58 protein-coding genes (1 of these 58 only partly in view) are annotated in these 55,506 nt (G+C 70.1%); 24 read left to right on the top strand and 34 right to left on the bottom strand.

The features are described 5' to 3' along the window. Positions 1-480: the 3' portion of an alkaline phosphatase D family protein gene (locus VFX99_RS05765; RefSeq protein WP_329665359.1), read on the top strand. It extends 1,185 nt beyond the left edge of the window; only the last 480 of its 1,665 coding nucleotides appear in the window; the start codon falls outside the window, past its left edge; it ends in the stop codon at positions 478-480. Positions 481-494: 14 nt separating this feature from the next. On the opposite strand, the gene VFX99_RS05760 is transcribed toward VFX99_RS05765, so the two are convergent. The 4 genes from VFX99_RS05760 to VFX99_RS05745 form a co-directional block, all read right to left on the bottom strand. Then, a complete protein-coding gene (locus VFX99_RS05760) occupies positions 495-1,868 on the bottom strand; it encodes an FAD-dependent oxidoreductase (protein ID WP_329665358.1) in 1,374 nt (457 codons plus the stop codon). 64 nt (positions 1,869-1,932) lie between these two features. Beyond that, positions 1,933-2,988: a polyprenyl synthetase family protein gene (locus VFX99_RS05755; protein ID WP_329665357.1), complete on the bottom strand. Its 1,056-nt coding sequence runs from the start codon at positions 2,986-2,988 to the stop codon at positions 1,933-1,935. Between the two features lie 52 nt (positions 2,989-3,040). Beyond that, positions 3,041-3,781 (bottom strand): demethylmenaquinone methyltransferase, encoded by a 741-nt coding sequence (locus VFX99_RS05750; protein ID WP_329665356.1) that lies wholly within the window; start codon positions 3,779-3,781, stop codon positions 3,041-3,043. After that, positions 3,778-4,374, bottom strand: a complete 597-nt coding sequence (locus VFX99_RS05745; RefSeq protein ID WP_329665355.1) for a hypothetical protein — start codon at positions 4,372-4,374, stop codon at positions 3,778-3,780. The genes VFX99_RS05750 and VFX99_RS05745 overlap by 4 nt, the downstream gene beginning before the upstream one ends. Before the next feature lie 75 nt (positions 4,375-4,449). On the opposite strand from VFX99_RS05745, the gene VFX99_RS05740 reads away from it, so the two are divergent. Further along, positions 4,450-5,718, top strand: coding sequence for an isochorismate synthase (locus VFX99_RS05740; RefSeq protein ID WP_329665354.1), 1,269 nt, complete (start codon positions 4,450-4,452; stop codon positions 5,716-5,718). Between the two features lie 39 nt (positions 5,719-5,757). Here VFX99_RS05740 and VFX99_RS05735 read toward each other — a convergent pair whose 3' ends face one another. The 3 genes from VFX99_RS05735 to VFX99_RS05725 form a co-directional block, all read right to left on the bottom strand. Then, complete coding sequence (locus VFX99_RS05735; RefSeq protein WP_329665353.1) at positions 5,758-6,621, bottom strand: polyphosphate kinase 2 family protein; 864 nt, start codon at positions 6,619-6,621, stop codon at positions 5,758-5,760. A gap of 60 nt (positions 6,622-6,681) precedes the next feature. Next, positions 6,682-8,442, bottom strand: a complete 1,761-nt coding sequence (menD, locus tag VFX99_RS05730) for a 2-succinyl-5-enolpyruvyl-6-hydroxy-3-cyclohexene-1-carboxylic-acid synthase (RefSeq protein ID WP_329665364.1) — start codon at positions 8,440-8,442, stop codon at positions 6,682-6,684. A 131-nt stretch (positions 8,443-8,573) separates the two neighbouring features. Further along, positions 8,574-9,053 (bottom strand): PLDc N-terminal domain-containing protein, encoded by a 480-nt coding sequence (locus VFX99_RS05725; protein WP_329665352.1) that lies wholly within the window; start codon positions 9,051-9,053, stop codon positions 8,574-8,576. A gap of 87 nt (positions 9,054-9,140) precedes the next feature. Between VFX99_RS05725 and VFX99_RS05720 the strand changes: the two genes are divergently transcribed. Beyond that, complete coding sequence (locus tag VFX99_RS05720) at positions 9,141-9,446, top strand: DUF4229 domain-containing protein (RefSeq protein WP_329665351.1); 306 nt, start codon at positions 9,141-9,143, stop codon at positions 9,444-9,446. Here the strand turns inward: VFX99_RS05720 and VFX99_RS05715 are convergent. After that, positions 9,402-10,382: a 1,4-dihydroxy-2-naphthoate polyprenyltransferase gene (locus tag VFX99_RS05715; RefSeq protein ID WP_329665350.1), complete on the bottom strand. Its 981-nt coding sequence runs from the start codon at positions 10,380-10,382 to the stop codon at positions 9,402-9,404. The genes VFX99_RS05720 and VFX99_RS05715 overlap by 45 nt on opposite strands. Positions 10,383-10,468: 86 nt before the next feature. On the opposite strand from VFX99_RS05715, the gene VFX99_RS05710 reads away from it, so the two are divergent. After that, complete coding sequence (locus VFX99_RS05710) at positions 10,469-10,852, top strand: VOC family protein (RefSeq protein ID WP_329665349.1); 384 nt, start codon at positions 10,469-10,471, stop codon at positions 10,850-10,852. Between the two features lie 12 nt (positions 10,853-10,864). Here VFX99_RS05710 and VFX99_RS05705 read toward each other — a convergent pair whose 3' ends face one another. The 5 genes from VFX99_RS05705 to VFX99_RS05685 form a co-directional block, all read right to left on the bottom strand. Continuing rightward, the gene (locus VFX99_RS05705; protein ID WP_329665348.1) at positions 10,865-12,019 is read right to left on the bottom strand and encodes an AMP-binding protein; all 1,155 of its coding nucleotides are present in this window, start codon (positions 12,017-12,019) and stop codon (positions 10,865-10,867) included. An 83-nt stretch (positions 12,020-12,102) separates the two neighbouring features. Beyond that, positions 12,103-13,098 carry a 1,4-dihydroxy-2-naphthoyl-CoA synthase gene (locus VFX99_RS05700; protein ID WP_329665347.1) on the bottom strand — a complete coding sequence of 332 codons (996 nt, stop codon included), beginning with the start codon at positions 13,096-13,098 and terminating at the stop codon, positions 12,103-12,105. Continuing rightward, positions 13,095-13,898, bottom strand: coding sequence for an LLM class F420-dependent oxidoreductase (locus VFX99_RS05695; RefSeq protein ID WP_329665346.1), 804 nt, complete (start codon positions 13,896-13,898; stop codon positions 13,095-13,097). The genes VFX99_RS05700 and VFX99_RS05695 overlap by 4 nt, the downstream gene beginning before the upstream one ends. Before the next feature lie 85 nt (positions 13,899-13,983). Next, entirely contained in the window at positions 13,984-14,952 is a 969-nt protein-coding gene (locus tag VFX99_RS05690; RefSeq protein WP_329665345.1) for a permease prefix domain 1-containing protein, read from the bottom strand. Position 14,953: 1 nt separating this feature from the next. Continuing rightward, positions 14,954-15,289, bottom strand: coding sequence for a PadR family transcriptional regulator (locus VFX99_RS05685; RefSeq protein WP_329665344.1), 336 nt, complete (start codon positions 15,287-15,289; stop codon positions 14,954-14,956). A 71-nt stretch (positions 15,290-15,360) separates the two neighbouring features. On the opposite strand from VFX99_RS05685, the gene VFX99_RS05680 reads away from it, so the two are divergent. Continuing rightward, on the top strand, positions 15,361-16,545 hold the full coding sequence (locus tag VFX99_RS05680; RefSeq protein WP_329665343.1) for an o-succinylbenzoate synthase: 1,185 nt from the start codon (positions 15,361-15,363) through the stop codon (positions 16,543-16,545). A 12-nt stretch (positions 16,546-16,557) separates the two neighbouring features. Here the strand turns inward: VFX99_RS05680 and VFX99_RS05675 are convergent, their stop codons facing one another. Further along, complete coding sequence (locus tag VFX99_RS05675; protein ID WP_329665342.1) at positions 16,558-17,202, bottom strand: helix-turn-helix domain-containing protein; 645 nt, start codon at positions 17,200-17,202, stop codon at positions 16,558-16,560. Between the two features lie 144 nt (positions 17,203-17,346). On the opposite strand from VFX99_RS05675, the gene VFX99_RS05670 reads away from it, so the two are divergent. Then, positions 17,347-20,247, top strand: coding sequence for an MMPL family transporter (locus VFX99_RS05670; protein ID WP_329665341.1), 2,901 nt, complete (start codon positions 17,347-17,349; stop codon positions 20,245-20,247). Next, complete coding sequence (locus VFX99_RS05665; protein ID WP_329665340.1) at positions 20,244-22,223, top strand: YhgE/Pip family protein; 1,980 nt, start codon at positions 20,244-20,246, stop codon at positions 22,221-22,223. The genes VFX99_RS05670 and VFX99_RS05665 overlap by 4 nt, the downstream gene beginning before the upstream one ends. A 184-nt stretch (positions 22,224-22,407) precedes the next feature. On the opposite strand, the gene ccsB is transcribed toward VFX99_RS05665, so the two are convergent. From ccsB to VFX99_RS05640, 5 genes are read right to left on the bottom strand one after another with little or no spacing between them, the layout of a single operon-like run. Beyond that, positions 22,408-23,493, bottom strand: coding sequence for a c-type cytochrome biogenesis protein CcsB (gene ccsB / locus VFX99_RS05660; protein ID WP_329665339.1), 1,086 nt, complete (start codon positions 23,491-23,493; stop codon positions 22,408-22,410). 9 nt (positions 23,494-23,502) lie between these two features. Next, entirely contained in the window at positions 23,503-25,266 is a 1,764-nt protein-coding gene (gene resB, locus VFX99_RS05655) for a cytochrome c biogenesis protein ResB (RefSeq protein ID WP_329665338.1), read from the bottom strand. After that, positions 25,247-26,113, bottom strand: a complete 867-nt coding sequence (locus VFX99_RS05650; RefSeq protein WP_329665337.1) for a cytochrome c biogenesis CcdA family protein — start codon at positions 26,111-26,113, stop codon at positions 25,247-25,249. Before VFX99_RS05650 ends, resB begins: the two co-directional genes overlap by 20 nt. Then, a complete protein-coding gene (locus tag VFX99_RS05645) occupies positions 26,110-26,715 on the bottom strand; it encodes a TlpA disulfide reductase family protein (protein WP_329665336.1) in 606 nt (201 codons plus the stop codon). Before VFX99_RS05645 ends, VFX99_RS05650 begins: the two co-directional genes overlap by 4 nt. Beyond that, positions 26,715-27,344 carry a histidine phosphatase family protein gene (locus VFX99_RS05640; protein WP_329665335.1) on the bottom strand — a complete coding sequence of 210 codons (630 nt, stop codon included), beginning with the start codon at positions 27,342-27,344 and terminating at the stop codon, positions 26,715-26,717. Before VFX99_RS05640 ends, VFX99_RS05645 begins: the two co-directional genes overlap by 1 nt. Positions 27,345-27,425: 81 nt before the next feature. Between VFX99_RS05640 and VFX99_RS05635 the strand changes: the two genes are divergently transcribed. Next, the gene (locus tag VFX99_RS05635; protein ID WP_329665334.1) at positions 27,426-28,259 is read left to right on the top strand and encodes an AraC family transcriptional regulator; all 834 of its coding nucleotides are present in this window, start codon (positions 27,426-27,428) and stop codon (positions 28,257-28,259) included. Positions 28,260-28,404: 145 nt separating this feature from the next. On the opposite strand, the gene VFX99_RS05630 is transcribed toward VFX99_RS05635, so the two are convergent. Both VFX99_RS05630 and VFX99_RS05625 read right to left on the bottom strand, forming a co-directional pair. Next, on the bottom strand, positions 28,405-28,950 hold the full coding sequence (locus VFX99_RS05630) for a DUF4287 domain-containing protein (RefSeq protein WP_329665333.1): 546 nt from the start codon (positions 28,948-28,950) through the stop codon (positions 28,405-28,407). Positions 28,951-29,008: 58 nt separating this feature from the next. Beyond that, positions 29,009-29,416: a DUF6264 family protein gene (locus tag VFX99_RS05625; RefSeq protein WP_329665332.1), complete on the bottom strand. Its 408-nt coding sequence runs from the start codon at positions 29,414-29,416 to the stop codon at positions 29,009-29,011. A 40-nt stretch (positions 29,417-29,456) separates the two neighbouring features. Between VFX99_RS05625 and aspS the strand changes: the two genes are divergently transcribed. Both aspS and VFX99_RS05615 read left to right on the top strand, forming a co-directional pair. Beyond that, on the top strand, positions 29,457-30,809 hold the full coding sequence (aspS, locus tag VFX99_RS05620) for an aspartate--tRNA(Asn) ligase (RefSeq protein WP_329665331.1): 1,353 nt from the start codon (positions 29,457-29,459) through the stop codon (positions 30,807-30,809). Positions 30,810-30,822: 13 nt separating this feature from the next. Beyond that, positions 30,823-31,620, top strand: a complete 798-nt coding sequence (locus tag VFX99_RS05615) for a tyrosine-protein phosphatase (RefSeq protein ID WP_329665330.1) — start codon at positions 30,823-30,825, stop codon at positions 31,618-31,620. A gap of 22 nt (positions 31,621-31,642) precedes the next feature. Here the strand turns inward: VFX99_RS05615 and VFX99_RS05610 are convergent, their stop codons facing one another. Further along, positions 31,643-31,921, bottom strand: a complete 279-nt coding sequence (locus tag VFX99_RS05610; protein WP_329665329.1) for a glutaredoxin family protein — start codon at positions 31,919-31,921, stop codon at positions 31,643-31,645. Positions 31,922-31,971: 50 nt separating this feature from the next. Further along, positions 31,972-32,265, bottom strand: coding sequence for a rhodanese-like domain-containing protein (locus VFX99_RS05605; protein ID WP_329665328.1), 294 nt, complete (start codon positions 32,263-32,265; stop codon positions 31,972-31,974). A gap of 99 nt (positions 32,266-32,364) precedes the next feature. Here VFX99_RS05605 and VFX99_RS05600 point away from each other — a divergent pair, with 99 nt between their 5' ends. Together VFX99_RS05600 and VFX99_RS05595 are read left to right on the top strand one after the other, a co-directional pair. After that, positions 32,365-32,526, top strand: a complete 162-nt coding sequence (locus tag VFX99_RS05600) for a hypothetical protein (protein ID WP_329665327.1) — start codon at positions 32,365-32,367, stop codon at positions 32,524-32,526. Continuing rightward, a complete protein-coding gene (locus tag VFX99_RS05595; protein ID WP_329665326.1) occupies positions 32,523-33,074 on the top strand; it encodes an AIM24 family protein in 552 nt (183 codons plus the stop codon). Before VFX99_RS05600 ends, VFX99_RS05595 begins: the two co-directional genes overlap by 4 nt. 71 nt (positions 33,075-33,145) lie before the next feature. Here VFX99_RS05595 and VFX99_RS05590 read toward each other — a convergent pair whose 3' ends face one another. The 3 genes from VFX99_RS05590 to VFX99_RS05580 form a co-directional block, all read right to left on the bottom strand. After that, a complete protein-coding gene (locus tag VFX99_RS05590) occupies positions 33,146-33,244 on the bottom strand; it encodes a 30S ribosomal protein bS22 (protein ID WP_003792170.1) in 99 nt (32 codons plus the stop codon). 139 nt (positions 33,245-33,383) lie between these two features. Continuing rightward, on the bottom strand, positions 33,384-33,575 hold the full coding sequence (locus tag VFX99_RS05585; protein ID WP_329665325.1) for a helix-turn-helix domain-containing protein: 192 nt from the start codon (positions 33,573-33,575) through the stop codon (positions 33,384-33,386). Positions 33,576-33,664: 89 nt separating this feature from the next. Next, positions 33,665-34,597: a TetR/AcrR family transcriptional regulator gene (locus VFX99_RS05580; RefSeq protein ID WP_329665324.1), complete on the bottom strand. Its 933-nt coding sequence runs from the start codon at positions 34,595-34,597 to the stop codon at positions 33,665-33,667. A 99-nt stretch (positions 34,598-34,696) separates the two neighbouring features. Here VFX99_RS05580 and VFX99_RS05575 point away from each other — a divergent pair, with 99 nt between their 5' ends. Beyond that, positions 34,697-35,599, top strand: a complete 903-nt coding sequence (locus VFX99_RS05575) for an ATP-binding cassette domain-containing protein (protein ID WP_329665323.1) — start codon at positions 34,697-34,699, stop codon at positions 35,597-35,599. After that, a complete protein-coding gene (locus VFX99_RS05570; RefSeq protein WP_329665322.1) occupies positions 35,596-36,390 on the top strand; it encodes an ABC transporter permease in 795 nt (264 codons plus the stop codon). Before VFX99_RS05575 ends, VFX99_RS05570 begins: the two co-directional genes overlap by 4 nt. A 15-nt stretch (positions 36,391-36,405) precedes the next feature. Here VFX99_RS05570 and VFX99_RS05565 read toward each other — a convergent pair whose 3' ends face one another. Further along, positions 36,406-36,816 carry a metalloregulator ArsR/SmtB family transcription factor gene (locus tag VFX99_RS05565; RefSeq protein WP_329665321.1) on the bottom strand — a complete coding sequence of 137 codons (411 nt, stop codon included), beginning with the start codon at positions 36,814-36,816 and terminating at the stop codon, positions 36,406-36,408. Between the two features lie 113 nt (positions 36,817-36,929). Here VFX99_RS05565 and VFX99_RS05560 point away from each other — a divergent pair, with 113 nt between their 5' ends. From VFX99_RS05560 to VFX99_RS05550, 3 genes are all read left to right on the top strand, one after another. After that, on the top strand, positions 36,930-38,333 hold the full coding sequence (locus tag VFX99_RS05560; RefSeq protein WP_329665363.1) for a TrkH family potassium uptake protein: 1,404 nt from the start codon (positions 36,930-36,932) through the stop codon (positions 38,331-38,333). Further along, the gene (locus tag VFX99_RS05555) at positions 38,326-38,997 is read left to right on the top strand and encodes a TrkA family potassium uptake protein (protein ID WP_329665320.1); all 672 of its coding nucleotides are present in this window, start codon (positions 38,326-38,328) and stop codon (positions 38,995-38,997) included. The genes VFX99_RS05560 and VFX99_RS05555 overlap by 8 nt, the downstream gene beginning before the upstream one ends. A 91-nt stretch (positions 38,998-39,088) precedes the next feature. Then, on the top strand, positions 39,089-39,466 hold the full coding sequence (locus VFX99_RS05550) for a nuclear transport factor 2 family protein (protein ID WP_329665319.1): 378 nt from the start codon (positions 39,089-39,091) through the stop codon (positions 39,464-39,466). A gap of 9 nt (positions 39,467-39,475) precedes the next feature. Here the strand turns inward: VFX99_RS05550 and proC are convergent, their stop codons facing one another. Further along, a complete protein-coding gene (gene proC / locus VFX99_RS05545) occupies positions 39,476-40,321 on the bottom strand; it encodes a pyrroline-5-carboxylate reductase (protein WP_329665318.1) in 846 nt (281 codons plus the stop codon). Positions 40,322-40,391: 70 nt separating this feature from the next. Between proC and VFX99_RS05540 the strand changes: the two genes are divergently transcribed. From VFX99_RS05540 to VFX99_RS05525, 4 genes are all read left to right on the top strand, one after another. Beyond that, complete coding sequence (locus tag VFX99_RS05540; RefSeq protein WP_329665362.1) at positions 40,392-40,787, top strand: metalloregulator ArsR/SmtB family transcription factor; 396 nt, start codon at positions 40,392-40,394, stop codon at positions 40,785-40,787. 1 nt (position 40,788) lies between these two features. Further along, positions 40,789-41,460, top strand: coding sequence for an SRPBCC domain-containing protein (locus tag VFX99_RS05535; protein WP_329665317.1), 672 nt, complete (start codon positions 40,789-40,791; stop codon positions 41,458-41,460). A 130-nt stretch (positions 41,461-41,590) separates the two neighbouring features. Then, positions 41,591-42,703 carry an alpha/beta hydrolase gene (locus tag VFX99_RS05530; RefSeq protein WP_329665316.1) on the top strand — a complete coding sequence of 371 codons (1,113 nt, stop codon included), beginning with the start codon at positions 41,591-41,593 and terminating at the stop codon, positions 42,701-42,703. Positions 42,704-42,810: 107 nt separating this feature from the next. Further along, complete coding sequence (locus VFX99_RS05525; protein ID WP_329665315.1) at positions 42,811-43,776, top strand: cation diffusion facilitator family transporter; 966 nt, start codon at positions 42,811-42,813, stop codon at positions 43,774-43,776. Here the strand turns inward: VFX99_RS05525 and VFX99_RS05520 are convergent. Together VFX99_RS05520 and VFX99_RS05515 are read right to left on the bottom strand one after the other, a co-directional pair. Next, positions 43,757-44,509: a DUF2306 domain-containing protein gene (locus tag VFX99_RS05520; RefSeq protein ID WP_329665314.1), complete on the bottom strand. Its 753-nt coding sequence runs from the start codon at positions 44,507-44,509 to the stop codon at positions 43,757-43,759. The two genes, VFX99_RS05525 and VFX99_RS05520, sit on opposite strands and share 20 nt — an antisense overlap. A gap of 118 nt (positions 44,510-44,627) precedes the next feature. Next, entirely contained in the window at positions 44,628-45,059 is a 432-nt protein-coding gene (locus VFX99_RS05515; protein WP_329665361.1) for a nucleoside deaminase, read from the bottom strand. Positions 45,060-45,166: 107 nt separating this feature from the next. Between VFX99_RS05515 and upp the strand changes: the two genes are divergently transcribed. Further along, positions 45,167-45,799 (top strand): uracil phosphoribosyltransferase, encoded by a 633-nt coding sequence (upp, locus tag VFX99_RS05510; protein ID WP_329665313.1) that lies wholly within the window; start codon positions 45,167-45,169, stop codon positions 45,797-45,799. A 4-nt stretch (positions 45,800-45,803) separates the two neighbouring features. Here the strand turns inward: upp and VFX99_RS05505 are convergent, their stop codons facing one another. From VFX99_RS05505 to VFX99_RS05490, 4 genes are all read right to left on the bottom strand, one after another. Further along, on the bottom strand, positions 45,804-47,066 hold the full coding sequence (locus VFX99_RS05505) for a type III PLP-dependent enzyme (protein ID WP_329665312.1): 1,263 nt from the start codon (positions 47,064-47,066) through the stop codon (positions 45,804-45,806). After that, complete coding sequence (locus tag VFX99_RS05500) at positions 47,063-47,596, bottom strand: hypothetical protein (RefSeq protein WP_329665311.1); 534 nt, start codon at positions 47,594-47,596, stop codon at positions 47,063-47,065. Before VFX99_RS05500 ends, VFX99_RS05505 begins: the two co-directional genes overlap by 4 nt. A gap of 231 nt (positions 47,597-47,827) precedes the next feature. Further along, the gene (locus VFX99_RS05495; protein ID WP_329665310.1) at positions 47,828-48,142 is read right to left on the bottom strand and encodes a DUF3467 domain-containing protein; all 315 of its coding nucleotides are present in this window, start codon (positions 48,140-48,142) and stop codon (positions 47,828-47,830) included. 27 nt (positions 48,143-48,169) lie between these two features. Further along, positions 48,170-51,751, bottom strand: coding sequence for a TM0106 family RecB-like putative nuclease (locus VFX99_RS05490; protein WP_329665309.1), 3,582 nt, complete (start codon positions 51,749-51,751; stop codon positions 48,170-48,172). Positions 51,752-51,845: 94 nt separating this feature from the next. Between VFX99_RS05490 and VFX99_RS05485 the strand changes: the two genes are divergently transcribed. Next, a complete protein-coding gene (locus VFX99_RS05485) occupies positions 51,846-53,942 on the top strand; it encodes an NAD(+) synthase (RefSeq protein ID WP_329665308.1) in 2,097 nt (698 codons plus the stop codon). A 99-nt stretch (positions 53,943-54,041) separates the two neighbouring features. Further along, the coding region (locus VFX99_RS05480) for an NAD(P)/FAD-dependent oxidoreductase (protein WP_329665307.1) at positions 54,042-55,506 on the top strand (1,465 nt) is incomplete at its 3' end.

Below are 55,506 nucleotides of genomic sequence, written 5' to 3'. Positions count from 1 at the left end.
GAGCACTGGGCGGCCTGGCAGAACAGCTTCCAGTCGCTCGCCCGCATCCTCACCGAGATCGCGGATGGCGGCCGCGGGACCGCGCCGGACTCGCTCGTCGTCCTCTCCGGCGACGTGCATTTCTCCTACATCGCCGAGGTCGATCGCTCCCGCGGCGGGCGGATCGTGCAGGCGGTGTGCTCGCCGGTGCGCAACCCGCTGCCCATTGCCATGCGGTGGTTCTCGGTGGTGATGTCGTACGGTCTCGCCCGCCCGGTCGGTGCCGCGGTGGCCCGTTCGGCGAAGGTCCCGAATCCGCCGTTCGACTGGACCACCGTCAAGGGGCCGTGGTTCGACAACAACCTCTCGGTGCTGCGAGACACTCCGGGAGGGCTCGAGCTGACATGGCATAAGGGCGTCGTCGAGAACGGCGATGAGCGGCATCCGCGGATCGACGAGGTCTCGCGGGTCGTCATCGGCCCGCGCAGCTCATCCGGCTGAGCGGGTACGGGCTCTCACTCTCCGCGCGAGATGTCGACCATGTCCGGGCGCGGCACGACCTTGATGCGGGCGCGACCGTGCGGAGCGCCGAGCCCCACTTCGTGCCCGTCGAGCCGGTGCCAGCCCTCGAGGTCGGTCCACCGCACGCCCCGCTCCGCCAGCAGGCGAGGGATCGCGTCCTCCGACGGATCCACCGGCTGCCACCACGACCCCTGGTCGTTGATGATGTGGCGGACCGTCTCCATCGCGTCGGACTTCGTGTGTCCGATGAGCCCGACGGGTCCGCGCTTGATCCAACCGGTCGCGTACACGCCCGGGACGCGGTCGTTGGAGTCCCTGCGCAGCGCCTGACCCTCGCGGTTCGGGATGATGCCGTGGCGCTTGTCGAACGGAATACCGGGAAGGGGCGAGCCGAAGTAGCCGACCGCACGGTAGAACGCCTGGACCGGCACCTCGCGGATCTCGCCCGTGCCGACCACGCCGCCCTCGCCATCCGGGCGGGTGCGCTCCCACCGGAACGCCGCCACGCGGCCGTTGTCGTCCGTGATCACGGCGAGCGGCTTGGCGTAGAAGTGCAGATGCAGGCGACGGGATGCCTCGCCGCCCGCGTTGTTGGCCGACGGCCGTTTGCGCCACGCCTGCAGCACGCGGTCGATCACCATGACCTGCTTGTTGCTCGTGATCGCCGCGCGCGACGCCTCGTCGTAGTCGAAGTCCTCGTCGTAGACGACCATGTCGACATCGCGCAGCTCGCCGAGCTCGCGCAGCTCGAGCGGAGTGAACTTCACCTGCGCCGGGCCGCGGCGTCCGAAGACGTGCACGTCGGTGACCGCACTCGAGCGAAGGCCTGCGTACACGTTGTCAGGCACCTCGGTGGGCAACAGGTCGTCGGCGTGCTTGGCCAGCATGCGTGAGACGTCCAGCGCGACGTTGCCGTTGCCGATGACGGCGACGGATGCCGCATCCAACGGCCATTCGCGTGGCACGTCGGGGTGGCCGTCGTACCAGCTCACGAAGTCGGCGGCGCCGTACGAGCCGATCGCGTCGATTCCGGGGATGTCGAGGCCGGCGTCGCGGATGGCGCCGGTTGCGAAGATGACCGCGTTGTAGTGGTGCTTGAGGTCTTCGAGCGTGATGTCCTGGCCGAAACGGACATTGCCGAACAGACGGATGTCGCCACGGTCGAGCACCTCGCGCAGCGCGGTGACGATCCCCTTGATACGAGGGTGGTCGGGGGCGACGCCGTAGCGGACCAGACCGTAGGGGGCCGGCAGCTGCTCGAAAAGATCGATCGAGACGTCGAACTTGCGCTCGGCCTTCAGCAGGATGTCGGCCGCGTAGATGCCCGCGGGGCCTGCTCCGACGATGGCCAGCCTGAGCTTGGTCATGTGGTCCTTTCCTCGCCCCCGGGGCTGGCCGCGCATCGCGCGGCGCCAGGCCGGGCGACGTTTGTCAGCTGGATCGATCCGCGACGGCCTGTGCGAAGCGCGTCAACGCCTCGCGCACCGCGCCATCGGGAAGGGGCTCGAGCGCCGCGACGGCCTCGTTGGACCAGGTGTGCGCCAGTTCGAGAGTGGAGTTGGTCGCCTCGTGCTCCCGGAGCTCCGCGAGCTCGGCGTCCAGGATCGAGGGGTCCTCGCCTGCCCCGATGCGCTCGACGCCCTCGTCGATGCGGGCGCGCAGGGCCACGGACGCGGCATCTGTCCGCTGCCCCAGCACGAGGTAGGGCATCGTGGGCACACCGGCGCGCAGATCGGTGCCCGGAACCTTGCCGGTCTCGTCGGGGTCGTCGGACAGGTCGATGACGTCATCCAGGAGCTGGAAGGCGACGCCGACCTTCTCGCCGAACGCGACCAGGGGCTGCTCGAACTCGGTCGGCCCCTTCGCGAAGATGAGACCCGACTGAGCCGCCGCGGCGATGAGCGATCCGGTCTTGTCGGAGAGCACCTTGAGGTAGAACGCGACGCGATCCTCGCCGTCCTGCGGTCCGACTGTCTCGTGCATCTGGCCGAGGACCAGCCGCTCGAACGTGTCGGCCTGGAGGCGGATCGCCCGATCGCCCTGCCGCGCCATGATCTGGCTGGCGCGGGAGAACAGCAGGTCGCCGGTCAGGATGGCGACGCTGTTGCCCCACACCGCGTGGGCGCTCGGCACACCGCGGCGTTTGTCGGCGGCATCCATCACGTCGTCGTGGTACAGGGTGCCGAGGTGGGTCATCTCGAGCGCCGTCGCGCCGTCGATGACGTCGTCGTTCGTGCCTTCGCCCAGCTGCGCCGTGATCAGGGTGAGCATCGGACGCACGCGCTTGCCACCGGCGTCGTACAGATACCGGCTCGCGGCGTCGGCGAGCCGGTCGGTGACGCGCAACTCGCGCTCCAGAGCCCGATCCACCCGGACCAGACCGGATTTCACGGCTGATGCGAGCTTGCGGGACCGGGGGCCCGCGAATGTGCGGTCGGTGAGGCCCAGCTTGCCCGCGACCCGCGAGCCCGACGCTGAGGGAGTCACCGTCCCAGCCTACCGGGGTCCGGGCGGGTCGCCCCTGCCGCGCACGGGTCGGTCACCGGGCACGCGGCTTGGTCGCGCGGTGCAGAGCGACGATTCCCAGCGACAGGTTGCGGAAGGCGACGTCCGTCCATCCCGCCTGACGGATCCACGCCGAAAGGGTGCGCTGATCGGGCCACTCCCGGATCGACTCGTTCAGGTAGTCGTAGGCATCGGCATTGGAGCTGACGGTCTTGGCTACGACCGGCAGGATGCGGTCGTTGTAGAACCGGTAGAGCCCGTTGAACGAGCGCGACGGCGGATGCGAGAACTCGCACACCACCAGCCGCCCGCCCGGCTTGGTCACCCGCAGCAGCTCGCGGAGCGCCTTCTGAGGCTCGTTCACGTTGCGAAGGCCGAACGACATGGTGACGGCGTCGAACTCGTCGTCCTCGAACGGCAGCGCCGTGGCATCCGCCTCCACGAAGGTCAGGTTCGCCATCCCACCGTGGCGCCGTCGCCCCTCCGCGATCATGCCCGGGGAGAAGTCGGCTGCGACCACCTGTGCGCCGCTCTTGGCCAGCGAGACGGAGCTCGCACCCGTTCCCGCGGCCAGGTCCAGGATCCGCTGGCCACGGCGCGGCGCGACCGCCCGCGTCGTCGCAGCACGCCACATGCGGTCATTGCCCATGCTGAGGACGGTGTTGGTGCGGTCGTAATTCTTGGCGACCTGATCGAACATGCCGCTCACCCGGGCCGGGTCCTTGTGCAGGTCGGCGCGGTTCGGCTCGCCGTGCGGCTCGTGGTCTGCGCTCACCCGTCGAGTCTAGGCTCGGGCGGTTCGAGCGCGGCGAGCCGCTCGAGCCAGGCGTCCGGAGTCGAGTCATCGAACGGGGGCACGCCGTGCCGCACGCGCGTCTCGAGGTCGACGGCGAGCGACTCGAGTCGTTCCACCAGGTCGAGCGGATAGCCGTAGGCGACCCGATGCTCGTCCCACTCGTCGCGGTCGTCGATCCAGATCCCGCGCCCGTCCACGGCCTTCACGACATCGAGATCCATGTCGACACCCGTCGGCTCGAGTCGGCCGTCCTCCTCGTGCCAGCGGACATCCCAGCCGAGGTCGATGTAGATGCGATACGTCGCCGGAGGGGCGACGTTGACCGTCATGGCGTACAGGCCGTCGGGCGGCACGAGGGTCACGCTCGGCGCATTCACCTGGAAGTCCCGCTCGGGTCGATGGCTGCGCCATCCGACCGGCTGGCCGAACCAGTCGCCCCATTCGTCCGAGCCGAGGTACACGCACTCGTGCACCCAGTGCGGCGAGCCGTCCCACTTGCGCCAGCGGAACAGCGTTCGGGTTCCCGGCGCAGGGCGCGAGACGGATGCCGCCCCCGGAGTTTCTTCGGTCACGCCTGCGAGTCTATGGACGAACCTCGGCGGAGGCTGACCGCGACCGGGGCATCACGGCGACCGTACTCTTGAACCGTGACGAAACCCGAGGAACTGCCGCGCCTGCGGGTCGTCACACGCGAGGTCGGCGCGGTCGATGACGTGCTGTCCTTCGCGTCGCCCGCGAGTCCGGCCTTCTGGAGCCGCCGCGGCGACGCCCTCGCCGCATGCGGAGAGTCGATGGCATTCACCCGCATCGGCCCAGGGTTCGATCTCGGCGCGCAGTGGCGCGCCCTGGTCGCCAAGGCGACGATCGACGACCCCGTGCGCCTGCCGGGTACCGGCCTGATCGCATTCGGGGCCCTGGCGTTCGACCCGCGCTCCGACACGCCCAGCACGTTCAGCGTTCCGTCCGTCGTCGTCGGCCGCCGCGGCAGCCGGTCGTGGCTCACCCGCATCAGCCTCCCCGACGACGTCGCCGACGGCGATCCAGTCCTTCCGGATCGAGCGCCTTACGGAGCGTACTGGTCCGCCAACCTCGGCCCGGGGGCGCTGAACCCGAGCGACTACCAGGCGGCGGTGCGCGGCGGGCTCGATGCGATCGCCACGGGCGAAGTGAGCAAGGTCGTGCTCGCTCGCGATCTCGTCGGGTCCGTCCCGGCGGGCTCGGACCTCCGCCGGCTCGTGCGCGCCCTGGCGTCGGGATACCCGGACTGCTGGGCATATGCCGTCGACGGAATCATCGGAGCGAGCCCGGAGACGCTCGTCACCGTCTCCGGCGGGACCGTGACGGCACGGGTGCTCGCCGGCACCGCGCCGCGCGGAGCCGACGCGGATGCGGACACCGCGGCATCCCTCGCCCTCGCGACGAGCGCGAAGGACCAGGACGAGCACCTGTACGCGGTGCAGAGCGTCCTGGCGGCGCTGCGGCCGCACACCAGCGCCCTCGCGGCGAGCGAGCAGCCGTTCACCCTCAAGCTCCCGAACGTCTTCCACCTGGCGACCGACGTCGAGGGTGAGCTGAACGGCGGCGCATCGGCGCTGGACCTGGTCGCGGCGCTGCATCCCACCGCGGCTGTGGCGGGTACGCCGACGGATGCCGCGCTGGACCTGATCCGGCGGCTCGAACCATTCGACCGCGGCCGCTACGCGGGCCCGGTCGGGTGGGTGGACGCGAACGGAGACGGGGAGTGGGCGATCGCGCTGCGCTGCGCGCAGTTCGACCTCGACGGCTCGCGAGACGGGCGCAATGCCATCCCGCTCAGGGCGCACGCCGGCGCGGGGATCGTCGCGGGCAGCGACCCCGAGGCGGAGCTGCTCGAGACCCGCGTGAAGTTCCGCCCGATCGTCGACGCGCTCGCCTGACCCGGAGCCCGGCGCGGGCGGACACTCTCGTGCAGTGCTCTACGTCGCAGCCAGCCGCAGCTTTTCGGCCTCGACGTCGAACGTCGCGACAGGCCACTGCGGGTCGATCTCGCGGAGCGCGCCCAGCAGAAGCTGCTGAACCGCCAGCCGCGCGTACCACTTGCGGTTCGCAGGCACGACGTACCAGGGCGCTTGATCGGTCGAGGTCCTCTCGAACACGGTCTGGTAGGCCTCCATGTACTGCGGCCAGCGCAGTCGCTCGTCCACGTCACCGGGGTTGTACTTCCAGTGCTTGTCGGGCCGGTCGAGACGCTCCATCAGCCGTGAACCCTGCTCCTCGTAGGAGATGTAGAGCATGACCTTGATGATGCGGGTGCCGGCATCCGTCAATCGCTTCTCGAACTCGTTGATCGCGCCGTATCGCCGCTCGATCTCGTCGGGCGGCGCGAGCGACCGCACCCTCCCGATCAAGACGTCCTCGTACTGTGAGCGGTCGAAGACGCCGATGAAGCCGGGCTCGGGCAGACGCTGCTCGACGCGCCAGAGGAAGTCGTGCGCGAGCTCCTCATCGGTGGGCTTCTTGAACGCGGTGAGGGTGATGCCCTGAGGGTCCACGGAGCCGACGACATGGCGGATGATCCCGCCTTTGCCCGCGGAATCCATCGCCTGCAGCACCAGCAGCACCGACGCCGTCGCCGATCCGCCCCGGCTCTGCGCGAACAGACGCTCCTGCAGCTCGTCGAGTTCTCGGGCCCCCGTGTCGAGATCCTTCTCGGCGCCCTGTTTGCCGCCGTCGTACCCGGGGGTCGACTCGGGGTCGACGTCGGCGAGCACGAAGCCCTTCCCGACGCGCAGCAGCTCGTCGACCTCGCCGGTCCAGTTGTCGTCGTTCTTCTGGGTCATGGAGCCCATCTTGGCCGAGCGGCCGACTCGGCGGGGACCATCTCGAGCGAGCCGACCAGCTCAACGCGGCAGGGGCACCTCGATCAGCTGCCGTCCGCCGACCGACGTCGTGAGCACCTGATCGAGCGCGGCCCGCGTGGTCACCCGCTGATACTCCCATCCGTAGGCGAGGGCGAGGTGCTCGAACCGCGCCGAGTGCGGCGTGTACAGCACCCGATCCATCGCGGCGGGCGGTGCCACCGCAGCCACTTCGAGATCGTCGAAGATCGTGCCTCCGCCGTCGTTGCCGACGATGACCTGGATGCGGGGCTCGTCCTCGCCGGGCGGCAGCATCAGTGCCCCGACGTCGTGCAGGAGCGCCAGGTCGCCGAGCAGCACGCGGGTGACGCCGGGAACGCCGTCGGCTTGCGATGCGAGCGCGATCCCGGTCGCGGTGCCGATCGTGCCGTCGATCCCGGCGAGGCCGCGGTTGGCGTGCACCGGCACCTTCTTGCCGCCCAGCAGCGCGTCCGCCACGCGCACGAGCCGTGACGACCCGAACATCAGACGGTCGTGCGGCCACGTCGCACGCCACACCGCGTCGACGAGTGCGGCGCGATCGAGCGGCGAACGGACGGCGGCGAGCTCCGCGCGGATCGCCCCGAGCCGTTCCTCGGGAACGGCCGACGACAGTCCGTCTGCGTCCGGTGCGGGCGGGGCGAGATCGACGGATGCCTCGCGGGAGGCGTGCAGCCACAACCCGAGCCACTCCCGATCGGGCTCTCCCGGCGCCACCGCGACGGCGTCGAGGGCGGTCGTGGCTCCATTCAGATTGAGGGGCTCGCCGGGGCCCCGGATCGCGAGAACCTCCACGTCCGGGTCGGACAGCAGCAGCGCGGATTCGCGACTCAGCGTGGGGTGCCCGAGGACGACCGCACGCTCGACGCGGCCACCGAGAAGCGGGTCGGCGAGCAGTCGCCGGTACCCGTGGACGAGGTTGCGCCCGAACCGGGCGCCACTCACGATCTCGGCGATCAGCGGCCATCCGCCCACGTGTGCGAGCGTCTCGGCATCCGGTCCGGCGTCCGCGCCGGCGACCACCACGGTGCGCGGCCCGCGGACCAGGACGAAGGGAAGCTCCTCGGGCTCCGCCGGCACGTCGGCTCCGCCGATGCCCCCGCCGCCCTGGTACAGCGCACCCGAGGCCTCGTCTTCGACCGAGGGCTCCTCCACGGGGGCTGCGTCGGGATCGACCTCGGCGATCGCGGTCAGCTCGGTGGTCGGCACGCCCAGCCACCGCGGCAGGTCACCGCCCAGCGGCTCGCGGAACGGCAGGTTCAGGTGCACCGGCCCGGGCGCGCGAGTGCCGGCGCCGAGCGCCGCCGAAACGACGTCGGCCGCGACCTGGCGCAGCATCAGGCTCTGCTCGCCGTCGCCGTCCGGGTCGGTCGCATCGGGGACGGGCAGATCGGCCTCGAGCCGCGCTCCCGGCGAGAACATGCCGAGCTGGTGCGTGGTCTGATTCGCGCCCACACCTCGCAGCTCGGGAGGCCGATCAGCCGTGAGCAGCAGCAGCGGAACTCCGGAGTGGTGCGACTCGAGCGCCGCCGGCAGCAGGTTGGCGGCCGCGGTGCCGGACGTGCACACCACGACGGCCGGCATTCGCGTCTCGCGCGCGATCCCGAGCGCGGTGAACCCGGCCACCCGCTCGTCGATCCGGACGTGCAGTCGCAGCATCCCGCGCTGTTCGAGCTCCGCCGCGACGAGTGCGAGTGCCTGCGATCGCGACCCGGGGCTCAGGACGATGTGCCGGATACCGAGCTCGACGAGCGCGCAGAGCAGTGCGGCTGCGGCATCCGTCGCCGGTGCAGGCCGCGGACGAGTATCGTCCTCGGGCTCAGCGGGAGGGGCCGGATCAGCCGCGCCGTCGTTTCCTCCGAGCACGCCGAACGCGCCTTCCCGGTCGTCCACGACTAGCCGACGACGCCGCGCTGACCGCGCGTGTCGTCGTCGCCGTCGGTGGGCCGGTCGGTGCCGCGGGTCGGTGTCTCCGGAGCCGGCGTCCCGGATGCCGGTGCGCCGGTGGCCGGCGTTCCTGCGGGCGCCGCACCCGCCGGGTCGGTCCAGCGCGGGTCGTCGTCTTCGGCGTCCAGCAGCGCGAGCTCTTCTTCCAGGCGGCGGATGCGCTCGTCCTGATCGCTCAGTGTGCCGATCTTCTCGAGGAACTCGGGATCGTCGTCGGGAGCTCGTCGGGCGGCGATCGTGGAGCGGCGGACCCGGCCGACGGTGAGCCACAACAGGCCGCCCAACACGGGGAGCAGCACCACGATGAGGATCCAGATCGGCTTGCTCACGCCGCGATGCCGGGTGGCGGGCTGCACACTGCAGTCGACGATGGTGTAGACCCAGAAAGCGGTCGCCACCAGCGCCAGAATCAGCAGCACTCTAGGCACGGTTCCATCCTAGGCGCGTGCGGGCCCCAGCGGTCCGTCGTGACCGGACCGAGACTCCGCGCAGACCGCGTCTTTTAGGATGAATGGGTGAAAGCCCGCTCCGCCCTCGTGTACACGGTGCTCAGGCTGCTCGCCTTCCTCGTGCCGTTCGGCATCCTCATGCTGTTCCCGATCTTCCGCGAGCTGTACTGGCTCGCCGCCATCTTCGCCGCACTCATCGGCCTGAGCCTCTCGCTCCTGTTCCTGCGCCGTCCGCTCGCCGAGGTGACGACCGAGCTGGCGCACCGGCGCGCGCGGGCCAAGACCGCGAATGATGAAGACGTTGAGGATGCAGCAGCCGAAGCCGCGTCAGCCGACGAACGCCCACATCAGGAACGCGCCGTAGGCGACTGAGGTCAGCGACGTGAGGCTCAGCGCGACGACGAGCTCCCGCGGAACGCGGTAGGTCCACACGATCAGGATCGCCGGCAGCGCGGCCAGCAGCGCCAGCATCGAGAGCCAGGCGATCGGGTAGAACAGCGCGAGGTAGCCCGCGATCCCGAAGGGCACGAGCACGAACGCCGTGAAGAGCACTCGCGTCCACCGGCGCCCGATCAGGACGGTGAGGGTGCGCTTGCGCGCGGCGCGATCCTGATCGATGTCGCGCAGGTTGTTCGCCAGCAGCACGGCACAGGCGAGCAGACCCGCCGCGACGGCGCCGAACCACGCCTCCTGCGGCACGGCGAGAACCTGCACGAACGTGGTGCCGACCGTCGCGACGATACCGAAGAACACGAAGACGAACAGCTCGCCGAGCCCGTAGTAGCCGTAGGGTCGCTTCCCGCCGGTGTACAGCCACGCCGCGACGATGCAGGCGGCTCCGATCAGCAGCAGCCACCACTGCTGAGTGCGGATCACGATCGCGAGGCCGGCCACCGCCGCGATCGCGAAGAAGGCGAGCGCGGTGAACAGCACCGCCCGAGGCGAAGCCCTGCGGGATGCCGTCAGCCGCGCCGGGCCCACGCGGTGGTCGTCGGTCCCGCGGATGCCGTCGCTGTAATCGTTCGCGAAGTTCACGCCGATCTGCAGACTGACCGACACGATCAAGCAGAACAGGGCGATCACCCAGTGGAACAGACCATCCACCAGGATCGCCGCACCCGTCCCGATCAGGATCGGCGTGATCGCGAGCGGCAGCGTTCGCAGTCGCGCGGCGCCGACCCAGTCGCGTGCGGTCGCCTTTTCGATGTGGCGCGGATCCCGCGCCACGTGCACCTTCTGCGGGTTGCCGCGATGGGGCTGCTTGCGAGGTCCGGGACGCTTGCGCTTCTTGCTGGGGGTTCCTGCCACGAGGTGACATCCTACGGCCTGGCCGGCGCTGCCGACGGGTTCGCAACCCCCTGGCCGACCGCCGCGGCGGCGCCGAGAATGGCGGGATGTTGAGCATCGGAACGGTCGTGCTGACCGTCGAGGACATCACCCGCGCCGGCGACTTCTGGCGCGCCGCGCTGGGCTACGTGAATCGCAGGGAGCCCTCCGACGACTGGGTGATCCTGGATCCACCGACCAAGGCGAGCTGGAATGCGCCGGGGGCCAGCATCGCACTGTCGGTCACCGGGTACCCGCAGCACTACCCGCCGCGCATCCACCTCGACCTCTACGCCGACGATCAGGCGGCCGAGATCGACCGACTCAAAGGCCTGGGCGCCCGAGACGTCGATTGGGACGGATACCCCGACGACGCGGACTACGTCGTCCTCGAGGACACCGAGGGCAATCGCTTCTGCGTCGTGGACACCCGTCCGTTTCCGGCGCCCTGAGGCCGGCCCGGCTCAGTGCAGCGCGGCGACCGCGGCACGGATCGCCTCGCGGTCGGGCTTGCCGCTCGGCAGTGTCGCAAAGTCATCCACGAGCACCAGGCGCGTCGGGCGAGCGTGGACTCCGATCTCATGCGCGACCGCGGCGCGCGCCTCTTGGAGCTGCACCGACTCGCTGCGCCGCAGGGCTTCGCCGCGCGGCACCACCACCACGGCCGCCTCGCCCCAGCGGGCGTCGGATACGCCCACCACCACCGCCGACTCGAGACCCGCGATCGCTCGCACGATGCGCTCGACCCGATCCAGGGAGACGTTGATGCCGCCCGTGACGATGACGTTGTCGATCCGACCGCGCACGCGCAGTACGTCGTCCTCGAGGATTCCGGCGTCGCGCGTGCGGTACCAGCGCCTGCCATCAGGATCGCGCGGGAAGGCGGCATCCGTCGCCGCCGGGTCGCCGAGATAGCCGTCGGCCAGCGTCGGGCCGGAGACCTGGACCTCGCCGTCGACGATTCGCACCGACACGCCGGCGAGCGGGTGCCCGTCGTAGACGCAGCCGCCGCTGGTCTCGGTCGCCCCGTACGTGCGGACGACCCGCACCCCGGCATCCTGGGCGCGTTCGAGAGTGGCGAGGGCGATCGCCTGCCCGCCGACCAGGATCGTCTCGAACGATCGCAGCGCCGTCAGCACCGACGGGTCATCGGCAGCGGCATCAAGAAGCTTCGCCAGCTGCGCCGGAACCAAAGAAGTGTAGGTCGGCACACGCTCGCCGCGGTCGGTCGAGAGCATCATGAGCGCCGCGGCGGAGAAGGCCTGCGGAGTGAACGCACCGGTGAGCCAGGCCGGCTCGCGATCGGCGACGATCGAGCGCACCAGTACCTGCAGCCCCGCTACATAGCTTGCCGGAAGGGCGAGCAGCCACATCCCGTCGCCGATGCGGTCGGCCGTCGCCATCGCGCTCGAGGTGAGCGCGTCGCGGCTGAGGATGACGCTCTTGGGAACGCCGGTCGAGCCGGAGGTGGTCACGACGACGGCGGTGCCGGCGCGGACGTCGACGGGGAACTCCCCCACCATCCCCAGCCCGAGCGCCGGACCCGCGCCGTGGAGAGCGCCGCGGAGACCGCGCAGGATGTCGCGCGGATCGTCCCCGAGTACGGGCTCCAGCTTCACGAGGCCACGACATCCCAGCTCAGCGCGCCTGCCGCACGCCGCTGACGGTCAAGCCGCGCCGCGCTCCCCTGGTCCTGCACGCGTCAATAGTGCCACGGGTACGGCGACCAATCCGGGTCGCGTTTCTCGAGGAACGAGTCACGCCCTTCGACCGCTTCGTCCGTGCCATAGGCGAGGCGGGTGGCCTCGCCCGCGAACACCTGCTGGCCGACCATGCCGTCGTCGACCGCGTTGAAGGCGAACTTCAGCATGCGGATCGCGGTCGGTGACTTCGTGAGGATCGTGCGCGCCATCGCGAGCGCCTCGCGCTCCAATTCGGCGTGCGGCACGACGCGATTGACCGCACCCATCTCGTAAGCGCGCTCTGCCGAGTACTCCTCGGCGAGGAAGAACACCTCGCGCGCGAACTTCTGCCCGATCTGGCGGGCGAAGTAGGCGGAGCCGTATCCGGCGTCGAAGGATCCGACATCCGCGTCGGTCTGCTTGAACCGCCCGTGCTCGGCCGACGCGATGGTGAGGTCGCACACCACATGCAGGGAGTGACCGCCGCCGGCCGCCCAGCCGGGGACGACGGCGAGAACGACCTTCGGCATGAACCGGATGAGCCGCTGCACCTCGAGGATGTGCAGGCGGCCCATCGCCGATCCCATCAGCTCATCGCGACGAGGGCCGAATCCGCCGGCGGAGGCGGCGGTCCCCTGGCTCGGCGAAGCGTCGTCGTTCGCCGACGCTTCGACAGGATCAGCGACCGACGGCGCCGCATCCGCGTACTCGTAGCCCGCCCGCCCGCGGATGCGCTGGTCGCCGCCCGAGCAGAAGGCCCACCCGCCGTCTTTCGGGCTCGGGCCGTTGCCGGTGAGCAGAACGACCCCGATGCGCGGGTCCTGCCGTGCCAGATCCAGCGCGCGGTACAGCTCGTCGACCGTGTGCGGGCGGAAGGCGTTGCGCACCTCGGCGCGGTCGAAGGCGATGCGGGCGATGCGGCCGTCGTGGGACACATGCGCTGTGATGTCGGTATACGAGTCCGCGCCGGGCGCCGGGATCCACTCCGCGGGATCGAAGAGTTCGGAGACGGTCATCGCGGTCCGCCGTTCTTGGCGTCGCGCCACGCGAGCCACGAGCGCACACGGTCGTAGTCGTAGTCCGGGCCCGGGAAGCCGAGGGTGAACAGCCGGACGCCGCCGTCGAAGAGCGCGTCGGCGACATCCTCGCCGCGCCGCTTCAACTCGTTCGAGAGGATCAGCGTCGACGTGTCGCGGCCCTCGCGGTCGGCCCACTTCTCGATCACCGAGAGCTTGTGCGGCAGCTCGTCAGGGCGGACGAAGCTGTGCCAGTAATCGGCGTACCGGGCGACCAATCGCAACGTCTTCTTCTCGCCCTTGCCCCCGATCAGAACCGGGATCTTGCGCGTCGGCGGCGGGTTGAGCACATCCCAGCGCGCGTGGATCCGCGCCAGCCCGTCGGCGAGGTCGTTGAGCCGGCTGCCGGGCGTTCCGAACTCGTAGCCGTACTCGTCGTAGTCCCTGTGGAACCACCCGGAACCGGTGCCGAAGAGGAAACGCCCTTGGCCTCCCTTGGCGCTGATGTGGTCGATCGTCCGCGCCATGTCGGCCTGCAGGTCGGGGTTGCGGTAGCTGTTGCAGTTGACCAGAGCGCCGATCTCGACGCGCTCGGTCTGCTCGGCCCACGCGCCGAGCATGGTCCACGATTCGTAGTGACGGCCGTCAGGGTCGCCCGCAAGCGGGAAGAAGTGATCCCAGTTGAACAGGATGTCCACGCCCATGTCTTCGAGGCGGCGCACGGCGTCCCTCAGTTCCGGGTAGGTGACGTGCTGCGGCTCGAGCTGGACGCCCAGCCGTACGGGGGTGTCGGTGAGCATGCCGCAAGCCTAGAGCGAAGCGGATGCCGCGACCTCCGGCATCCGCTCGTTCCCGCTGCGGTCGTCGACCGAGGCGCCCAGCGAATCAGCGACGCGAGCGTGCTGCCTTGAGCGACGCGTCCACGATGTCCCACAGCGCGACGCCCGCGATGGCGAAGCCGGTGACGATGCCCACGATCGTGGCGACCTTCTCGCCTTCGTCGGGCACGAGCGTCGGGAAGTACTCCGGGTTCAGCAGCTGCCCCTGGGCCAGCAGGAAGATCGCGGGAACGGCCACGGCCAGCGCCAGCACCGCGTTCGCAACGGCGAGCCAGACCGTCCAGCGGCCGACGAGGTACACGACGACGGCGAGGATCGCCTCCAGCGCCATCAGCACGAACAGCCCCGCGATCCACCACGGCCACAGGCCCGGGTTGAGGAAGGACAGCGGCGCGTCATCGGCGGTGACGTACGCGGGGATGAACCCGATCGTGAGGTCCCAGATGATCGCGCCCGCGGCGATCGCCAGGAACACCAGCGTCCCGATCATGTCGGAGAAGCCGACACCGCGCGACGACGGCTCCGGCAGCTGGTCGACCGTCCACTCGGTGAGATTCTTGCCGACTCCGGCGCCCGAGCGCTCGACGATCACGAAGACGAGGGTCGTCCAGAACACCAGATGCACCACCACCGAGATGAGGGTGACGACGACGGTGCCGATCGTCTCGCCGATGCCGTCGCCGGCGAGCGTCTTGCCCAGGGCCACGCCGAACGCAGCGCACGCCGGGACGATCCACAGCAGCAGCTTGAGCAGCCGCCACCAATCCAGGTAGTAGCGCGGCCCGATGAGGTAGAGCGGCCGGTCGGTGTAGCCGGCGGCCAGCTTGTCGGGGTCGCCGAGCTCGGTGAGCACGGCGCGCTCCGCATCGCTGTGCGGTTCACCGTTCTCGACGCGCGCGTCGACCTGGTCGTCGATCGAGGCGCGCAGCTCGGTTCCGAGGTCGTCGCGCTGCTTCTCGGGCACCGTGCGCATCGCGGCGGCGACGTAGCGGTCGGTCAGGGTTGTCGCGGTCATTTCAGTCCTCCTGGGGCAGTGCGTCGATCGCCGCGGCGATCGAGTGGAAGTCGTCGGTGAGGGCGGCGGCGAGCCGGGAGCCCGCTGCGCTGGTGCGGTAGAACTTGCGGGGCCGCGCCTCGTCGGTGTTCCACTCGCTCGTGAGGTGTCCCTGCTTCTCCAGGCGGCGCAGCAGGGGGTACAGGGTGTTCGCGTCGGTCTCGAATCCGCGCGCGCTGAGCTCCTCGAGCAGTCCATAGCCGTAGCCCGGACGCTCGAGCAGTCGCAGGCAGGCCAGCACGGCTGTCCCGCGTCTCAGCTCCTGCAGGTGGGTGTCGAGTGCTTCGGTCTCGCTCATGGCTCACACTGTACTGTGTGCCGCACACCATAGTCAAGCACACATCGAAGTGTGAAGTCGATCCCGGGTGAATGCCTTCGGCGCTGGTGCACAACGTCGCTGAAACGGCGCTGGTGGCCGGATCGAGCCGCGACGCCGAGCGGGTGACGCATTCCGTCGGCACCGGATCGGCGACGTTGTGCACGGGGACGTTTCGTCTCGCCTTCGGCTCGCTCAACGACCGACGCCCGGCGAGGGGCCATGATGGAGCGGTGAGCAACGACGCCGCAGCACCCCTCCCCCCGCTCGCCGACCTGCTCGACACGGCGCGCGTGGTCGCCCTCCCTCTCGCGACCCGGTTCCGCGGCATCGACGTCCGCGAGGCGGTGCTGCTCGAAGGGCCTGAGGGATGGACGGAGTTCTCACCCTTCGTCGAGTACGACGACGCAGAGGCGTCGACCTGGCTCGCCGCGGCCCTCGACTTCGGCTGGGCGTCGCAGCCTGCATCGCTGCGAGATGCGATCCCCGTCAACGCGACCGTGCCGGCCGTGGACGCGGCATCCGTCGCCGGTGTGCTGGCGCGCTTCGACGGTTGCCGCACCGCCAAGGTGAAGGTCGCCGAGCCGGGTCAGCGACTCGCGGACGACGTCGCACGGGTGCGGGCAGTGCGCGACGCGATGGGACCGGAAGGGCGCATCCGCGTGGACGCGAACGGCGCATGGAACCTCGACGAGGCGGAGCACGCCATCCACGCGCTCGCCGAGTTCGATCTCGAGTACGTCGAGCAGCCGTGCGCCTGGATCGAGGAGCTCGCCGAGCTGCGACGCCGGGTGAAGTATCTCGGCATTCCCATCGCGGCCGACGAGAGCGTCCGCAAGGCGGACGACCCGATCGCCGTCGCGCGGGCGGGCGCCGCCGACATCCTCGTCATCAAGGCGCAGCCGCTCGGCGGCGTGCGGCGCGCTCTCCAGATCGTCGCCGAAGCGGGCCTCCCCGCCGTGGTGTCGAGCGCGCTGGAGACCTCGGTCGGGCTCGCGATGGGAGTCACGCTCGCCGCGGCGCTGCCCGACCTCGACTACGACTGCGGTCTGGGCACGGCGGCGCTGCTCACGGCGGATGCCGCCTCCCCCGCGCTTCTGCCGCGCGACGGGATGCTGCCCGTGGGTCGCGTGACGCCCGACGCGGCGCTCGTGGAGCAGTTCGCGGCATCCGAGGATCGGCACGAATGGTGGCGCGCCCGCATCGCCCGGTGCCATTCCGAGCTCGCCCGGAGCTGAGCAGAACCGGACTCAGTCCTCGGGCGCCTCGATGATCAGCTGCGCCACACGGGCGAGTTCCTCGCTTGTGCGCCGGCACAGCGCCTCGTAGTCCAAGCCGGCCATCGCAGCGCGCACCGCCTCGCTCTCCCACACCGTGAGCATCAGACGGGCGGCTTCATCGGCAGGAACGCGGAAGCGCAGCGTCTTCGCACGTCCGATGTCGGCGATGATCTGAGCCACGCTGTCGCGCATCTCGGCATCCTGCGCGAGATACGCCGCTCCCAGCTGCGGGTCGCGGAGCGCATGGATGCGGATCTCGCTCATGAGGAGGATGGCGAGCCGATCGTCGGCGGACACGTCAAGGATCTGCTGCACGATCGACAGGGCGTCGGTCGACGCGAGGGTCAGCGCCCCGTCGCGCTCGAGGTCGGCGACCCGATGCCGGACCGCATCGACGCGCGCTCGCGCGACCCGCCCGGCGAGCTCGAGGAACAGTTCGTCCTTCGAGTCGAAATTCGAGTAGAACGCGCCCCGCGTGAAGCCGGCGCGTTCGCAGATCGCCTCGACGGATGCGGCGTCCAGCCCCTCTTCGGCGAAGACCTGGGCGGCGGCATCCAGCAGTTTCTGGCGTGTAGCTTCGCGGCGGCGCGAGGTCACGGCGACGGTGTCGGTCATCCACCCTCCTTCTGGGCCGGTCGAGCTGGTCGAAACACACACGCGGTACTCAGGTTGGAGCCTACGCCGCGCCCTACGATACACTCATGTATCCGATACATCGCTGTATCCGCTCTGTCTGAATCCTGGTAGCCCGGAGGCGCTGTGTCCACTCTTCTGTACGCGCTCGGCCGATGGTCGTACCGGCATTCCTGGCGCGTCCTTCTCGCTTGGCTGCTGCTCCTCGGCATCGCCGGCGTCGGCGCCGTGACGCTCGGGCAGGGGACGGACAACTCGTTCTCGATCCCCGGCACCGAGTCGCAGGCGGGCATCGAGCAGCTCGGACGAACGTTCCCGCAGGCCAGCGGCACGAGCGCTCAGATGATCGTCGTCACGGCTGACAGCGCGTCCATCGAGGATGAGCCCTACTCAGCGGCGATCGCGGACACGATCGCCGAGCTCGAGGACCTCGATGGGATCCTCGCTGTCACCGATCCGTTCAACGAGATCGTGAACGGGCAGGTCTCGGACGACGGGGATGCCGCGATCGTCCGCATGCAGTTCGACGGTCAGTCCACGGACGTTCCGCCGGCCACCAAGACCGCCCTGCAGGACGTCGCGGCCGAACTGCGCGACGAACTCCCGGACGGGTCGGACGTCGCGCTCGGCGGCGACCTGTTCGCCCTCTCGGTGCCGGGCGTCACGATCACCGAGGCGGTCGGACTCCTGATCGCCCTGCTCGTGCTGATCGTCACGTTCCGCTCGTTCGTGATGGCCGGGCTGCCGCTGCTGACGGCGATCATCGGCGTCGGCCTGTCGATCGCGCTCATCTTCCTCTCCACCGCGTTCGCGAGCATCTCCTCGACGACACCGCTCCTGGCGCTCATGCTCGGGCTCGCGGTCGGCATCGACTACGCCCTGTTCATCGCCGCCCGACATCAGGACCAGGTGCGCGCCGGGGTGGATCCGGAGGAGTCGGCGGCGCGGGCGACCGGCACCGCCGGCTCGGCCGTCGTGTTCGCCGGCGTGACCGTGCTGATCGCCCTCGTCGGCCTGTCGTTCGCCGGCATCCCGTTCCTCACGACGATGGGAATCGCGGCCGCCGTCGCCGTCGCCATCGCCGTGCTCGTCGCCCTGACGCTCACGCCTGCGATGCTGGGCTTCCTCAAGGGCCGCGTCGCGGGGCGGCCGAAGCGCGAGACGCGGGCCTCCGCCCGTCGGGCCCTGCGGAGTGAGCCGGCCGGTCCGGGCCAGGACGCGGCACGAGCTGCGCCGGCCGCGGTGACGAAGCGCGGATTCGCCGCACGTTGGGTCGGCCTCGTGACGCGGCATCCGATCGTCACGACCGTTGCGGTCGTGCTCACCCTCGGCATCATGGCCATTCCCGCCGCGAGCCTGGCCCTCGCGCTGCCGAACGCGGGCATGCTGCCCGAGGAGAACGAGGCGCGGCAGAGCTACGACCTGGTCGCCGAGGAGTTCGGCCCGGGCTTCAACGGCCCCATCATCCTGACCGGCACGATCGTGACCTCGACCGATCCGGTCGGCTTGATGAACGACCTGGCCGACGACGTCGAGAGTCTTCCCGGCGTCGAGACGGTGGCCCTCGCGACGCCCAACGAGACCGCCGACACCGGCATCGTCCAGCTGGTGCCGACGACCGCGCCGGACGATCCGGCGACGGCGGAGCTCGTGCGCGAGCTGCGCGCGCAGCACGACCGCTGGCTCGACGAATACGGCATCGACGTGAAGGTCACCGGCTTCACCGCCGTCGCGATCGACATCTCCGACCAGCTCGGCCGCGCACTCATCCCCTTCGGCGTGTTCGTCGTCGGTCTGTCGCTCGTGCTGCTGACGATCGTGTTCCGCTCGATCGCTGTGCCCATCAAGGCCGCGCTGGGATACCTGCTCTCGGTCGCGGCGGCGTTCGGCGTCGTCGCGGCCGTCTTCGAGTGGGGATGGCTGGCCGAGGTCCTCCACGTCACCCGCACGGGCCCCATCATCAGCTTCATGCCCATCGTGCTGATGGGTGTGCTGTTCGGCCTGGCGATGGACTACGAGGTGTTCCTCGTCTCGCGGATGCGCGAGGACTACGTGCACGCGCGCAGAACCGGCGCCACCCGACACGAGGCGCGCACGATCGCGGTCGGCGCCGTGAAGTCGGGCTTCACGTCGTCGGCTCGCGTCGTCACCGCCGCCGCGCTCATCATGTTCGCGGTCTTCGCCGCGTTCGTGCCCGAGGGGGACGCATCGCTGAAGCCGATCGCCCTCGGCCTGGCCGTCGGCATCGTGATCGACGCATTCCTCGTGCGCATGACCCTGACTCCCGCGGTCATGGCGCTGCTGGGCGACCGTGCGTGGTGGCTGCCGAAGTGGCTCCAGCGCACGCTCCCCCACTTCGACATCGAGGGCGAGGCCGTCCAGCGCGAGCTGGCACTGACCGACTGGCCGGAGCCCGACACGACGGCCGCGGTCGTCGCAGAGGGCGTCGGCGTCTCCGCCGGCGACGTGCGGCTCGTCGACGACGCCGCCCTCCGGGTCGAGCCGGGGGACGCGCTCATCGTCACCGCATCCGATGCGCGCGGCCCGCGAGCGCTGCTGCTCGCCCTCGCCGGTCGCGCCGCTCTCGATGGACGAGCGCGCGTCGGCGGCCACCTGCTGCCCGGCCGTGAGGCCTGGGTGCGCGCGCACGTCGCCGTCGCCCTGCTCGACGGAGCGCCTCAACCCGTGCGGGATCTGCGCCGCGCTCTGAACGGGCGCCCTGCGATCCTCGTGATCGACGGCCTCGACGCCGTCATCGCCGGTGCCGCCCACGACCAGGCAGCCGCCGTGCTGCGGGATGCCGCGGCATCCAGTCCCGGTCTGACCGTACTCGCCGCCGCGGCCCATCCGGATGCCGCGCGCGCCCTGCTCGCGGACGCCGGGTGGCCCGCCGCCGCGGTGGTCGACGTCACGGTCGGGGCGAGCAGTCCCCCGTCTGCTGCATCTCCGCCCGCCATCGGGCCGTCATCCCCTCCGACAGACGTGCACGCACTCGTGCGGAGCGACCCCGAAGGAGTCGAAGCATGACCCTCCACATCGAGCGTGCCCGGTCGCGGCGCCCCATCACCTGGCTCACGCTGATCGGCGTGCTGCTGCTGCCGGTGCTGATCGGCGGCATCCTCGTAGCCGCGCTCTACAACCCCGCCGAGCGTCTCGACAACATGTCCGCCGCGATCGTGAACGAGGACGACCCCGTCACGATCGACGACCAGCTCGTGCCGCTCGGCCGCCAGCTGACCGCGGGCCTGGTCGAGGGTTCGGATGAGATCGCGAGCAACCTGGACTGGACGATCTCGAACGCCGAGGATGCGGCCGCAGGGCTCGCCGACGGCACGTACCAGGCGGTCGTGACGATCCCGGCGAACTTCTCCGCCGCGGCGACCTCCACCGCGCCGGGCGGCACGCCGGAGCAGGCGACCATCGAGGTGGCGACGCCGCCCGATTCGAAGGTCGTCGACGACGCGATCACCGCGCAGGTGACCTCCGCCGCGGCATCCATCCTGGGTCAGCAGCTGTCGCAGGTGTACCTCGAGAACGTCTTCCTCGGCTTCACCACCCTCGGCGACCAGCTCGGAGAGGCGGCATCGGGGGCGCACCGGCTCGCCGACGGCGCGACCGCGGCGGCCGACGGCGCGACCGCCTTGGCGGGCGGCACGGCTCAGCTCAGTGAGGGGGCGTCCGGCATCGCCGGCGGCGCGAACCAGCTCGGGAGCGGGCTGGACACGATCGCCGCCGGCATCCGTTCGGCATCGTCGGGTGCCACCCAGCTCGCCGACGGCGTGTACGGGGGCGCGAACACGATCGAAGCCGACGGGATCGTGCCGCAGCAGATCACCGACCTGGCGCGGCAGTCCGCCGATGCGACCGCCGGCGCAGCGGCGCTCTCGGGTGCAGTGGCCGCAGACGTGGGTGCGCTGGCGGCTCAGTGCTCCGCCGTCAGCACCGACACCGCGTTCTGCGACAGCCTCGCCGCTGCCGCCGCCGATGCGAGTACTGCCGCGCAGACCGCGGGCGGGGCCGCTCAGGCCGCCGGCGGAACCTCGTTCGCGCTCGACCAGTTCGCGGCCGCCGCTCCCGCAGAGTTCGCCGCCCGATTCCGCACCATCGCCGACAACGTGGGCGCACTCGCGGGCGGCCTCGACCAGCTCGCCGGAGGCACCGAGCAGTCCGCGACTGGCGCGCGCCAGCTCGGCTCCGGTGCGACTCAGCTCGCCGGGGGCATCGACGAAGCCGGCGTCGGGGCGACCACGCTCGCCGACGGCGTCGCGCAGCTCGCGAGCGGAACGACCACCCTGGCCGACGGTCTGGATCAGGCATCCACCGCTCTTCCGTCGTACACCGACGCCGACGCGACGAGCCTTGCCACGGTCGTCGCCGACCCGGTCGCCGCGGACGGTGTCGGCTCCACGCTGTTCGGTGCCTCTGCCGTCCCGTTGCTGGCGACCCTCGCCCTGTGGTTCGGGGGCCTGGGCACCTTCGTCGCGCTTCAGGCGGCATCCCGCCGGGCGCTGACCTCGCGCGCGCCGTCCGCGCTGCTTGCGCTGCGCGGGCTCGCCCCGGCCGCGGCGCTCGGCGCCGTGCAGGGACTGCTGGTCGCCGGCGTGGTGCAGCTTGCCGCGTCGTACGACTGGGGCCAGTGGTCGCTGTTCGCCGCGATGTGCGTGCTCGCGGGCGTCGCCTTCGCCACCGTGAACCAGGCGCTCGTCGCTGTGTTCGGCGGCGCGGGGCGGTGGCTCGCCGCACTCGTCGGCGTCCTCGCGGTCGCGACCGGTGTGGTCTCGACGGTACCGGGCGTCCTCTCGGAGGTCGCGTCTCTGCTGCCGACCGCCCCCGCCTACACCGGGATGCTGGCGGCACTGACGGATGCCGAGGGCCTCGGCGCCGGCATCGCGGGCCTGCTGATCTGGTCGCTGCTCGCATTCATCGCGACGACCCTCGCAGTGGCGCGGCGCCGCGTGGCGCGGTCGCGGGATCTGCTGGCCGCCTCGCCCGTGCCCGCCTAGCCCGGCGGCGCCTGAGCTCGGTCGCTGCGCAGGGGTGCTGTGGCGCATAACTCCTGCACGCCCGCAACGACCGCACCCGCCGACTCCGGATGGGTCAAGCTCGCCGAGGCAGGAGCCTCCGAGAATGCAGGAGTTGTGCGCCGCAGGAACACAACTCTCTCGCGCCCAACGAGACGCGTCGCAGCTAGCTCAGGCCGGAGTAGGCGTGCAGGCCCTTGAAGAACATGTTGACGATCGTGAAGTTGAACATCACGGCCGCGAAGCCGATGATCGACAGCCACGCCGAGCGTGAGCCGCGCCAGCCGCGCGTCGCGCGGGCGTGGATGTATCCGGCGTAGAGCACCCAGATGACGAAGGTCCAGACTTCCTTTGTGTCGAAGCCCCAGTACCGGCCCCAGGCGTCGTTGGCCCAGATCGAGCCGGCGATGAGCGTGAACGTCCAGAAGATGAAGCCCAGGATCGCGAAGCGGTACGCGATCGACTCGAGCGCGTCGCTTCCGGGGAGGGTCTTCAGGAACCGGGGGCCGGTTCCCTTGGCCGAGACGACGCCGGTTCCGGCATCCGTCAACGCGACGGTCTTGCGCTCTCGCCGAGCCTGCATCAGCTGCAGGACCGACAGGCCGAACGCGAGCGCGAAGAGGGCGGTCGCGAGCGACGCGACGAACACGTGGATGACGAGCCAGACGCTCTTGAGGGGGTCCATCAGCGGCGTGATCTCGACGTAGAACGCGAGGGCCGCCCCGCCGAGCAGCAGCACGACGAGCCCCGTGATGAACGAGCCCAGGAAGCGCAGGTCGTAGCGGATGAGCGACGCGAGGTACACGGCGACGATCAGCATCGTGCCCGTCAGCGCGAACTCGTACATGTTCGACCAGGGCACACGCCCGGCGGCGATGCCGCGCGTGACGTCGCCGGCGACGTGGAAGAGGAAGCCGAGCACGGTCAGCGAGGTGCCGATCCGCGCCCACACCATCCGTGGCCGGTCGCCTGGGCGTGCCTCGAACGCGACTTCGGCAGCCCGCTCCTGATCGCGCAACCGGGTGGTCGCGTCGGTGCCTGCCGACGCGGCGGCGGATGCCGGGACCGACGCCCCGGCAGCGCTCACCGAGACGAGCTCGCGCTCCCGGTTGCGGGCGTCCTGAGCCTCCGCCGCGCGGGCCCCGCGACGGGCCAGATCGACCGCGTACGCGATGAATGCGAGCGCGTAGATCGCGATCGCGGTCCAGACGAGCAGCACGGAGACCGAGTCGAGCGTGAGGGTGCCGGGCATGCTCTCAGTCTACGCAGGGCTCGAGGAGCCGGACGGTGTGACCTGCTCGCGCAGCAGGGGCGCGAGCGACTCGGCGTGACGCTCGACGAAGCGGTCGAGGGCGGGGCCGATCGTCGGGTCCTCGCCTCGCGCCAGGCCGGCGTATTCGAGCCGCAGCGTGTGGCCGTCCGGTGTCGCTTTCACCCACAGCCGGCGGCGCGGCACGAACAGCGCGGCGAGCAGGCCGAGCACCGCCAGCACCGCGAAACCCAGTACCCAGGTCGCCGCGGCATCCCGGTGGATCGAGAGCGAGACGAAGCGCTTGACGGACTGGTCGTACCCCTCGGCGGCCGCGGGCGCCTCGTTCTCGAACGTGATCGTGCCGTAGCCGTCCGGAAGGTCGGCGGACTGCCCCGGCGCCAACTCGATGGACTCAATGTCGATGGCGCGCCCGGTGAGCTGCGTCATGTCGGAGGTGTCCAGGGTGTAGACCGAGCGCGGCGTCCCGTCGTCGATCCCGAGGTCGCCCGCATAGACGTCGAGCGTCATCACCGGGTTCACCAGGGCCGGGTACGCCGAGGCGAACGCTCCGGTCGTCAGCGGCGCCTGGGTCGGATAGAAGAAGCCCACCAGACCCAGCTGCTCGGGCAGCCCATCGGGCACCTTGACCACGCCGAGCGAGGTCAGCTTGTCGTCCTGCGGGAGGAACGGCACGGACTCCGAGAACACGATCGTGCCCTCGGCATCGCGGATCGTGATCGTCGGGGCGTACCCGTTGCCCATCAGGTAGATGCGGTCCCCGGCCATCTCGAGCGGGTGGTTCACCCGCACCTCGCCCTGCGCCGGCTCCTCGCCTGCGAGCTGCGTGGTCAGGTGGGCGATGAAGTCGCCCGCCTGACCTGCGCCCTGGGTGCCCGACGGCTGGTAGGTGACGCTGAACTCGTCGAGGGTGAGCGAGTACGGCGTGAGCCGGTCCTCGTCCACGAATCGGCCCGGGTTGAAGGAGGTGTAGTCGAGCATCGTGTTGACGAAGGTGCCGCCCTCGATGATGACGCCCTGACCCGTGTAGGTGTACCCGCCGCCGACGCCCACCGCGACCAGCACGCCGATGAGCGCGGTGTGGAAGACGAGGTTCCCGGTCTCACGCACATAGCCGCGCTCGGCCGACACCGACAGCGTGCCGCCGACGTCGTAGCGCTCCACGCGATAGCCGCCCCGCCGCAGCTGGTCCGCTGCGACGTCGATCGCGGATGCCGCGGCGGCGTCGGCGGTCGCGCTCGGCGAGCCGGCCGGCGCCGAGGCGTCCGGGGCGACATCGATGACCGACGACCGGAAGTCGGCGAGACGCTCGAGGCGGGCAGGCGTCCGCGGCGGGCGCGCGCGCAGCGCCTTCCAGTGATGTCGCGTGCGGGGGATGACACAGCCGATGAGCGAGATGAACAGCAGGATGTAGATCGACGAGAACCAGATCGAGGTGTACACGTCGAACAGCTGCAGGTTGTCGAGCACCGGGGCGAGGTCGGGGTTGTCCGCGTAGTACTGCGTAACGCCATTGGGGTCGGCGCTGCGCTGTGGCACGATCGAGCCCGGCACTGCGGCGATCGCGAGCAGAAGAAGCAGCACCAGGGCGGTGCGCATGCTGGTCAGCTGCCGCCATCCCCACCGCAGCCATCCGCCGACGCCGAGGGCCGGCTGATTCACATCGGTCGCCACCGCCGAGTCGGCGTGGTCCGCGGGCCGCAGCGTCCCCTCGGCGGGCTCGCGGGGGTCCCGGTCAGAGCGGGAGCGGGACATTCAGGAACACCCCCTGCAGCTGAGCCATCAGCGCGGTCCAGACGCCCGACACCATGAGTATGCCGAGAAGCACGAGCAGGACCCCGCCCACGATGTTGACGACGCGGATGTGGCGCCTGAGAAAACCGACCGACCGCGTGGCCCACCCGAACCCGAGGGTGAGGAGGATGAACGGGATGCCGAGGCCCAGCGAATACGCCAGGCCGAGCAGACCGGCCCGCACGGGATCGCCGAAGTTCCACGACATCGCGAGGATCGCGCCCAGTGTGGGTCCGATGCAGGGGGCCCAGCCGATGCCGAGCGCGAGCCCCAGCAGCGGAGCTCCGATCAGGCCGACGTTACCTCTCACCTGCGGCTTGAACGTGCGCTGCGCGAATCCGAACAACCCGATGAAGACGAGGCCGAGCAGGATCACGACCACGCCCATTACGCGCGTGATCGGATCGGCGTACTCGAGGAAGAACCGGCCGACTGTGCCGCCCAGGATGTTGACGGCCATGAACACGACCGTGAACCCCGCGATGAACAGCAGCACACCGACCAGAAGCCGCCCGCGAGACGGCTCGGTGTCCACCGCCGTCGCCGCGGGTGCGGCATCCGCTCGTCTGTCCGTGCCGAATGTCGGAGAATCGGGCGAAGGTCGGAGCGAACCAGCAGAATCCTCCGACTTGGGCCCGTTTCGCCGACCCTCCGGCTCCCGCGGCGCGACTGCGCCGCCGATGAATCCCAGATAGCCGGGAACGAGCGGCAGCACGCACGGTGAGAGGAAGGAGACCAGGCCCGCCAGCACCGCGATCGGCAGCGCGAGCCACAGCGCGCCGTCGGCGACGATGGCGCCAGGGTTCACGGCGACTCCGCGAGCGAGTCGCGCACGAGCGCCGTGAGGATCGAGGCGTCCGGAAGCTGGCCGATGATGCGTGCGGCGACGCGGCCTTCCGCGTCGAGGACGAGCGTGGTCGGCGTCGCCTGGATGGGGGTCTTCTCTGCGAACGCGAGCTTGATCGCCGGCGTCTCGGACGCGATCGCACTCGGGTAGGTCACGCCGTACGTCTCGGCGAAGGCCGCGGCCGCCTCGGCGGAGTCGATCGTGTTGATGCCCAGGAACGCGACATCCTCGCCCGCGAACTCGGCGTGCGCCTTCTCGAGGTCGGCCGCCTCGGCGCGGCACGGGCCGCACGCGGCGTACCAGAAGTTCACGACCAGCACGTCGCCGGCATAGTCCGCGCTGGAGACGTCCGTCCCGGACTCGGTGCTCGCTGCGAACTCCACGGGTTCGCCGCGCTCGTCGGCCGGGATCTCGACCACTCGGAAGTCGCCCGCGATGTACCCCTTGTTGTCGCCCGCGCGGTACTGCTCGGCCAGCGGATCGTTCGCGCAGGCGGCGAGCGAGAAGACGAGGACCCCGGCGAGCGCGACCGCAGCAGCGCGAACGGTGCGGATGCCGCGCATCACACGGCCCCCACGTCCACGGCCCCGGCCGTCGAAGCGGGTTCCGCGTAGTCGGTCTCGCGCCACACGTCCCCGACGAGCTCGAAGCTCGTCACGCTCGACAGGGCGCACCGCCGGCGACGCGGATCGTGCCGCGTGGGCAGGCCCGCGACCGCGAGGTGGGTGACCCAGATGGGCAGCTGATGGCTGACGATGACGACGTCGCCCGACTCGGTGCGGGTCCAGACGTCCCTCATCGCCTCTTCCATGCGGGCCACGATCCGCGCGTAGGGCTCGCCCCAGCTCGGGATCTCGGGCCGGGCCAGGTACCGCCAGTTCGCCGGATTGGCCATCGCCCGGCTCATGCGCTTGCCCTCGAAGACGTTCGTCGGCTCGATCACGCGCTCGTCGATCACCGGATCCATGCCGAGCAGCTCGGTGAACGGCTCCGCCGACTCGCGCGTGCGCTGGAGCGGCGAGGCGACGAGTCCGCCGATGGCACGGCCGAGGCCGTGGACGTACGTGGCGGACTGCCGGGCCATCCGCCGGCCGTCGGCGCTCAGGCCGTACCCGGGAAGCCGCCCGTAGAGGATGCGGCGGGGGTTGTGGACCTCTCCGTGGCGCACGAGATGAAGGCGGTCGGCGGTCACGTGACCAGTCTACGTGGGCGTCTTTGTGGAGTCGCCGAGACGCCGCAGCCCTGCCGGGCGCGACCGCGCTACCGTGACGGGGTGATCTACGAGGAGCGTCCCGCGCCACCGGGACTCGAGGGGATCGTGTCGAGACTGCGGATGCTCGAGACGACTCCGCTGCGGAGGTTCGAGAAGATCCTGCCGCTGCCGTCGGTCCACGTCATCGTCAACCTGTCGGCACCGTATCGGCTGTTCGACCGCCAGGGCGCCGCGACGCTCGTCTCCGATGCGTTCGTGTCCGGCATCCAGTCGGAGTACCTCGTGATCGAGTCGCCCGCGACCATCCGCCACGTCGCCGCGGAGCTGTTGCCGGCGAGCCTGCCGATGGTGACGGATGCCGCGCCGGCGGCCGTGGCGGGACGCGTGCAGGACGCCCGCCGACTGTGGACGGGGGTCGACGGGCTCGTGGCGGGCATCCGTGCGGCGCCGTCGCCGGATGCCGCCCTGTCGGCGTTCGCCCACTTCCTCCGGGCGAAGCGCACGGGGCGCGGCACCGACGCGGTCGTCGATCGCACGATCTCCGCCATCCAAGCCGACCCGGCGCAGCCGATGGGCGACCTCGCCGTGCTCGGTGGGGTATCGCACCGCACGCTGATCGCGCGGTTCCGTGCGGCCACCGGTCTGACGCCGAAGGCATACGCCCAGATCTGGCGCTTCCACACGTTCGTGACCGCTGTGCGCGACGGATCACCCGCGCCGGACTGGGCGGGGCTGGCCGCGGCATCCGGCTTCTACGATCAGCCGCACGTGATCCGCGCGTTCCGGCGCTTCACGGGCTGGACGCCCGCGGACTACCACCGGCGCGTCATCGAGTTCGGGCCGGAGGCCGCGAGCTTCGTCCCGCTAGACGAGCTGCCCGTTCCGGGTGGGTGAGCGGTCGCGCCTCGAGGGTCGGTGCGTGCACAATGTCGTCGAACCGGGATCGGCGCGCGCGGCGACTGGCGGGATCTCGCGGCGGACGGCCCCTGGCGACGCGGGATCAGCGACGTTGTGCACGCGTTGCGGCGGAGCCGCCCCGTCAGGCCTCCTCGTAGGCCTCGTGCAGCCAGCCGATGAGCTCGGCGTCGATCTCGTCCGCCGACGTGACGTCCACGCGGTGCGTGCACATGCCGCCCGCGACGCGCAGCCGTTCGGTCGCGGCGGCGGAGCGGAGGTTGAGCCCGAGCTGCAGCCGGGTCGCACTGGGTGCCTCGATCAGCGCGAACTGCTTCGTGCGCCGCAGGGACACGCTGGTCTTCTTCGGTGCGACCTCCACATCGCCGCCGAACGCGGTGACCTCGGCCACCAGACGCTCGTAGAGCGGCCGGAGGGCCGCCTTGCGGCCCGCGTACTGGGCGTCGACCAGGTCATCGCCGGTCGTCGCCAGGCCCCGCGAGAGCGCACGCGCCGCGATGAGATTCGCGAATCCGTGCGAGACGCCGTACTCGTTCTTCAGGTGCGAGAGGATCTGGCCGTGTTTCTCGAAGCCCGCTGAATCGACGACGGCGAACCACTCGTCCAGCCCTCGCCCCGTCTTGGCGGGCAGGTTGTCGATCATCGTCTGCGTCGCGGCATCCACGTCCATGGGTGGCACGCTATCCGGTCGACCACTCGCGCGGATTGTACGTTCTTGACCCCGCGCGTCAGCCGGTCGGAACGCCGGCCGCGGCGATCCAGGCGCCGACGAACCAGGAGGCGATCACCAGGGGTGATGCCGCGAGGGGGACCCAGAACGCGATGCGGCGCTTGACCAGCAGCACGATCGCGACCACCGCGGCCGCGATCAGCACGACCCACGGGAGGCTGACCGCGACGAGCACCCCGAGCCCGATGAGCTCGGTGTTGCACTGGGTCACCGCGCCGCACGGGTCGGAGGCCATCACGAGGAAGAACCCGAAGAGCGAGACGAAGAACGTCAGGATGCCGAGCAGCACGAGCAGGACGATCGTGACGACGATGTCCCAGACGATCGGAGGTCGCTTCGCGGGCATCCCGGGCGCGGCCCACTGCGCGGGCGGGGGCGGCGAGTAGGGCGGCGGCGTGGTCGTCACGCGCTCATCCTAGAGTTCGCGGCCCGTAGACTGTCCCCTCGTGAATGAACGCGTTCTGGTCAAGCAGCTGCAGTCCCTTCCCGACGGTCCGGTCTCGGTCTCGGGGTGGGTCGAGACCGTCCGCGATCAGAAGAAGGTGCAGTTCGTCATCCTGCGCGATGAGACGGGCGCGGTGCAGCTCGTCAACCCCGCGACGCGCCCCGCTGCGGAGCCCGTCGAAGGCGCCGAGGCTCAGGATGCCGATGCCCTGGCTCTGACCGACACGATCTCGGCGCTGACCACCGGCACGTTCCTGACCGTGAACGGTCAGCTGAAGCACGACGAGCGCGTCAAGCTCGGTGGGGTCGAGATCAAGATCGGCGACCTCGACATCGCCGCCGCGGCCCTGCCCGAGACGCCCATCGCGGCCGACAGTGCGCAGGACAAGCGCATGGACTGGCGCTTCCTCGACCTGCGCCAGCGTCGCAACAACCTGATCTTCCGCGTGCAGACCACCCTCGAGCACGCGATGCGCACGTGGTGGATCGACCGCGACTTCATCGAGATCCACTCCCCCAAGCTGATGTCCTCCGCTTCGGAGTCGAACGCGGAGCTGTTCGCCCTCGAGTACTTCGGCGAGCAGACCGCGTACCTCGCGCAGAGCCCCCAGTTCTTCAAGCAGATGGCGCAGTCCGCCGGCTTCGGCAAGATCTTCGAGATCGGCGACGTGTACCGCGCCGACCCGAGCTTCACGAGCCGTCACGCGACGGAGTTCACGAGCATCGACGCCGAGATCAGCTGGATCGACTCGCACGAGGACGTCGCCCGCATGCAGGAGGAGCTGCTCGCGTTCGCGATCGGCGCAGTCGCCGACAAGCACGGAGCAGAGATCGAGGAGCTGTTCGGCGTCACCGTGACGGCCCCGGCGGTGCCCTTCCCGCGCATCCCGCTGGCCGAGGCGCGCGAGATCGTCGCCGCGCGCGGCTACGAGATCCCCCGCACCGACGGAGATCTCGACCCCGAGGGCGAGCGCCAGATCTCTGCCCACGTGAAGGAGGCGTTCGGGCACGAATTCGTGTTCATCACCGACTACCCGCACGAGATCCGCGCTTTCTACCACATGCGCGACGATGAGACCGGGCTGACGAAGAGCTACGACCTGCTCTACAACGGCGTCGAGATCACGACCGGCGCACAGCGTGAGCATCGCGTCGACATCCTCGTCGAGCAGGCGAAGCAGAAGGGCCTGGAGCCCGAGCACCTCGACTTCTATTTCGATTTCTTCCGCTACGGCGTCCCGCCCCACGGCGGATTCGGCATGGGACTGGCGCGCGTGCTGATGCTCATGCTCGGCGAGTCTTCGATCCGCGAGGTCACGTACCTGTTCCGCGGTCCCACCCGACTCGCCCCCTGACCCGGGCGCGGGCGTGGCCTCCCTCGACGGTTCGTTCAACTTCCGCGACACCGGCGGCACTCCCCTGGCAGCCGGCGGCGTCACGCTCGCAGGCGTGCTTTATCGGTCCGACGCACTCAGCGGACTGACCCCGACGGGGGTGGAGCAGCTGGCCGCGACCGACATCCGCGTGGTCGTCGATCTGCGCACGCCGATCGAGCTGCAGATGGCACCCGACCGGCTGCCGGTCGCGCCGGCCATGCGGGTGGTCGAGCTCGCGCTGCCCGAGGGTGCGCTCATCGGGCTGGCACAGGAGGCCATGCAGGCCGGCGATGCGGCGGCCGCTGCCACCGCTGTGCAGCGGGCTCTCCTCGAGCTGCCGAGCCTGGGGGCGTCGTACGTCTCGATGCTCGCGCACGGCGCCGCCGCGTTCGCGCGACTTGCCCGGCTGATCGCAGCTCCCGCCGACGGGTCGCCGGGCGGGTCGGCCGTGCTCGTGCACTGCACGGCGGGCAAGGACCGCACCGGCGTGGCGATCGCGCTGCTGCTGGACGCGGTGGGCGCAGACCGCTCGGCGGTCATCGCCGACTACGCGTCATCCGAGGCGAACCTCGCCGGAGCGTGGGCCGACGGCATGTTCGCCATGATCGCGATGCTGGGTGTTCCGCGTACCCCGGCGCTGGAGGAGCTGATGGCGGGCACGCCCGCTGCGGCGATCAACGAGGCGCTCACATGGGTGGATCGTGAGCACGGCGGCTCCGCCGGCTACCTCCGCTCCGGCGGGCTGACAGCGGAAGAGCTCGCCGCCCTGCGCGCCCGCCTCACCGACTGAGCGGATGTCGCGGCAGACCGCGTCAGGACGCGACGGCGGAATCCGCCGAGGACGACTTCGCGGCCTCGAGCGCTACGCGCAGTCGGTCGGGTGAGACGCGCCAGTGCGCGTGCAGCTCGCCGTCGATGAGCACGACCGGGATCTTCTCCCACCAGAGTTCGTAAAGGGCGGGGTCGTCGAGGATCGAGACCTCATCGACGACGATGTCGCCCGGCGCCTTCGCGACGACCATCTCCACGATCTCGTGCGCCACGTCGCAGAGGTGGCAGTCGGGCTTGCCGATGAGGGTGATCGTGGTCACGATCTCATCCTAGGCACGCCCGCAGACAGGGGGACGCGCGGCATCCGACGTCAGCGCTCGACCGGGAATCCTGCCGCGACCCACTCGCCGGTGCCGCCGTCGACGTTCGTCACGTCGTAGCCGCGGGCCGACAGCGCGTCGACAACGCGCGCCGACCGGCCGCCGACCTGGCAGATCACGTCGAACGGCTCGTCGGGCAGCTGATCGAGGTGGTCGCCGAGCGTCGACATCGGCAGGTTGACCGCTCCGGGAACGTGGCCGTTCGCGAACTCGTCCACTTCGCGGACATCGATGAGGGGCGTTCCGGATCGCTCGCGCAGCTGCTGGACGGTGATCGACTTCATGCATCCATTCTCACCGACCCGCGGGCCACGCCTTCGCCGGAACGAACAGCCGCAGCCGTTTCCTCGCGCGAACCTCCGGCGCGCCGCTAGGTTGTCGACATGAAATCCGTGGTGATCGGAACGACCATGCCCATCCTCGAGCTGACCCTGGACTCGGGCGAGGCGGTGGTGGCCGAGGGCGGCGACGTCTCGTGGCTCTCCCCCGGCTTCCGCATGGAACCTCCACGGTCCACGCGTCGGGCGGGCAGGGCGGCTTCATGAGCGGACTGAAGCGCGTGCTCGGCGGCGCGCAGCTCTTCCTGACCGAGTACACCGCGTCCTTCGACGGCGCACTGCTCGCATTCGCGGCACAGCTTCCGGGGACGATCCTCGAGATGACGATCGATCCGGCCGACGCGTACATGATCCAGTCGGGCTCGTACGTCGCCAGCACGCAGCACGTGGAAGTCTCGGTGGCGCTGCAGAAGAAGCTCGGCGCGGGCATCTTCGGCGGCGCCGGCGTGATCTTCCAGAAGCTCGCCGGCAACGGCACAGCGTGGGTCCAGCTCGCCGGCGAGCTGGTCCAGTACGACCTTCCCGCAGGTCGGTCCCTGCTCGTGCACCCGGGCCACCTCGCGATGTACACCGCCGGCATGGAACTCGACTTCGCCACCGTGAAGGGCATCAAGAACAAGTTCTTCGGCGACTCGCTGTTCCTGGCCGAGCTGCACGGTCCCGGACACGTGTGGCTGCAATCCATGACGCCGGCGAAGCTGGCCGCCGCGATCGAGCCGTACCTCCCGGACAAGAGCTCGAACGACAACTCCTGACCGGCGCCTGCCGCGGCGCGGGCACCAGAAAGCGCCGACCCCGATGACGGGACCGGCGCTTGTCGATGCCGCTACTTCTTGTTGCGACGCTGGTGACGAGTCTTGCGAAGCAGCTTGCGGTGCTTCTTCTTCGCCATGCGCTTGCGGCGCTTCTTGATGACTGAACCCACGGAAAACCTCACTAGATTGGGGTCTGGACGACCGACGCAGGCATGCGACAACCGCCCGGGAACGGGCAAGAATGTATGAGCCTGAGGTCAGTCTATCAGGCGGCACCCGACCGTCTGACAGCAGGGTCGGCGTCCCGGATCAGCCTGCGTCGGAGATCGGGCGCTGAAGAGCCTCGGTCACCGCGGACTCGGGCACACGATAGCTGCGTCCGAAGCGCACGGCGGGCAGTTCGCCGGCGTGGACGAGGCGGTACACGGTCATCTTCGACACGCGCATGATGTCGGCGACCTCGGCGACCGTCAGGAAGCGCACATCAGGCAACTCAGCCATGACCTTCCTTCCCCAGAATCGTGCTGATCACACTCTATGGGGTTGGTGCGACGCGTGTAAACCGGTGTGACTCATGGGAACCGGATGGTTCACGCCGTCGGATGATGACGCGCGAGGCGGTCGCGCGCGTCGCGCGCGGCGAGCCGCTCGAGCTTGAGAGCATCGCGCAGCTCCTTCTGCGCATCGCGCACGGCCTTGCGCGCCTCCCGGTACTTCTTGTCGCCCACGATGTCGCCGTCGTCGAGCTCGGCCCACGGCGCCATGCCCGATCGCTTGCCACCTGCGGCGAGGGCATCCAGGTACGCCGAGATGCCGTCGAGGATCCGCTCGAACGCGAACATGAACGGGTCGGCCTCCGACAGGAACACCCCGGCGTCGATCGCCTGCCGCAGCGCCGGGAACTCCTCGGCGCTGATCAGCGCGTCGAAAGTCGCCGCCTCGCTCGCGGTGATCTCCTCCGGCGTCCGTCCGGTCACGCGTGCGACGTTCGAGTAGGCGGCCAGTACTGTGCCGTACCAGCGGACGTGTCCCGTCACCATGAGGCTGACCGCGAGCCGCTCCTCCTCGGTGAGGGCGGTGTCGCGAAGCGCGTCGAGGGTGACATCCAGCCACGCGGAGCTGTTGGGCGTGGTGGGCGACCCGGTGATCGGGATGTCGAGCATCCATGGGTGGCGCAGGTAGATCTCCAGCTGCGCGCGGAAGATCGCCCACAGGCGAGCCCGCCAGCCCTCGACCTCGCGCACCGACGCGGGTGGCAGCCCGGTGGCGTCCTCCTGCATCAGCAGCGTCAGGTCGTCCTTCGCGCTGACGTATCGATACAGCGACATCGGGGTGTAGCCCAGTCGGGCCGCGACAGCGGCCATCGAGACGGCGCCCAGGCCCTCGGCATCCGCCAGTTCCACGGCGGCCTCGACGATCTTCTCGACGCTCATCTCGCGCTTGGGCCCGCGCTGCGGGTCGGCGGCCACCCCCCAGGCGAGGGCGACGCCGCGTGGCAGTTCGAGGTCAGCTTGTCCGGCCATGGCGCTTCCCTTCGGTCTCCTTCAGTCTAGGACTGTTTATTGCGTAAACAGTCTGTTATGGTCATAAACAGTTTCGTACGTACACAGTTAGGAGCTGCCATGCACCCTGCGATCGCGGTCACCGGACTCGGCAAGGCCTTCGGGCGTCAGAGCGTCCTCGCCGACCTCGACTTCACCGTCGCGGCGGGTGAGGTCTTCGCCCTGCTCGGGCCGAACGGCGCCGGCAAGACGACCACCATCAACATCCTCACGACTCTGACTCTCCCCGATGAGGGCAGCGCGATCGTCGCGGGCATCGACGTCGTCCGCGACCCGGAGCAGGTGAAGCAGCGCATCAGCCTGACCGGGCAGTCCGTCGCGGTGGACGACGTGCTCACCGGAGCGGAGAACCTCATCATGCTGGGACGGCTGTCCGGACTGTCGAACTCGGCGGCCCGCGCTCGCGCGGGCGAGCTGCTCGACCGCTTCGATCTGACGGATGCCGCCACCAAGCGCGTCGGGGCGTACTCGGGGGGAATGCGTCGCAGGCTCGACCTGGCGCTGAGCTTCGTCGTCACGCCCGAGATCCTCTTCCTCGATGAGCCGACGACCGGCCTGGACACCCGCAGCCGACGGGAGCTGTGGGACACCATCCGCTCGCTCGCGCAGTCCGGGACCACCGTCTTCCTCACCACGCAGTACTTGGAGGAGGCCGACCAGCTGGCCGATCGCGTCGCGGTGCTCGACGGCGGACGAGTCGTCGCGATCGGAACCGCCGCGGAGCTGAAAGCGCGGATCGGCGGCGACACGGTCGAGCTGCACGACCCGCACGGCGGCCTGCTCGCAGAGGTGCCCACCGACGGGACCGTCACCGGGCTGCGCGGCGCCCTGGACGTCCTCGACGAGTCGGGCGCAGAAGGCGTCGTGACCCTCCGTCGTCCCAGCCTGGACGACGTGTTCCTCGCACTCACCTCGGCCGGCGGTCGCCCGACGGAGCCGTCCTCGATGAAGGAGATCGCATGACCACGTTCGCGCCCGCTGTGCCGGGCATCCGTCCTCGCATCTCAGGTCTGACCGCGGAGAGCGTCTTCGTTCGCCGCAGCCTTCGCCACTCCCTCCGCGACGGCGAGTCGCTTCTGATGGCGATCCTGCTGCCGGTGATGCTGATGCTGCTGTTCACCTTCGTCTTCGGCGGCGCGATCGATCCGTCGGGCTCGTACGTCGACTACGTGGTCCCCGGCATCATCCTGCTGTGCGCGGGGTTCGGCGCGGCATCGACCGCGGTCTACGTCGCCGGCGACATGAAGGCCGGCATCATCGACCGGTTCCGCACCATGCCGCTGCGCGCGAGCGCGGTCCTCACCGGCCACGTCGTGGCGAGCCTGCTGCGCAACCTGCTGGCCACCGGGGTCGTCATCGGGGTTGCGCTGCTGGTCGGCTTCCGCCCGACGGCGGACGTATGGGGATGGATCGCGGCGATCGCGATGATCGCGGCGTACATCCTGACCATCACCTACCTCTTCGCGGCCATCGGCCTTGCGGCGGGCAGCCCGGAAGCGGCGAACGGATACGGGTTCATCATCCTGTTCGTCCCGTACCTGTCCAGCGCGTTCGTCCCCGTCGAGACCATGCCGACGTGGCTGCAGTGGATCGCCGAGAACCAGCCGGTCACGCCGATCATCGAGACCATCCGCGGCCTCCTGTTCGGGCTGCCGCTCGGCTCGCAGCCGTGGTGGGCGCTGGGCTGGTGCCTCGCCATCCTGGTGTTCTCGGTCGCGTGGGGCGCCTGGCTCTTCCGGCGCAAAACGACGTAGAGGGCCGGCTCCGGCTCAGCGGCCGGGCAGCTTCTTCAGCGCGCTGGCGACGACATGCTTGGCCGACGCGGCAGCCCGGCCGACCACGTCGGCGGCGTGCGCCGCGGAGTCCGTGAGGGTCGACGTGCCGGCGAGTTCCGCCTCGGCATCCGCCCCGTCGAGGAACGGGATGAGCCAGTCGTCGACCTCGTCGAGGGGCGCTGAGGACAGGCTGTAGTAGCGGTGCTGACCCTCTTCGCGCACCGAGACCAGCTTGGCTTCGCGGAGGACTTTGAGGTGCTTCGACACGGTCGGCTGACTGACCCCGAGCTGCTGGACGATGTGCGAAACACTCGTCCCGCGCTCGCCGGCGGACGACCGATCCAGCAGCAGTTGCAGGATGTCGCGACGGGTGCCGTCCGCAATCACGTCGAAGATGTCCGCCATGTGCTTAGGTTAGCCGCGCACCCGCCGGAGTACCATGATGGACGTTCCGCCAGAGGGCCGCAGCAGGGAGGACGTGCATGTCGGATGCCGTCCGTGCGAGCCCGAGGGTGCGCATGCAGCGGATGTGGCACGACATCGTCGAGTTCTTCCGCGACCTGACGCAGCGCTCCCCCGCCCGCTTCGCGATCCTCATCTATCTGCTGCTCATCCTGACGTTCACGGGACTGTTCTCGCTGCCCATCGCCGCGTCGGACGGCCGGGTGACCCCTTTCGCAGACGCCTTCTTCACCGCGGTGTCGACGATCTGCGTGACCGGGCTCGCAACGGTCGACATGGCGACCCACTGGTCGCCGTTCGGCCAGGTCCTGGTGTTCCTCGGAGTGCAGATCGGCGCGCTGGGCGTGCTGACCCTCGCGTCCATCCTGGGTCTCGTGATCGCCCGCCGGCTGGGCCTGCGCGCGAAGCTGATCGCCGCGAGCGACAGCAATCCTCTGCGCACGCACGGCGGCCCCGTCAACGAGAGTCAGACGGTCCAGCTCGGCCAGATCGGCGGACTATTGGCCACGGTCGCCCTGTCGACGCTGCTGATCGAGGCGGCCATCGCCGTGCTGCTGTACCCCGGGCTGATCGTCGGCGGAGTCGCCTGGCAGGCGGCGCTGTGGGAGGCGCCGTACTACGCCGCCATGGCGTTCACCAACACCGGCTTCACGCCCAATCCCGAGGGTCTGGTGCCGTTCGAGCACAACTACTACTTCCTCACCGTTCTCATGGCTGGCGTGTTCCTCGGCTCCATCGGCTTTCCGGTGATCTATGCGCTGCGACAGCACCTCTGGCACGTGCGCCGGTGGTCGCTGCACGTCAAGCTCACGCTCATCACGACGGTGCTGCTGTTCTTCGCGGGCGGAGCTGCGTTCCTCGTCCTCGAGTACGACAACCTCCTCACCCTCGGCACGCAGGACGCGTGGGATACGACGTTCCAGGCCTTCTTCCTCTCGGCGATGACCCGTTCCGGCGGTTTCGCGATCCTCGACATCGGCGAGCTGAACGGCTCCAGCCTGCTCGTGGGCTGCATGCTGATGTTCGTCGGCGGCGGCTCGGCATCGACCGCCGGCGGCATCAAGGTCACCACGCTCGCCGTCATCGCGCTGGCGGTGTGGTCGGAGGCGAAGGGCCGGCAGTCCAACCAGGTGTTCGGGCGGCGCATCCCGAGTGACGTGCTGCGCGTCGCACTGTCGGTCGTCGCGTGGGGTGCCACGATCGTCGCGCTGTCGACGATCATCATCACGCAGATCACCAAGGCCGAGCTGGACCGCGTGCTGTTCGACGTCATCTCGGGTTTCGCCACGGTGGGCCTGTCCACCGGGCTGACGGCCGAGCTGCCCGATCCGGCGATCTATGTGATGGCGGTGACGATCATCATGGGCCGCGTTGGTACAGTGACTCTCGCCGCGGCCGTGGCCGCGTCATCCCGTTCGCAGCTCTACTCGCTGCCCGTGGAAAGGCCCATCGTTGGTTGAGCGGATCCGGAACGACGCGCCCGTCCTCGTGATCGGGCTCGGGCGGTTCGGCGCGGCATGCGCCGGCGAGCTCGACCGGCTCGAGCGCGAGGTGCTGGCCATCGACGAAAGCCTCGAGCTCGTGCAGAAGTGGTCCGAGCGCGTGACCCACACGGTGCAGTCCGATGCCCGAAACATCGATGCGCTGAAGCAGATCGGCGCTCAGGACTTCTCCGTCGCCGTCGTAGCGGTCGGGTCCTCGATCGAGGCGTCCGTCCTCATCACGGCGAACCTCGTCGACCTCAAGGTGCCGCAGATCTGGGCGAAGGCCGTGTCCCAGTCGCACGGCAAGATCCTCGCCCGCGTCGGGGCGAACCACGTCATCTATCCCGAGCGCGAAGCCGGCGAGCGCGTGGCGCACCTCGTGAGCGGGCGGATGCTCGACTTCATCCGCTTCGACGACGACTTCGCGATCGCCAAGATGTACCCGCCGAAGTTCATCCGCGGCGTGGGCCTGAACGAGTCCGGCGTGCGATCGAAGTTCAACGTGACGGTCGTCGGCGTCAAGAGCCCCGGAAAGCCGTTCCGCTACGCCGAGGCGACCACGGTCGTCACCAACCACGACCTGATCATCGTCTCGGGCACCAACAGCGACATCGAGCGGTTCGCCGCCCTGGATCGCTGAGTCGGGCAGCGTCGCAGCGCGGTGCCGAGACCCAGGCGGCCGCATCCGGAAACCCTGTCCGGATGTCGGACCTTCCGGGCAGAATCGCTCCATGAGTGATCGAGAGACGACATCAGCGGCCGCCCGCGCCTGGATCGACGGCTACCTGCGCGCGTGGGAGTCCAACGACCCCGATGACATCCGGGCACTGTTCACCCACGACGCCGAGTACCGGACCGAGCCCTGGAGGGCGCCCGTTGCCGGGTCCGACGCGATCGTCGCCGACTGGCTCGAGCGCCGCGACGAGCCCGGTTCGTTCACCTTCGAGTGGGACGTGCTCGCGGTGGACGGCCCGCTCGCGTTCGTTCAGGGGGTGACCAGGTACTCCTCGGGCACGGACTACAGCAACCTCTGGGTGATCGCCCTGGGCGACGACGGCCGCGCAACGGCATTCACGGAATGGTGGATGGACCAGTCCAAGGCCAGTTGACGTCCGGGCTCACCCGCCCGCGGCGAGCTCCTTGGCGCGAGCGAGCGCCGCATCCGTCGCCTGGCCGAAGACCTCGTCGAGCCGTGCCTCCTGCAGGACGGCGATCGCGCGCTCGGTCGTGCCCTTCGGGCTGGTGACGCGCCGACGCAGCTCGGCGGGCTCGACATCGGATGCCTGCAGCAGAGCAGCCGCGCCGATGAAGGTCCGCTCGGCCATCACGCGTGCGTCGGCCAGGTCGAAGCCCTTGGCGACCGCCGCTTTGGTGAACTCCTCCACCAAGAGGAAGAAGTAGGCCGGGCCCGATCCCGAGATCGTCGAAAGGGCGTCGATCTGCGATTCGGGCACCTCCAGAACAGTGCCGACCGTTTCGAAGACGGCCCGGGCGAGGGCGACGTCGTCGGCCGATGCGGTGGATCCCGGCGCGAGGCCCGTGAGGGCTTCGCCGACCACCGCAGGCGTGTTGGGCATCGACCGGAGCACGGCGACATCCGGTCCCAGGATCGCTTCGAAGGTCGCGATCGGAACGCCGGCGGCCAGGCTCACGACGATCGTCCCAGGCTTCAGGTGCGGCGCCAGCTCGCGCAGCAGATCCGGCACCATCGCGGGCTTGACTCCGATCAGCACGACGCGGGCGGATGCCGCCGCCTCCGCGTTCGCCTCCGATCGCTCCTCGAGCGCGATGCTGGTCACGCCGTCGAATTCGGCGAGAGGCTCCGCTTTCGCCCGGGTGCGGTTGGTGACCGTCACGCCCGCGGTCGCAAGACCCGACCGTACGAGGCCCGCCAGAATCGCGCCCCCCATCGAACCGGCTCCGAGAATCGCGATGGGGGGAAGCGCAGCGTTCTCGGTGGGCATGCCGAACATCCTACGACTGACCGTCATATTGGCATTGACTTATATAAGCGAGTACGCAATAATTGCCGATATGCACGCGCTCGACATCCTCGGGGATCCCGTCCGGCGGCGGATCCTCGAACTGCTCGCGCAGGGCGAGCTGAGCGCGGGCGGAATCGGCGATGTGATCCAGACGCAGTTCGGCATCTCGCAGCCCGCCGTCTCTCAGCACCTGCGCGTGCTCCGCGAGGCAGGTTTCGCAAGCGTGCGTGCCGAGGGGGCGCGGCGGCTCTACGCCGTCGAGCCCGGCCCGCTCGAGGCCGCCGACGCCTGGTTCGATCCGTTCCGCCGATTCTGGCTGCCGCATCTCGACGCCCTGGGGACCGAGCTCGCGCGTGGACGGCGCGCGCGGCGCGCGGGTGACGAGACGACACCGGATGCGGCCACCGAGGCTCCTGAACCGACCGACGACCCAGAGGAGAACTGACATGGTCGATGTGAATGCCCAGCTCGACGCCGTGACGCGCGGCGTGCAGACCACGGAGCGCGAGGGCGAGCCTTCGCGGGTGCAGTCGCTCGTCCAGGTGTACCCATCCGCGATCGACGATGTGTGGGATGCCGTCACCTCCCCCGATCGCATCCGGCGCTGGTTCCTTCCGGTGTCGGGCGAACTCCGCCTCGGCGGGCGGTACCAGCTGGACGGCAACGCGGGAGGCGAAGTGCTCGAATGCGCACCGCCCGCGGCCGGCTCGGCCGGCTATCGAGTCACGTGGGAGTACGGCGGTGGCGTCTCCTGGGTGGTGATCGCCCTTTCCTCGATCGACGCGGAGTCGACGCAGCTCGAATTGACCCACACCGCCCGCATCGCCGATCTGCCCGAGGGATTCTGGGAGCTTTACGGCCCCGGCGCCACCGGTGTCGGCTGGGACCAGGGGCTCCTCGGCCTGGCCCTGCACCTGGCGCAGGACGACCGGATCCCGCCCGACGCGGCGGAGGCGTGGATGCTCAGTGACGAGGGCAGGCGCTTCGCCCGCGGAGCGGCGGACGGGTGGGCTGCCGCCCAGGTGGCGGCCGGCGATGACGCCGAGACGGCGGAGCGGGCCGCGCATGCGACGTACCTGTTCTACACCGGGCAGGCGGCCGATTCGCCGGCCGAATGACGTCGTAGAAGGCACGGCGATCGGCTGCCTCAACGGCAACCTGAAAGTTCGTTCAGATCGACGGCGGCCGGGTCTATAGTCGAGGAATCGGAGGCGCCGGCGCCTCCGTGTCGACAGCGAAGGACCCGCAATGACCCTCTTCGACGGCATCACCGCCCGCGTCCTGGACACGAGCCGGTTGAGCGTCAACATCCTCGAGCGCGAGGGCGACGACCCGAACACGCCGCCCGAACGGACCGTGGTCTTCATCCACGGCAACGCGTCGTCGGCGCTGTTCTGGCAGGAGAACATGCTCCACCTCCCGCACGACCTGCGCGTTCTCGCGATCGACCTGCGCGGCTACGGCGGCACGGAGCACGCCCCGATCGACGCGACCCGCGGGGTCCGGGACTTCAGCGACGACATCGCTGTCACGCTCGAGGAGCTCGGCATCCCGACAGCGCACCTCGTCGGGTGGTCGATGGGCGGCGGCGTCGTCCTGCAGTACGCCCTCGACCATCCGGTGCTCAGCCTGACGCTGCTCTCCCCCATCTCGCCCTACGGATTCGGCGGAACCAGGCGCGACGGTTCCCGCCTGACCGACGACGACGCCGGAACCGGCGGCGGGGCCGCGAACCCCGACTTCGTCCAGCGCCTCAACGACCACGACCTCACCGCGGACGCTCCGACCTCGCCCCGCAGCGTCTTCCGCTCCGGCTACGTCACGAGCGGGTACACCACCGAGCACGAGGACGTCTGGGTCGAATCGATGCTGTCCACGTCGACGGCTGACGGGAATTATCCGGGCGACCAGGTCGCCAGTGACAACTGGCCGGGCTTCGCGGCGGGGACGACCGGAGTGTGCAACACGATGGCGCCCAAGCACTTCGACGTGTCGGGCATCGTCGACCTCAACCCGAAGCCGCCCATCGCGTGGGTGCACGGCACCGCGGATCCGATCGTGTCGGACACCTCGTTCTACGACTACAACTATCTCGGGCAGCTCGGCATCGTCCCGGACTGGCCCGGAGCCGAGGTCGCACCCCCGCAGGAGATGGTGTCGCAGACCCGCGACGTCCTCGACGCATACCGCGCCGCCGGCGGCGAGGTCACTGAGATCGCGCTCGAGGGGGTCGGCCACTCGGCGCATCTCGAGGCGCCTGGGGAATTCCGTCACGCGATCCTGACCGTGATCGGCTACGTCGGGACGCCGGCGAACCCCTCACCGCCCACCGAGACGATCATCCTCAAGTCGGAGGACTAGGCCGAAAGACCTCGATGGTCGCCCCCCGGTCCGTCCATCTGGACCCTGATGGCTCCCACGTGGCTCGCACGCATTGATCGGATGCGCGTCATCCCTAGACTCGTTCCATGAGTGCATCTGGCGGCGGCAAGGCGATCATCGCGGCGTTCCTGGCGAACATGGGCATCGCGATCGCGAAGTTCGCCGCATGGCTGATCTCCGGTTCTGCGTCGATGCTCGCCGAGGCGATCCACTCCGTCGCCGACTCGGGCAACCAGCTTCTGCTGCTCCTCGGCGGCCGGCGTGCGCGGCGCGAAGCCGACTCGTCGCACCCGTTCGGGTACGGTCGCGAGCGCTACGTGTACGCGTTCGTCGTCTCGATCATCCTGTTCTCGGTGGGCGGCCTGTTCTCGATCTACGAAGGCATCGACAAGCTCCGCCATCCGCATGAGATCACGAACTTCTGGATCCCGATCGGGGTTCTCGTCATCGCCATCGTGCTGGAGTCGTTCTCGCTGCGCACCGCGGTCAAGGAAAGCAATCTCGTCCGCACCAAGGGACAGTCCTGGGTGGCGTTCGTCCGCCACGCGAAGGCTCCCGAGCTGCCGGTCGTGCTGCTCGAAGACATCGCCGCCCTCCTGGGCCTGGTGTTCGCCCTGGGGGCGGTGGGCATGACCGCGATCACCGGCAACCCGCTGTTCGACGCGATCGGCACCCTCCTGATCGGTGCGCTGCTGATCGTCGTCGCCATCACCCTCGGGATCGAGACGAAGAGCCTGCTGGTCGGCGAAGGAGCGACCGACGCCGATCACGGCAAGATCGTCGCGGCGATCACCGACGGCCCCGAGGTCGAGCACCTCATCCACATCAAGACCCTCTACCTCGGACCCGACGAGCTGCTCGTCGCGGCCAAGCTCGGATTCTCCGCCCACCGCACCCTCGGCGAGGTGGCGGCCGACATCGACATCGTCGAGGCGCGCGTGCGCCGGGCCGTGCCGACCGCGCGGGCGATCTACCTCGAACCGGACGTCCACCGCGAGACCCATCCGCACGGGCCTCCCACCGAAGAAGTCGTCATCCGCTCGGTCGACTGACCGATGCGCGCACGGGCAGCCGATACGACGGCAGCCCGCGACGGCGGATCAGCCACTCGGCGACGATCAGGTTCGGCAACCAGGCGAGGAACGGCACCGCCGCGTAGGCGTTCGCGAACGCCGCGTCGAAGTCGAACGGCGCACCGGTCAGAAGCGGCGCCAGAATCATCAGCGGCAGCCAGATGCGCAGCGTGACCGCGGCGTACGTCAGAGCGTAATTGCGGATCATCCACCCCTGATGGCTGGGGACGTCCCGCCGGCGGATCGCCCGATACGCGTGTGCGCCGGTGACGAGCCAGAGCGCAGCGAGCGAGCCGAAGCCGAAGAACCCGACCCATCCGGCCTGGCTGAACGGCGCGATCACCAGGCCTGCGACACCTCCGACGGTGACGGCGACGAGATAGACCCGACCGGTCCAGCGGTGCACGCGAGGCACCTTTGAACGAAGCGCACGCCAGAACTGGAGGGGGCCGAGCACCAGCGCGACGGCACCGCCCACGATGTGCACATAGAGGGCCGCCTGCAGGCCCGGGCCTCGATCCGCGTAGTTGCCCGAGACGCCGACACCCTGCTCGGCGAGCTCAGGAAGGGACGCCGTGAAGTACGGGATGGCGGCGAACGCCGCGATGCCGAGAGCTGAAAGCAGCACCCACGTCCAGGCGATGCGCGACCCGATCGCGCCGGTGCGTAGGCGCGTCGGAGAGACGCGCGCGGGTTCGAGAAGGCGGGTCATGGCGTCAACGTACTGACCTGCATCGAAGGGGCAGCAGGGTGCTGACCCCCGGATCCTGCGGGGGCTGGCCCCCGCGCGTACGTCACGCAGGTCGGGTGAAGCCGTGCTCCCGCGGAGCTCAGCGGCGCGCGTCGAAGAACCGCTGAAGAAGATCGGATGCCGCGTCCGCACGCACGCCGGCGACGACCTCCGCCCGGTAGGGCAGGCGGCGGTCGCGCACCACGTCGTACACGGAGCCCGCGGCGCCCGCCTTCTCGTCCCAGGCTCCGAAGACGAGGCGTGACACGTGAGCCTGCAGCAGCGCGCCGGCACACATCACGCACGGCTCGAGCGTCACGACCAGAGTGCAGCCCTCGAGGTTCCACGATCCGACGGCGGCCGCGGCCGCGCGCAGCGCGACGACCTCGGCATGGGCAGTCGGGTCGTGGGTCAGCTCGCGCAGATTGCGACCCTCGCCGATGACCGCACCCGCGGCATCCGTCACCACAGCGCCGACCGGCACGTCTCCCGACTCGCCCGCCTCGCCGGCCATCACGAGGGCGCGCGCCATCGCGGAGAGGTCTGCGGGGTCGAACAGCACTCTGCGAGCGTACGCCCGCGGCGACCGCACCCTGAGGGGCACCCGTGCCTGCGACGACGGTGCCATAGCCTGTGCGTATGCGCCTGCACGTCGCGGATCACCCGCTCATCACCCACAAGCTCACGGTCCTGCGGGACGAGAACACATCATCGCCCGTGTTCCGGCAGCTCACCGAGGAGCTCGTCACGCTGTTGGCGTACGAGGCGACACGGCACGTGCGCGTGAGCCCCCACGAGATCCGCACGCCCGTCACCACGACGACCGGAGTCCGTCTCAGCGAGCCGCGGCCGCTCGTGGTGCCGATCCTGCGCGCCGGGCTGGGAATGCTCGACGGGATGGTGAAGCTCCTGCCGAGCGCCGAGGTCGGATTCCTCGGGATGGCCCGGAACGAGGAGACGCTCGAGCCGACCACCTACGCCGAGCGGCTTCCCGTTGACCTGAGCGACCGTCAGTGCTTCGTGCTCGACCCGATGCTGGCGACCGGGGGCTCGCTCGGCGCCGCGATGGACTTCCTGTTCCGTCGGGGCGCGTACGACGTCACCGCGATCTGCCTGCTGGGTGCGCCCGAGGGTGTCGCCGCCATCGAGAAGCAGGTCGAGGGGCGTGATGTGACCCTGGTGCTCGGTGCACTCGACGAGCGGCTCAACGAGAAGGGCTACATCGTCCCCGGGCTCGGCGACGCGGGCGACCGCCTCTACGGCACGGTGTGACGCGTCAGACGATCGCGGCCGCGCGATCGGGGGCGACGGCGAGCAGCTCGCCGGTCCGAGCCCCCCGGCCCACCACGGCGATCGGCGTCAGGCCGCGCCCGTTGAATCGGGTCGCGGTGACGGCGGTGTACGCGCCCATCGCCGGACTCACCAGCAGGTCGCCCACCGCGAGTTCGGGCAGCAGCACCTCGCGAGCGATGACGTCGGTCGAATCGCAGGTCGGCCCCGCGAGCGTCGCCCACCGGCGGGCTTCGGCATCCGCGTCGCGTCCGGTCAGCTCGCGCTCGGAGAAGATCAGGGGGTGGACGTCCTCGGCGAGTACGTTCGAGTACGAGCCGTACAGCCCGTCATCCAGGTAGTACCAGCGTCCGTCGCCGCGCTCCGAGACTCCCACGACGCTGGTCACGAGCGTCATGGCCTCTGCGGCGAGGACCCGGCCCGGCTCGGCGATGATGGCGAGCCGGTCGGCGTGCGGCTCGAGCACCGGCCGCAGAACGGCGGCCAGATCCTCGAGGGGCGTGACTGCGGAGTCGTACGCGACGGGGAAGCCGCCGCCGATGTCGAGGGTGTCGAACCGCACACCCAGCGTCGCCTCGAGATGGTCCATCAGGGCGAGCGTCTCGGCGATCGCGGCGGCGAATCTCTGCGGATCGTCGAGCTGGCTGCCGACGTGGAAGCTGAATCCGGCGACGCGGATGCCGCGATCCCGCGCCTGCTCGACGAGGTGCGCGGCCTCATACGGGCCGACGCCGAACTTGGTCGACAGGTCGCTCTTGGCGTGCGGGCTGCGGTACGCGAGGCGGATGAGCAGGCGCGCGTCGGCTGGTGCGCCGGCGAACTTCTCCAGCTCGACGACGTTGTCGACGACGAACGTGCGCACGCCTGCTGCGAGGGCCTGCGCGATCTCGGCGGGCTTCTTGATCGGGTGCGTGTGGATGACGCGGCCGGGATCGATTCCCTCGAGCAGAGCGAGCTCCTCGCCGGTGGCCACGTCGAAGCCGCATCCCTCTTCGGCCAGTGCGGTCAGCACGGCGCGGTGGGCGAGTGCCTTGACCGCGTAGTGGAATCGGACGAATGGCAGCGCCGCCGCCAGTCTGCGGTACTGGCCGCGCACCCGCTCCGGGTCGAGCAGCAGCACGGGGGTGCCGTTCAGGGCGATGGCGGCCTTCGCGATGTCCGAAGCCAGCAGAGCCGAGGCCTCGTCGTGCCGGATCTGGCGGATGCTGCGCGCGGCGCGGGCATCCCGGCGCGTCGTGTGCGTCGTCATGATGCGCGCTCCCGAGAGCGACGGCCGTCCCGCAGTCCGGTCCTGGCGGTCAGGGTGAACGCGCCCGCGGCGATCGCATAGAAGATGACGTCGGCGAAGACCTTGCCGGCGAGGAGTCCCCACATCGGATCCGGCAGGAGCCACACGCCGGCGACGAGCGCCGCCGGGCGGATGAGGAGCGTGTCGAGCAGCTCGGCGACCCCGAACTCCGCGACGAGCAGGAGGAATGTCCGGATGATCGCGCGCCGCCAGTTGGCGGAGACGGCGTGCTGCTCGATGTAGATCGTGATCGCCAGGACGAGGTAGAAGCCGACGATCTCGCCGAGGAGTGCGGCGATCGCGATGAGCGCGGGAGCGTCCGTCCAGATCGTGACCCCCAGGCCCGCCATGATCATCGCGGCGGTGCCGACGATCTCGGCCGGGAGGTAGCGGACGACCCAGAAGGCGAACCCGCGGCGCCGCGGCTCGTCGGCCAGGGTCGCCGCCTTCGTCGCGTCGTCGGTGGCCTGTTCCGCTGCGATGGTGATCATGTCACACTCCCTCTCGCGAAAAGAGAGAGCGGAGCGGGCGTGCTGATACCGGATCGGCGCTGCGGCCGCGGAGACAGACGGCCGCGGCATCCACCCCTCGCCGAACGGATGCCGCGGCCCGCGCCTATGGTGGGACGCGCAGTCAGGCTAAGTGGCCGAGGATGCACACCCAACGGGGTTGACACGGCGCGGCGGGACGTCTAGCACCATCGACCGGCAGACGGTCCGCAGCTAGTCGTCGAGGACCGGTCCGGCCGGGGATCGGCGTCCGGTTTCCTGCTCCCAGAACTCGAGCTGCTGAGTCAGAGCCTTCGCAAGCTCGAAGACCTGCTCCGGCGGAATGCGCACGCGGCTCACGACGCGCGCGGGGACGATCGTGCGACGCTCTCCCGTTTCGGCGTCCACGGTCTCGCTCGGCGGCTTGGCGAGCGTCAGGAAGTCCATGATGAAGACGGTCGGGGTGTGCCACACGTTTGCGAAATCCGCGTAGGCGCCCGCGATGAGCTCCGGAGGCAGATCGATCTCGAACTGACGCTCGTCGGACATGGATCCCTCCTCATCGTTGCCGCGAGTCTACGCGCGGGCGGGTTCGCGCCCGCGGGTGTCCGGTGCGACCAGCACGCCCCCGCTCTCGCCCACGAGACGCGCGAAGCCGCTCAGCCGGACGACCCCCTCGGGTGTGTAGGGAAGGTCGTCCAGCAGTCCTGGCGAGGAGACCAGGTACGCCGTGTGCATCGCCCGCGAGATCGCCACGTTGAGCCGGTTGCGCAGCAGGAGGAACTCGAGCCCACGCGGCGCGTCGCGTCCGGACGACGCCGCGAGCGACACGATGGCGACGGCCGCCTCCTGACCCTGGAAGCGATCGACCGTGCCGACCGGGACGTCTCCGAACCCGGCCTGGGTGAGGGCGTCCTCGACGGCGACCTGTTGCGCGTTGTAGGGCGTGACGACGATGATGTCGGTCTCTTCGAGCGGCCGCGGGGCCAGCCGAGTGGCGCGCCCTCCTTCGCCGATCTCGATGCCGGTCCACTCGCGGCCGACGAGATCGCGCACGATGTCCACGACGACGCCCGCTTCCTCGAGCGACTGCGTCGCGTTGCCCCGGTGTCGCACGGGCACCGGAATCAGGCCTGGATCGATGCCGGCGAGCTCCCGCAGCGCGGTGGCGGGATGCGCGGCGAGCTCGCCGCTGTACGACAGACGCGACACGGGCGCCGCGACCTCGGGGCGCATGCGCCACGTGCGGGCCAGGAAATACCCGTACTCGGGTGGTATGACGTCGGCACCGTCCATGACCCAGCCGAGCGCGGACGTGTCGACCGGCTCGGGATGAGTGCCCTGACTGACCTGGGGCAGCTGCTGGGGGTCGCCGAGCAGGAGCAGCCGCGAGGCGGCAAGCGACACGGCGATGGTGGAGGCGAGCGAGAACTGGCCCGCTTCGTCGATGACGAGGAGGTCGAGGCTTCCGCGCGGTATCCGCCCCTCGTGGGCGAAGTCCCACGCCGTGCCGCCGATGACATAGCCCGTCTCGGCGTGCGCGGCGGTGAACTCGGGCACTCCGTTCTTCGTGATCGGAGTGAAGGCGAGGTTGTCGGCGGTGGGGTCCTTCGGCGCCTTCGCGACCAGTTCGCGCGGCACGCCGGCCTCGACGATGCGGCAGAGCATGTTCTCGATCACCGCGTGCGACTGCGCGACGACGCCGACCTTGAACCCGCGCTCGCGCACCAGGCGGGCGATCACGTGAGACCCGACGTATGTCTTGCCGGTTCCCGGGGGTCCCTGTACGGCCAGATAGCTGCGATCGAGATCGACGACGGCGCGGACGATCGCGTCGACGTCATCACCGGTGGATGCCGGGAGACCTTGGTCCGCTCGCTGACTCTGCGCAAGCGTACGCGGCGGGCGCCGGCGCAGGATGTCAGTGGCCGGGTCGGCGGGAAGCTCGGGGGACGCTGCGAGCACGGCATCAGCCCACGCGTCGATCGCGACCTGCTGATTGAGCGCCCGCGGCGGCGGGGAGGGAGTGAGGGCGATGGGCAGCTGCGTCCAGGTGACGTCCGCCACCGCGTTCTCCTCGACGATGGCGCCGTCGTCGAGCACTTCGATCACGGTGACGCGGTGATCGGCGTGGATCCACCGCGGCGAGGGATCGAACGGGTACGGCGCCGGGAGCTCATACAGCGCGAACGGGTTGGACCCCTCGCTGAGCCGGGTGCCGGGGGCGAATTCGCCGCGCAGTTCGATGATCCGCCGGTCGGTGCGCGCGCCTTCGGGGCGGTGCCAGTCCTCCACGACCCGGCAGCGCGTGGAATCGAGCGAGACGACGTCGCGGGTCTCCTCCCACAGCGAGACGGGCTCGCGCAGGCGCAGGTAGTGGGTGGCCCAGAAGCTCTTCGCCTCGCGTGCGTAGTAGTCGATGCCGGCAGCCCCCAGGCGCAGCGCCATCGCCTCGGCGGAGTCCTCAGCGTGCCGCAGCGCCAGCGCCGAGAGAGCCAGCGCCCGTGGCGACGGCTCGTACACGTTCTCGCCCGGCTCGGGGTTGGGCAGCGGTCGCAGTCCTGCGTCGCGCGCGCGATCGACGAGCCAGTCGCGCAGGCGGCGCGTCGACACGCAGTCGTAGCGGTTGTAGTCCGCGAGGTCGGCGAAGATCTCCAGCGCCGTGGCGGTGTCTCCGTCGTCGCGGAGGGCACGCGCCTCGACGTACTTCACGATCGACTCGTCGCCCTTCTGCACGTCGCTCGTACGCACCTCGTCGCCCATGTAGAGGGGTTCGAGCTTCTTGATCGAATACGACCGGGAGCCGATGCGCAGCGCGCGGCGCACGATGGGATACAGGTCGACGAAGACGCCGTCGCGCAGCAGACGATCGACGTCCGCCTCGCGGGTGCCGTGCCGCGCGGCCATCGTGAGCAGGTGGGTCGGCTCGTACGGCGCGTAGTGATAGATGTGGAAATCCGGGTGCCGGCTGCGGTGCGCCTGCACGAAGTCGAGGAACGTCTCGAGCGCGGCGCGCTCCTCGTCGAAGGAGTGCGCCCAGATCGCACTGTACTGCTCCCGGATGTCGACCCACCCGAACAGGTAGTCGATCCCCCATACAGTCGCGTCGCCCTCGGTGTAGAGCGGGTCGCCCTCGAAGTCGAAGAACAGGTCGCCAATATCCGGCCGGGGCAGCGCGCCGAGGGCCTTGGGCGCCACGACCTCGAAGGGGGGCAGTGCCGGGTGCGACCCGTGCGACCCGACGGCCGCACCCGTGCCGGCCGGCGCGCTGAGCTGCAGCCGGGACTGCGTGCGCAGCATCCCGAACGTGTCGGGGTTCATCCGGCTCGGTGCCGTCGGCGCGAAGGCGAGCTGATCGATCGTCGTGATGCCGGAGGTGCGCAGCCGGTCGCGCTGCACGGGACGCATGCCCGCGACCAGGAGCAGGTCGCGCGATGCCACGACCTCGGAGTCGCAGGTCGCGCAGCGCCCGCAGGCGACGACGCCGAGGTCGCCGCGCGGATCGCCCCAGGCGATCGCCGGCCACGCGGGCCCGAGGTCGAGGCGGCGGTCGTCGATCAGCGCGCGCAGCCGCGCTCGGCGCAGGGCGAACACCGGCAGCAGCTCGTCGGCGATGTGCACGCTGACCGTGCCGTCGCCGAGCAGCAGCTCGACCCGGTCGGAGCGGGCGACGCCGAGCCGGTCGAGCTGGTCGACGTACGCCGACAGCTGCATCAGCGCGGTGACGCGGGCGCGCCGCGCGAGCTTGCTGTCCTGGACGACCCAGCGACCCGCCTCGTCGCGGACGAGGAAGTCGGCGAACCCGACGAACTCATCGGTCGCGAACGCCGCCTGGTAGATCACGTCGGCATCGGATACCAGTGCCTCCCGTGTGCGGGCCACCACCTCGGCCAGGCCTTCCGCGTTCGCCGACGACGTCTCGGCGATCTCGACCACGCCGTCGCCGTACGTCGCCCGATAGCCCGCGAGCACCCGCCGCTCGTGCTCGCCGCCCAGCCGGCCGGCGCGCTCGAGCGTGGCGTCCTCGGGCTCCTCGACGGCGGCGATCCGGCCGATGCGGGCATCGATGCCCCGCAGCCAGGCGAACTCGCATTCCGCCGCCGCCTTGAGGTCGCTCGCGCTCCAGACGACGCGCGCCTCTGCCGGAATGTATCGCAATGGTTCCCTTTCGTCTCCCCGATCGTACGGGCGGGTTCTGACAGCAGGCCGCGTCCCGTGCGCGCGCGAAGTGCTTGCTGACAGACTGAGGGCCATGAGCCTCCCGTTCGAGAGCGCATACCGGCACGGGTTCGCCCGCGTCGCGGCGTGCACGATCCCGATCTCGATCGCCGACCCGGCGACCAACGCGCAGTCCGTCCTCGACGCCGCCCAGGCGTGCGACGGCGAAGCGGTCGCGGTCGCGGTCTTCCCCGAGCTGTGCCTCACCGGGTACGCGATCGACGACCTCGTCATGCAGGATGCCGTGCTCGACGCGGTCGCAGCGGCGATCGAGCGCCTCGTCGAGGCGTCCGAGAGTCTTCTCCCGGTGCTCGTCGTCGGCGCGCCGCTGCGCCACCGCAATCGCCTGTACAACTGCGCGGTCGTGATCCACCGCGGCGTGCTGCTCGGCGTGGCGCCCAAGTCGTACCTGCCGACGTATCGGGAGTTCTACGAGCGCCGCTGGTACGCCCCCGGCGACGACCAGGTCGGCGAGGACATCAGGGTCGGCTCCCTGGAGGCCCCCTTCGGTCCGGATCTGCTGTTCGAGGCGCTGGACGTCCCCGGCCTCATCGTGCACGCCGAGGTCTGCGAGGACGTCTGGGTTCCCATCCCCCCGTCCTCGTCTGCCGCGCTGGCCGGAGCGACGGTGCTGCTGAACCTTTCGGGCAGCCCGATCACCATCGCCCGCGCGGAGGATCGCAAGATCCTGTGCCAGTCGCAGTCCCTGCGGTGCCTGGCCGCATACGCCTATGCGGCTGCAGGCATGGGCGAGTCCACCAACGACCTCTCATGGGACGGGCAGACCATGATCTACGAGGGCGGGACACTGCTGGACGAGACGGAGCGCTTCCCGGACGGGCCGCGCAGTGCGATCGCCGACATCGACCTCGACCGTCTGAGGCAGGACCGCCTCCGTCAGGGCACCTTCGATGACAACCGGCGCGCCGAGCACGCCGACGCGATGTTCCGCACGGTGCACTTCCAGCTCGATCCGCCCGCCCGCGATGTCGGATTGCGCAGGGCGCTCGACCGCTTCCCCTTCGTTCCCGATGATCCCGCACGGCTCGCCCAGGACTGCTACGAGGCGTTCAACATCCAGGTCTCGGGGCTGGTGCAGCGCATGGAGGCCATCGGCCGCCCCAAGCCGGTCCTCGGGGTGAGCGGCGGTCTCGATTCGACGCACGCGCTTCTGGTGATCGCCCGCGCCATGGACCGGATGGGTCGCCCGCGCACCGACATCCTCACCTACACGATGCCCGGGTTCGCGACATCCGATCACACCAAGGCGAATGCGATCGCGCTGTCGGAGGCGGTCGGGGCGTCGATCGAGACGATCGACATCAGGGAAGCCGCGACCGAGATGCTGGAGAAGATCGGGCATCCGTTCGCCGACGGCGAGCCGGTGCACGACATCACGTTCGAGAACGTGCAGGCGGGTCTGCGCACCGACTATCTCTTCCGCCTCGCGAACCAGAACGGCGGGATGGTCATCGGCACCTCCGACCTCTCCGAGCTCGCTCTCGGGTGGTCCACCTACGGCGTCGGCGACCAGATGAGCCACTACGCCGTGAACACCGGCGTGCCCAAGACGCTGATCCAGCACGTGATCCGCTGGGTGATCGCGGACGACTCGACGCCGCTGCACGCCGGCGCCACGGAACTCAGCGACCGGGCGAAGGCGGTGCTGCAGTCGGTGCTGGACACCGAGATCAGCCCCGAACTGGTGCCGATGGGGCAAGACGGCAAGATGCAGTCCACCCAGGATCGCATCGGCCCGTACGCGCTCCACGACTTCGCGCTGTTCCACATCCTGCGGTTCGGCATGCGGCCGTCGAAGATCGCCTTCCTGGCCGAGCGCGCGTGGATCGATCCCGACGCGGGCACGTGGCCGCCGGGCTTCCCGGCCGACGACCGCTACGCCTACGACCTGACCACCGTCGTCCGATGGCTGCGGGTGTTCCTGCAGCGGTACTTCGCCTTCGCTCAGTTCAAGCGCTCGGCGATCCCGAACGGGCCCAAGGTCTCTCCGGCCGGGTCCCTCTCGCCGCGCGGCGACTGGCGCGCGCCCTCGGACGGCAACGCGACGGCGTGGCTCGCCGAGCTGGATGCCGCACTCGACGATTCGGCAGGCTTCGCGATCGGCGGCTGAGCCGTCGGCCGGCCGGGCGCCGCGGGCCGGACGATCCAGGGCTCGGACCAACGCGCCCGGACCCTCACGGACGAAGCGCTCCGGTGCGACACTGGGGAAATGACCCGACGCGCGACGATCGTCGGCAGCGGTCCGAACGGCCTCGCGGCGGCCGTCAGCCTTGCGCGTGCCGGCTATGAGGTGCGGGTGCTCGAGGCGGCGTCCACGCCCGGCGGAGGCATCCGCACCGCCCCGCTCACCCTGCGCGGGTTCCAGCACGATGTCGGCTCCGCCGTACACCCCGCCGCGCTCACCTCCGCGTTCTTCCGCGCCTTCGGGCTTCGCGATCGTATCGAATGGATCCGCCCCGAGGTCTCGTACGCGCACCCGCTCGAGCACGGGCGGGCGGCGATCGCGTGGCGGGATCTCGAACGCACCGCGGACGGGCTCGGTCGGGATGCCCGCGCATGGCGAGCCGTCCTGCGGCCGCTCGTCTTGCACCTCGAGGCCCTGGTGGGCTTCACCTCATCGCAGCTGCTGCGCGTGCCGCGGCATCCGCTCACCGTCGTCCGCTACGGACTGCGCGACCTGCAGCTCGGCACGCGCAGCGGACGGGCGCTTGCGCGGGGAACCTTCTCCACACCGGAGGCGGATGCCCTGCTGGCCGGTGTCTTCGCGCATGCCAACGCGCCCCTGCCGTCGCCGGCGGCGGCCGCTGCCGGGCTGCTCCTGGCCGCGCACGCGCACGCTGCAGACGGTTGGGCGTATCCGCGCGGCGGGTCGCAGGCGATCGCCGATGCGCTGATGGGTGACCTGCACGAGCACGGCGGCATTGTCGAGCCCGGCCAGCACGTCCACTCGCTCGAAGGCCTGAGTTGGGGGGATCCGGATGCCGGCGACCTGCTGCTGCTCGACACGTCGCCGTACCTCCTGCTCACCCATCCCGATCTGCCGCCGTCCTATGCGAAGGCATTGGCCCGGTACAAGTACGGGCACGGCGTGGCCAAAGCGGACTTCGCCCTCGACGGCCCGATCCCGTGGGCGAATCCGGATGTCGCCCGGTCGCCCACGGTCCACCTCGGCGGGATGCGGGCCGAGGTCGAGGAAAGCGAGAATGCGGTCGCCGGCGGCCGGGTCAGCGACCGCCCGTACGTGCTCGCGGTGCAGCCTTCGGTGCTCGACGACTCACGCGCCCCCACGGGCAAGGCCGTGCTGTGGGCGTACATCCACGTGCCCGCCGGATCCACCCTCGATCCGACGGAGCTCATCGTCAAGCAGGTCGAGCGGTTCGCGCCGGGGTTCCGCGAGCGCATCCTGGCATCGCACGCGGTTGCCGCGGCTCAGCGGGTCTCGCTGAGTCCCAGCGACATCGGGGGCGACATCCTGGCCGGCGCCTTCACGATGGCGCAGGCGCTGCGGCGGCCGGTCCTGTCCCCCGCCCCCTGGCGCACGCCCCTGCGCGGCGTGTACCTCGCGTCCGCGTCCACTCCCCCAGGTCCGGGGGTCACGGGCATGCCGGGCTGGTACGCCGCCCGCCAGGCATTGCATGATCTCAGCGGCGTGCGAATCGAGCTGGCTGACCTCT

This window comes from Microbacterium sp., assembly GCF_036277215.1.
GTDB lineage: Bacteria > Actinomycetota > Actinomycetes > Actinomycetales > Microbacteriaceae > Microbacterium.
The sequence above is the reverse complement of the archived record's forward strand: the minus strand, read 5'-3'. Positions and strand labels throughout refer to the sequence as shown.

Excerpts from the sequence above, each read along its gene's own strand:
- proC (WP_329665318.1), bottom strand. The coding sequence starts at position 40,321 with ATGCCCACCGAGAACGCTGCGCTTCCCCCCATCGCGATTCTCGGAGCC.
- VFX99_RS05630 (WP_329665333.1), bottom strand. The coding sequence starts at position 28,950 with ATGGACGTGGATGCCGCGACGCAGACGATGATCGACAACCTGCCCGCC.
- VFX99_RS05520 (WP_329665314.1), bottom strand. The coding sequence starts at position 44,509 with ATGACCCGCCTTCTCGAACCCGCGCGCGTCTCTCCGACGCGCCTACGC.
- VFX99_RS05710 (WP_329665349.1), top strand. The coding sequence starts at position 10,469 with ATGTTGAGCATCGGAACGGTCGTGCTGACCGTCGAGGACATCACCCGC.
- upp (WP_329665313.1), top strand. The coding sequence starts at position 45,167 with ATGCGCCTGCACGTCGCGGATCACCCGCTCATCACCCACAAGCTCACG.
- VFX99_RS05690 (WP_329665345.1), bottom strand. The coding sequence starts at position 14,952 with ATGACCGCGACAACCCTGACCGACCGCTACGTCGCCGCCGCGATGCGC.
- VFX99_RS05535 (WP_329665317.1), top strand. The coding sequence starts at position 40,789 with ATGGTCGATGTGAATGCCCAGCTCGACGCCGTGACGCGCGGCGTGCAG.
- VFX99_RS05595 (WP_329665326.1), top strand. The coding sequence starts at position 32,523 with ATGAGCGGACTGAAGCGCGTGCTCGGCGGCGCGCAGCTCTTCCTGACC.
- VFX99_RS05665 (WP_329665340.1), top strand. The coding sequence starts at position 20,244 with ATGACCCTCCACATCGAGCGTGCCCGGTCGCGGCGCCCCATCACCTGG.
- VFX99_RS05685 (WP_329665344.1), bottom strand. The coding sequence starts at position 15,289 with ATGAGCGAGACCGAAGCACTCGACACCCACCTGCAGGAGCTGAGACGC.
- resB (WP_329665338.1), bottom strand. The coding sequence starts at position 25,266 with ATGTCCCGCTCCCGCTCTGACCGGGACCCCCGCGAGCCCGCCGAGGGG.
- VFX99_RS05645 (WP_329665336.1), bottom strand. The coding sequence starts at position 26,715 with ATGCGCGGCATCCGCACCGTTCGCGCTGCTGCGGTCGCGCTCGCCGGG.
- VFX99_RS05700 (WP_329665347.1), bottom strand. The coding sequence starts at position 13,098 with ATGACCGTCTCCGAACTCTTCGATCCCGCGGAGTGGATCCCGGCGCCC.
- VFX99_RS05605 (WP_329665328.1), bottom strand. The coding sequence starts at position 32,265 with ATGAAGTCGATCACCGTCCAGCAGCTGCGCGAGCGATCCGGAACGCCC.
- VFX99_RS05505 (WP_329665312.1), bottom strand. The coding sequence starts at position 47,066 with ATGACGACGCACACGACGCGCCGGGATGCCCGCGCCGCGCGCAGCATC.
- VFX99_RS05500 (WP_329665311.1), bottom strand. The coding sequence starts at position 47,596 with ATGATCACCATCGCAGCGGAACAGGCCACCGACGACGCGACGAAGGCG.
- VFX99_RS05675 (WP_329665342.1), bottom strand. The coding sequence starts at position 17,202 with ATGACCGACACCGTCGCCGTGACCTCGCGCCGCCGCGAAGCTACACGC.
- VFX99_RS05680 (WP_329665343.1), top strand. The coding sequence starts at position 15,361 with ATGCCTTCGGCGCTGGTGCACAACGTCGCTGAAACGGCGCTGGTGGCC.
- VFX99_RS05600 (WP_329665327.1), top strand. The coding sequence starts at position 32,365 with ATGAAATCCGTGGTGATCGGAACGACCATGCCCATCCTCGAGCTGACC.
- VFX99_RS05530 (WP_329665316.1), top strand. The coding sequence starts at position 41,591 with ATGACCCTCTTCGACGGCATCACCGCCCGCGTCCTGGACACGAGCCGG.
- VFX99_RS05515 (WP_329665361.1), bottom strand. The coding sequence starts at position 45,059 with ATGGCGCGCGCCCTCGTGATGGCCGGCGAGGCGGGCGAGTCGGGAGAC.
- ccsB (WP_329665339.1), bottom strand. The coding sequence starts at position 23,493 with ATGCCCGGCACCCTCACGCTCGACTCGGTCTCCGTGCTGCTCGTCTGG.
- VFX99_RS05695 (WP_329665346.1), bottom strand. The coding sequence starts at position 13,898 with ATGCTCACCGACACCCCCGTACGGCTGGGCGTCCAGCTCGAGCCGCAG.
- VFX99_RS05570 (WP_329665322.1), top strand. The coding sequence starts at position 35,596 with ATGACCACGTTCGCGCCCGCTGTGCCGGGCATCCGTCCTCGCATCTCA.
- VFX99_RS05525 (WP_329665315.1), top strand. The coding sequence starts at position 42,811 with ATGAGTGCATCTGGCGGCGGCAAGGCGATCATCGCGGCGTTCCTGGCG.
- VFX99_RS05580 (WP_329665324.1), bottom strand. The coding sequence starts at position 34,597 with ATGGCCGGACAAGCTGACCTCGAACTGCCACGCGGCGTCGCCCTCGCC.
- VFX99_RS05585 (WP_329665325.1), bottom strand. The coding sequence starts at position 33,575 with ATGGCTGAGTTGCCTGATGTGCGCTTCCTGACGGTCGCCGAGGTCGCC.
- VFX99_RS05575 (WP_329665323.1), top strand. The coding sequence starts at position 34,697 with ATGCACCCTGCGATCGCGGTCACCGGACTCGGCAAGGCCTTCGGGCGT.
- VFX99_RS05565 (WP_329665321.1), bottom strand. The coding sequence starts at position 36,816 with ATGGCGGACATCTTCGACGTGATTGCGGACGGCACCCGTCGCGACATC.
- VFX99_RS05540 (WP_329665362.1), top strand. The coding sequence starts at position 40,392 with ATGCACGCGCTCGACATCCTCGGGGATCCCGTCCGGCGGCGGATCCTC.
- VFX99_RS05560 (WP_329665363.1), top strand. The coding sequence starts at position 36,930 with ATGCAGCGGATGTGGCACGACATCGTCGAGTTCTTCCGCGACCTGACG.
- VFX99_RS05485 (WP_329665308.1), top strand. The coding sequence starts at position 51,846 with ATGAGCCTCCCGTTCGAGAGCGCATACCGGCACGGGTTCGCCCGCGTC.
- VFX99_RS05760 (WP_329665358.1), bottom strand. The coding sequence starts at position 1,868 with ATGACCAAGCTCAGGCTGGCCATCGTCGGAGCAGGCCCCGCGGGCATC.
- VFX99_RS05735 (WP_329665353.1), bottom strand. The coding sequence starts at position 6,621 with ATGACCCAGAAGAACGACGACAACTGGACCGGCGAGGTCGACGAGCTG.
- VFX99_RS05495 (WP_329665310.1), bottom strand. The coding sequence starts at position 48,142 with ATGTCCGACGAGCGTCAGTTCGAGATCGATCTGCCTCCGGAGCTCATC.
- VFX99_RS05550 (WP_329665319.1), top strand. The coding sequence starts at position 39,089 with ATGAGTGATCGAGAGACGACATCAGCGGCCGCCCGCGCCTGGATCGAC.